Source organism: Serratia sp. 201 (genome assembly GCF_037027545.1).
Taxonomy (GTDB): domain Bacteria; phylum Pseudomonadota; class Gammaproteobacteria; order Enterobacterales; family Enterobacteriaceae; genus Serratia; species Serratia bockelmannii.
The window spans coordinates 1,569,386-1,616,315 of record NZ_JAXCHC010000001.1; the positions used below are offsets into that span (position 1 = coordinate 1,569,386).

38 protein-coding genes and 3 pseudogenes (1 of these 41 only partly in view) are annotated in these 46,930 nt (G+C 60.3%); 27 read left to right on the forward strand and 14 right to left on the reverse strand.

Features of this window, described 5'->3' with window-relative positions; translation table 11 throughout:
- Nucleotides 1-87, reverse strand: the 5' portion of a protein-coding gene (locus WA302_RS08025; protein WP_049208108.1) for a hypothetical protein. Its footprint begins 204 nt before the window's first position; only the first 87 of its 291 coding nucleotides appear in the window; the start codon lies at nucleotides 85-87; the stop codon falls past the left edge of the window.
- Nucleotides 88-387: 300 nt separating this feature from the next.
- Here WA302_RS08025 and dcp point away from each other — a divergent pair, with 300 nt between their 5' ends.
- Nucleotides 388-2,589 carry a peptidyl-dipeptidase Dcp gene (dcp, locus tag WA302_RS08030; protein WP_336063404.1) on the forward strand — a complete coding sequence of 734 codons (2,202 nt, stop codon included), beginning with the start codon at nucleotides 388-390 and terminating at the stop codon, nucleotides 2,587-2,589.
- A gap of 107 nt (nucleotides 2,590-2,696) precedes the next feature.
- Here dcp and WA302_RS08035 read toward each other — a convergent pair whose 3' ends face one another.
- Nucleotides 2,697-3,593, reverse strand: coding sequence for a LysR family transcriptional regulator (locus tag WA302_RS08035; RefSeq protein WP_336063406.1), 897 nt, complete (start codon nucleotides 3,591-3,593; stop codon nucleotides 2,697-2,699).
- A 105-nt stretch (nucleotides 3,594-3,698) separates the two neighbouring features.
- Here WA302_RS08035 and WA302_RS08040 point away from each other — a divergent pair, with 105 nt between their 5' ends.
- Nucleotides 3,699-5,114, forward strand: coding sequence for an aldehyde dehydrogenase family protein (locus WA302_RS08040; protein WP_323712208.1), 1,416 nt, complete (start codon nucleotides 3,699-3,701; stop codon nucleotides 5,112-5,114).
- 127 nt (nucleotides 5,115-5,241) lie between these two features.
- On the opposite strand, the gene WA302_RS08045 is transcribed toward WA302_RS08040, so the two are convergent.
- The 5 genes from WA302_RS08045 to WA302_RS08065 form a co-directional block, all read right to left on the reverse strand.
- Entirely contained in the window at nucleotides 5,242-6,552 is a 1,311-nt protein-coding gene (locus tag WA302_RS08045; RefSeq protein WP_164067495.1) for an MFS transporter, read from the reverse strand.
- A 142-nt stretch (nucleotides 6,553-6,694) separates the two neighbouring features.
- Entirely contained in the window at nucleotides 6,695-7,324 is a 630-nt protein-coding gene (locus WA302_RS08050) for an N-carbamoylsarcosine amidohydrolase (RefSeq protein ID WP_197770228.1), read from the reverse strand.
- Nucleotides 7,325-7,333: 9 nt separating this feature from the next.
- The gene (locus WA302_RS08055) at nucleotides 7,334-8,086 is read right to left on the reverse strand and encodes a maleate cis-trans isomerase family protein (protein ID WP_015377793.1); all 753 of its coding nucleotides are present in this window, start codon (nucleotides 8,084-8,086) and stop codon (nucleotides 7,334-7,336) included.
- A 15-nt stretch (nucleotides 8,087-8,101) separates the two neighbouring features.
- Complete coding sequence (locus tag WA302_RS08060) at nucleotides 8,102-8,896, reverse strand: alpha/beta fold hydrolase (RefSeq protein WP_049295535.1); 795 nt, start codon at nucleotides 8,894-8,896, stop codon at nucleotides 8,102-8,104.
- Nucleotides 8,893-10,044, reverse strand: coding sequence for an FAD-dependent monooxygenase (locus tag WA302_RS08065; protein WP_033645813.1), 1,152 nt, complete (start codon nucleotides 10,042-10,044; stop codon nucleotides 8,893-8,895). The genes WA302_RS08060 and WA302_RS08065 overlap by 4 nt, the downstream gene beginning before the upstream one ends.
- Before the next feature lie 326 nt (nucleotides 10,045-10,370).
- Between WA302_RS08065 and WA302_RS08070 the strand changes: the two genes are divergently transcribed.
- The 4 genes from WA302_RS08070 (at nucleotide 10,371) to WA302_RS08085 (ending at nucleotide 16,159) form a co-directional block, all read left to right on the forward strand.
- Nucleotides 10,371-11,429, forward strand: coding sequence for a 2,5-dihydroxypyridine 5,6-dioxygenase (locus tag WA302_RS08070; RefSeq protein ID WP_025302742.1), 1,059 nt, complete (start codon nucleotides 10,371-10,373; stop codon nucleotides 11,427-11,429).
- A gap of 66 nt (nucleotides 11,430-11,495) precedes the next feature.
- On the forward strand, nucleotides 11,496-11,969 hold the full coding sequence (locus tag WA302_RS08075) for a MarR family winged helix-turn-helix transcriptional regulator (RefSeq protein WP_043143235.1): 474 nt from the start codon (nucleotides 11,496-11,498) through the stop codon (nucleotides 11,967-11,969).
- 85 nt (nucleotides 11,970-12,054) lie between these two features.
- Nucleotides 12,055-12,597 carry a (2Fe-2S)-binding protein gene (locus WA302_RS08080; RefSeq protein WP_025302744.1) on the forward strand — a complete coding sequence of 181 codons (543 nt, stop codon included), beginning with the start codon at nucleotides 12,055-12,057 and terminating at the stop codon, nucleotides 12,595-12,597.
- Nucleotides 12,590-16,159, forward strand: coding sequence for a molybdopterin cofactor-binding domain-containing protein (locus tag WA302_RS08085; protein WP_336063410.1), 3,570 nt, complete (start codon nucleotides 12,590-12,592; stop codon nucleotides 16,157-16,159). The genes WA302_RS08080 and WA302_RS08085 overlap by 8 nt, the downstream gene beginning before the upstream one ends.
- A 6-nt stretch (nucleotides 16,160-16,165) precedes the next feature.
- On the opposite strand, the gene WA302_RS08090 is transcribed toward WA302_RS08085, so the two are convergent.
- A complete protein-coding gene (locus WA302_RS08090) occupies nucleotides 16,166-17,047 on the reverse strand; it encodes a LysR family transcriptional regulator (RefSeq protein ID WP_099816816.1) in 882 nt (293 codons plus the stop codon).
- Nucleotides 17,048-17,154: 107 nt separating this feature from the next.
- Here WA302_RS08090 and WA302_RS08095 point away from each other — a divergent pair, with 107 nt between their 5' ends.
- On the forward strand, nucleotides 17,155-17,898 hold the full coding sequence (locus WA302_RS08095; RefSeq protein WP_336063412.1) for a sulfite exporter TauE/SafE family protein: 744 nt from the start codon (nucleotides 17,155-17,157) through the stop codon (nucleotides 17,896-17,898).
- Between the two features lie 291 nt (nucleotides 17,899-18,189).
- Nucleotides 18,190-18,456, forward strand: coding sequence for a hypothetical protein (locus WA302_RS08100; protein ID WP_311272038.1), 267 nt, complete (start codon nucleotides 18,190-18,192; stop codon nucleotides 18,454-18,456).
- 69 nt (nucleotides 18,457-18,525) lie between these two features.
- Here WA302_RS08100 and WA302_RS08105 read toward each other — a convergent pair.
- Nucleotides 18,526-18,725 (reverse strand): annotated as a pseudogene (locus tag WA302_RS08105) (FAD-dependent urate hydroxylase HpxO); the annotation flags it as partial.
- Nucleotides 18,726-18,834: 109 nt separating this feature from the next.
- Here WA302_RS08105 and WA302_RS08110 point away from each other — a divergent pair.
- The 5 genes from WA302_RS08110 to WA302_RS08130 all read left to right on the forward strand — a co-directional run bounded on the left by WA302_RS08110 (nucleotide 18,835) and on the right by WA302_RS08130 (nucleotide 24,928).
- Nucleotides 18,835-19,890: a P1 family peptidase gene (locus WA302_RS08110; RefSeq protein WP_336063414.1), complete on the forward strand. Its 1,056-nt coding sequence runs from the start codon at nucleotides 18,835-18,837 to the stop codon at nucleotides 19,888-19,890.
- Nucleotides 19,891-19,906: 16 nt separating this feature from the next.
- The gene (locus WA302_RS08115; protein WP_164067029.1) at nucleotides 19,907-20,731 is read left to right on the forward strand and encodes a M55 family metallopeptidase; all 825 of its coding nucleotides are present in this window, start codon (nucleotides 19,907-19,909) and stop codon (nucleotides 20,729-20,731) included.
- A gap of 200 nt (nucleotides 20,732-20,931) precedes the next feature.
- A complete protein-coding gene (locus WA302_RS08120) occupies nucleotides 20,932-23,154 on the forward strand; it encodes a xanthine dehydrogenase family protein molybdopterin-binding subunit (RefSeq protein ID WP_025302751.1) in 2,223 nt (740 codons plus the stop codon).
- Nucleotides 23,154-23,612, forward strand: coding sequence for a (2Fe-2S)-binding protein (locus tag WA302_RS08125; RefSeq protein ID WP_025302752.1), 459 nt, complete (start codon nucleotides 23,154-23,156; stop codon nucleotides 23,610-23,612). The genes WA302_RS08120 and WA302_RS08125 overlap by 1 nt, the downstream gene beginning before the upstream one ends.
- Before the next feature lie 11 nt (nucleotides 23,613-23,623).
- Nucleotides 23,624-24,928 carry a c-type cytochrome gene (locus WA302_RS08130; protein ID WP_043143228.1) on the forward strand — a complete coding sequence of 435 codons (1,305 nt, stop codon included), beginning with the start codon at nucleotides 23,624-23,626 and terminating at the stop codon, nucleotides 24,926-24,928.
- Between the two features lie 36 nt (nucleotides 24,929-24,964).
- Here the strand turns inward: WA302_RS08130 and WA302_RS08135 are convergent, their stop codons facing one another.
- On the reverse strand, nucleotides 24,965-26,134 hold the full coding sequence (locus WA302_RS08135; RefSeq protein ID WP_049206103.1) for a cupin domain-containing protein: 1,170 nt from the start codon (nucleotides 26,132-26,134) through the stop codon (nucleotides 24,965-24,967).
- Nucleotides 26,135-26,591: 457 nt separating this feature from the next.
- On the opposite strand from WA302_RS08135, the gene hsdR reads away from it, so the two are divergent.
- From hsdR to WA302_RS08155, 4 genes are all read left to right on the forward strand, one after another.
- Nucleotides 26,592-29,024, forward strand: a complete 2,433-nt coding sequence (hsdR, locus tag WA302_RS08140; protein WP_261456344.1) for an EcoAI/FtnUII family type I restriction enzme subunit R — start codon at nucleotides 26,592-26,594, stop codon at nucleotides 29,022-29,024.
- Between the two features lie 72 nt (nucleotides 29,025-29,096).
- Nucleotides 29,097-30,569, forward strand: a complete 1,473-nt coding sequence (locus tag WA302_RS08145; RefSeq protein WP_261456345.1) for a type I restriction-modification system subunit M — start codon at nucleotides 29,097-29,099, stop codon at nucleotides 30,567-30,569.
- Entirely contained in the window at nucleotides 30,569-32,338 is a 1,770-nt protein-coding gene (locus WA302_RS08150; RefSeq protein ID WP_261456346.1) for a restriction endonuclease subunit S, read from the forward strand. The genes WA302_RS08145 and WA302_RS08150 overlap by 1 nt, the downstream gene beginning before the upstream one ends.
- A gap of 10 nt (nucleotides 32,339-32,348) precedes the next feature.
- Nucleotides 32,349-33,452 (forward strand): nuclease, encoded by a 1,104-nt coding sequence (locus tag WA302_RS08155; protein ID WP_261456347.1) that lies wholly within the window; start codon nucleotides 32,349-32,351, stop codon nucleotides 33,450-33,452.
- A gap of 27 nt (nucleotides 33,453-33,479) precedes the next feature.
- On the opposite strand, the gene WA302_RS08160 is transcribed toward WA302_RS08155, so the two are convergent.
- A complete protein-coding gene (locus tag WA302_RS08160; RefSeq protein ID WP_261456348.1) occupies nucleotides 33,480-34,391 on the reverse strand; it encodes a LysR family transcriptional regulator in 912 nt (303 codons plus the stop codon).
- Nucleotides 34,392-34,494: 103 nt separating this feature from the next.
- Here WA302_RS08160 and WA302_RS08165 point away from each other — a divergent pair, with 103 nt between their 5' ends.
- Together WA302_RS08165 and WA302_RS08170 are read left to right on the forward strand one after the other, a co-directional pair.
- Entirely contained in the window at nucleotides 34,495-35,061 is a 567-nt protein-coding gene (locus tag WA302_RS08165; RefSeq protein WP_261456349.1) for a chromate transporter, read from the forward strand.
- Nucleotides 35,058-35,579 carry a chromate transporter gene (locus WA302_RS08170; RefSeq protein WP_028127817.1) on the forward strand — a complete coding sequence of 174 codons (522 nt, stop codon included), beginning with the start codon at nucleotides 35,058-35,060 and terminating at the stop codon, nucleotides 35,577-35,579. The genes WA302_RS08165 and WA302_RS08170 overlap by 4 nt, the downstream gene beginning before the upstream one ends.
- 4 nt (nucleotides 35,580-35,583) lie before the next feature.
- Here the strand turns inward: WA302_RS08170 and WA302_RS08175 are convergent, their stop codons facing one another.
- A complete protein-coding gene (locus WA302_RS08175; RefSeq protein ID WP_016927814.1) occupies nucleotides 35,584-35,937 on the reverse strand; it encodes a protease inhibitor Inh/omp19 family protein in 354 nt (117 codons plus the stop codon).
- A 411-nt stretch (nucleotides 35,938-36,348) separates the two neighbouring features.
- On the opposite strand from WA302_RS08175, the gene WA302_RS08180 reads away from it, so the two are divergent.
- Together WA302_RS08180 and WA302_RS08185 are read left to right on the forward strand one after the other, a co-directional pair.
- Entirely contained in the window at nucleotides 36,349-37,965 is a 1,617-nt protein-coding gene (locus tag WA302_RS08180; RefSeq protein WP_142590405.1) for a serralysin family metalloprotease, read from the forward strand.
- Between the two features lie 61 nt (nucleotides 37,966-38,026).
- A complete protein-coding gene (locus tag WA302_RS08185; protein WP_089180874.1) occupies nucleotides 38,027-38,812 on the forward strand; it encodes a 2-phosphosulfolactate phosphatase in 786 nt (261 codons plus the stop codon).
- Here the strand turns inward: WA302_RS08185 and WA302_RS08190 are convergent.
- Together WA302_RS08190 and WA302_RS08195 are read right to left on the reverse strand one after the other, a co-directional pair.
- Nucleotides 38,740-39,393, reverse strand: a complete 654-nt coding sequence (locus WA302_RS08190) for a dihydrofolate reductase family protein (RefSeq protein WP_089180875.1) — start codon at nucleotides 39,391-39,393, stop codon at nucleotides 38,740-38,742. The two genes, WA302_RS08185 and WA302_RS08190, sit on opposite strands and share 73 nt — an antisense overlap.
- 69 nt (nucleotides 39,394-39,462) lie before the next feature.
- The gene (locus WA302_RS08195) at nucleotides 39,463-40,467 is read right to left on the reverse strand and encodes an alpha/beta fold hydrolase (protein WP_261456350.1); all 1,005 of its coding nucleotides are present in this window, start codon (nucleotides 40,465-40,467) and stop codon (nucleotides 39,463-39,465) included.
- Nucleotides 40,468-40,700: 233 nt separating this feature from the next.
- Between WA302_RS08195 and WA302_RS08200 the strand changes: the two genes are divergently transcribed.
- The 6 genes and pseudogenes from WA302_RS08200 to WA302_RS25330 form a co-directional block, all read left to right on the forward strand.
- Nucleotides 40,701-41,132, forward strand: coding sequence for a DcrB-related protein (locus WA302_RS08200; RefSeq protein WP_049206109.1), 432 nt, complete (start codon nucleotides 40,701-40,703; stop codon nucleotides 41,130-41,132).
- Between the two features lie 31 nt (nucleotides 41,133-41,163).
- On the forward strand, nucleotides 41,164-45,456 hold the full coding sequence (locus WA302_RS08205) for an RHS repeat-associated core domain-containing protein (protein WP_336063426.1): 4,293 nt from the start codon (nucleotides 41,164-41,166) through the stop codon (nucleotides 45,454-45,456).
- Between the two features lies 1 nt (nucleotide 45,457).
- Complete coding sequence (locus WA302_RS08210; RefSeq protein ID WP_043143205.1) at nucleotides 45,458-45,946, forward strand: hypothetical protein; 489 nt, start codon at nucleotides 45,458-45,460, stop codon at nucleotides 45,944-45,946.
- A gap of 39 nt (nucleotides 45,947-45,985) precedes the next feature.
- Nucleotides 45,986-46,117, forward strand: a pseudogene (locus WA302_RS25325) (RHS repeat-associated core domain-containing protein); the annotation flags it as partial.
- Nucleotides 46,118-46,220: 103 nt separating this feature from the next.
- Nucleotides 46,221-46,664, forward strand: coding sequence for a DUF6386 family protein (locus WA302_RS08220; RefSeq protein WP_049205759.1), 444 nt, complete (start codon nucleotides 46,221-46,223; stop codon nucleotides 46,662-46,664).
- A 63-nt stretch (nucleotides 46,665-46,727) separates the two neighbouring features.
- A pseudogene (locus tag WA302_RS25330) lies at nucleotides 46,728-46,930 on the forward strand (hypothetical protein); the annotation flags it as partial.

Here is a 46,930-nt window from a genome sequence, read left to right on the forward strand (position 1 = left end):
CGCGTTTTTATAGATCGCACTGATAATGAGGATGAAAATGACAATAAGAACTATTTCCGTTATAAGGTGCAATTTGATTAGCTCCATTAATCAAAATTTACATCAAGTTACATTGGGTAACCTGATAAGTCAACAGGGTATTTTATGATTCCTCTTTATTTATCATGGTATTGAATTAATTAATCATAAAATGATTACCTTTTGTGACTATGTGTCGATGATGAAAAATAAAGATGTCAAAGAAGCGTTTGGCCGCGGTCGGCGAGGCGGTTAACTTCTAATCACTTGTTTTTGCTCAAACTGCCAACTGCGCCTAAGCTAGGTGATGACTCTGAGGGAGCCATTCCCCGAGACCTTATTCCGTGAACATGGAGGAGTTTCGATTTGATGCGTTTATCCACATTGGTGCTGGCGATCGGCATGGCGCTGGGCTCGCAGGCACAGGCAGCAGAAACCCAACCTCACGCCGACCATAGTGCCCTGCCCAGCGGCCAGGCGAAGGAGGCTACCGTGACCGGTGAAGCCAATCAGCACGACAAGCAAAAGACCCAAAACCCGTTCTTCTATCAAAGCCGTCTGCCGTTCCAGGCGCCGCCGTTCAACCTGATCAAGGAAAGCGACTACGCGCCGGCGATCGAGGCGGGCATCAAGCAAAAGCGGGAAGAGGTGGAGAAGATCGCCAACAACCCGGCCAAGCCCAACTTCAAGAATACCTTCGTGGCGCTGGAGCAGGCCGGTTCGCTGCTGACGCGGGTGATGAACGTGTTCGGCGCCATGACCTCGGCCAACACCAGCGATGCGCTGCAGAAGCTGGATGAAGAAACCTCGCCGATGCTGGCGGCGCTGAACGACGACATCATGCTCAACGGCAAGCTGTTCGCGCGCATCAAGGCCATCTATCAGGATCGCGATGCGCTGAAGCTGGATCCGGAATCGCGCCGGCTGGTGGAAGTGACCTACAAGAACTTCGAGCTGGCGGGCGCCAACCTGTCGGACGCCGACAAGGCCAAGCTGAAGGCGCTGAACCAGGAAGCAGCGACGCTGAGCACCCAGTTCACCAACAAACTGCTGGCGGCGAGCAAAAACGGCGCGCTGGCGATAACCGACCAGGCGAAACTGGACGGTCTGTCCGAAGGTGAGCTGGCCGCGGCAGCGCAGGCGGCCGCCGAGCGCAAGCTGGAGAAACAGTGGCTGTTGGTGCTGCAGAACACCACCCAGCAGCCGCTGCTGCAGAGCCTGAAAGATCGCGACACCCGCCAAGCGCTGTTCGACGCCTCCTGGACGCGCGCGGAGAAGGGCGACGGCAACGATACCCGCCAGACCCTTTCCCGTCTGGCCAAGGTACGCGCCGAGCAGGCCAAACTGCTGGGCTACCCGAACTACGCCGCCTGGAAGCTGCAAAACCAGATGGCCAAGACGCCGGATGCCGCCTTGAGCTTTATGCGCAACATCGTGCCGGCGGCCACCGCGCGCGCCGAGCGTGAAGCCAAAGACATTCAGGCGGTGATCGATCAGCAGAAAGGCGACTTCAAGGTGCAGGCCTGGGACTGGCAGTTCTACGCCGAACAGGTGCGCAAGGCCAAGTACGATCTGGACGAATCGCAGATCAAACCTTACTTCGAGCTGAACAACGTGCTGAACAACGGCGTGTTTTACGCCGCCAACCTGCTGTACGGCATCAGTTTCAAAGAACGCAAGGACATTCCGGTCTACCAGCCGGACGTTAAGGTGTATGAAGTGTTCGACAAGGACGGCAAATCGCTGGCGCTGTTCTACACCGACTACTTCAAGCGCGACAACAAGGGCGGCGGCGCCTGGATGAGCAACTTCGTCGATCAGTCGAAGCTCAACGGCACCAAGCCGGTGATCTACAACGTCGCCAACTTCACCAAACCGGCGCCGGGGCAGCCGGCGCTGCTGTCGTATGACGACGTGATCACCATGTTCCACGAGTTCGGCCACGCGCTGCACGGTATGTTCGCCGATCAGGAATACCCGAGCCTGTCGGGTACCAACACCGCGCGCGATTTCGTCGAGTTCCCGTCGCAGTTCAACGAGCACTGGGTCAGCGATCCGAAAGTGTTCAGCCACTTCGCCAAGCATTATCAGACCGGCGAGGCGATGCCGCAGGAACTGGTCGACAAGATCAAGAAGGCCGACAAGTTCAACAAGGGCTACAGCATGACCGAGCTGCTGTCCGCCGCGCTGCTGGACATGCACTGGCACATGCTGACCGCCGACCAGCCGCAGCAAGACGTGGACAAGTTCGAGGCCGAATCGTTGCAAAAAGACAAGGTCGATCTCAGCTACGTGCCGCCGCGCTACCGTTCCAGCTATTTCCAGCACATCTGGGGTAACGGCTACGCCGCGGGCTATTACGCCTATCTGTGGACGGAAATGCTGGCGGACGACGCCTTCCAGTGGTTCACCGAGCACGGTGGCCTGACCGCCGAAAACGGCCAGCGCTTCCGTGACATGATCCTGTCGCGCGGTAACAGCCAGGATCTGGAGAAGCTGTACATCGACTGGCGCGGCAAAGAGCCGAGCATCGAACCGATGCTGATCTACCGCGGGCTGAAGGACGAATAGTTCCGAGGGTATGAACAAGGAGAGTGAGTAAACCAACGGCACGCCAAATGCTGGTCGCATTCCGACGTTTGGCGGTGCCGTTTTCTGGTCGACAGAGAGAAGACAAGCTACCTGGCCTGAATTTCATGCACCAAATCGATAAATGCCTTGAGCCCCGGAGGCACATGTCGTCTGCCGGGATAATAGAGACGCAATCCGCCGAAAGCTGGGCACCATTCGTCCAGTACGCTAATAAGACGACCTGATGCGATATCTTCACGGGCAAACCAATCTGAAACGAAGGCAATCCCCACACCGCTCAATGCGGCACGATGAATGGCGCGCATTTCATTCAATACAATGCGCGGCGGTACGTTGACTCGAAGTTTCTGCTGGTGGCGTTCCAATTCCCAATGGTAAATCCCTCCGTGTGACATACGCATCCCGACGCTTTTGTGCCGTAACAGATCCTCCGGCGATTGCGGTATGCCATGTTCAGCGAAATAGTCTGGTGTAGCGACCACCAACATGCGGATATCTCCCGTTAGCTCCACGGCGATCATGTCCTGCGGGACGGACTCCGCCAAACGGATCCCCGCGTCGTAACCTTCCGCCACAATGTCCACCATTCTTGATTCGCTGGTGATATCGAGCCGCATTTGCGGGTAACGCCGCAAATACGTTTCGATCAACGGTTCGTAGAGCAGGGAGACGCACTCCTGCGGTGCGCTGATGCGCAGCGTGCCGGTTGGCGCGTTGGGCTGGGTGGCGATCTCTTCTGATGCACGCCGAATCTCGGCCAGAGCGGGGGCGATTCGTTCTACATAACGCGCGCCCGCCGGCGTCAGCGCCACGCTGCGGGTCGAACGGTTAAACAGACGTATTTTCAGGCGGCTTTCCAACCCGGCCACCGCATTGCTGACGGCGGTGGCCGACATGCCTAATTGCCGTGCGGCGGCGCGAAAGCTTTGTCGCTGCGCCACCGCCAACACGACTTCCAACTCTGTCAGTCCACTGCGATGCATAGATTATCCCGATTATCGGTACAGTTCGTACAGGATAGACCCACTTATCGTATTGATCATCTGTTTCTATACTCGTTTGACTAATCGGAACATGTGGAGCGCACCATGCAAAAAATTGACAGCATTTATATCAACGGTGAATTCGTGACACCCCACGGTGAAGAACGCTTCACGCTGTTTAACCCGGCGACAGAAGACGTGATTGGCACTGTGCGTCTGGCGGACGAGGTGGATGCCGAGCGGGCGATTGCCGCAGCCAAGGCCGCATTTCCTTACTGGTCCAAGACCAGTAAGGCGGAACGCCTTGCCGTATTGCGCCGTATGCACAATGCGGTTATGGCCCGTGAAGATGAGCTGATGGACGCCGTCGTGATGGAATATGGCGCGCCCAAAATTCGTGGGCGCTGGATGGCCAGCTACCCGGCGGACGCGATAGCTCAGGCGATCGACGCGCTGGAAAATTTCGAGTTTACGGAACAGGCGGGTAAGGCGCAGGTCATCATGACGCCTGTCGGCGTCGCCGGGCTGATTACGCCATGGAACAGCGATGCCGGGTTTATCTGCAACAAACTGGCGACGGCGATGGCGGCAGGGTGCACCGCGGTGATCAAGCCCAGCGAAATGAGCGCGATGCAAACGCGGGTCATCACCGAAGCGTTGCACGATGCGGGCATTCCTGCCGGGGTATTTAACATTATCACCGGGCGAGGCGAGGTGGTGGGTGAGGTCATTAATCGACATCCCGATATTGCCAAGATCTCGTTTACCGGTTCCACGGCGGTGGGCAAACATATCGTAGAAAGCGGTGCAGAATCGCTGAAACGGGTGACATTGGAACTGGGGGGCAAATCGCCGACGCTGATCCTGGACGATGCGGATGTCATGCAGGCCGTGCCTTTGGCGCTTGCCGCCGGTTTTATGAATAGCGGCCAGGCCTGCATTGCAGGCACGCGAATTCTGGTGCCGCGCAGCCGTCAGGCGGAGTTTGAACAGGCGATTGCCGACGCGGTAGGCAAAGTCCGGTCGGGCGATCCGCGCGATGAAAATACGGAAATCGGCCCGATGGTGAGCCAAAAACAGTGGCAACGGGTGCAGGATTATATCCGCTTGGGCGAGGAAGAAGGGGCGACATTGTTGGTTGGCGGCGTTGGCCGTCCATCGGGTATGGATAAAGGCTGGTGCGTGAAGCCTACGGTATTTGCGGGCAATAACCGGATGCGCATTGCCCGGGAAGAAATTTTTGGTCCGGTGCTGGTGATCATCCCTTACGACAATGAGGCCGAAGCGCTTGCGATCGCCAACGACACCGCCTACGGGCTGAGTGCGCTGGTGTTAAGCGGCGATCGCGAACGCGGGGTGCGGGTGGCGCAGCAGATTGACTCCGGGCGTGTTCTGCTGAACACGTTGGATCATGAACCTAAAGCGCCGTTTGGCGGTTTCAAACAGTCCGGGCTGGGCCGCGAGATGGGCAAATGGGGGATGCAGGCTTATCTGGAAGCAAAAACGTTGTTGGTGGGGTAACCCAGAGCCCATCGTCGTTATTGACATGCCGTGTTGTGGGGGGAGAAAACGGCGCAAGAATCAAAGCAGACAACGGTCCCTTATCATCATTGTCATTGTCTTGCGCCTTTCCCCTTTCTATTAACGCTCAGCGGTTCACCACCTTGGCCGGCAGGGCCACCACCAGCAGCGAGCTGAGCAGCAGGCAGCCGGCGAAGGCCCAGAGCGCGCCGCCGCTCTTGCCGGTCAGATCCAGCGCCAGCCCCATCAGCGAATTGCTTACCAGCCCGGCGATGTTGGCCAGCGAACAGGCCAGCGCGAAGCCGGTCGCCGCCGCCGTGCCGCGCAGGAAGGTGGCCGGCAGGCTGAAGAACACCGGCACTGCGCCGATGATTGCCGCCTGGGCAATGGAGAACAGCAGCACCGTGGCCAGCGCATTGTGGGTGAAGAAGGTGCTGCCGGCCATCGCCAACGCGCCGATGATAAACGGCACGATGATATGCCAGCGCCGTTCGCGCAGCCGGTCCGAACTGCTGCCGATCAGCAGCATGCCGAGCAGGGCGGCGATGCTGGGGATCGCCGTCAGGTAACCGATGGTGGTGATGTCGGTGACGCCGGCGGTTTTGATGAAGGTCGGCATCCAAAAGCCCATGGCGTAGGCGCTGAGCAGAATAGCGAAGTCGATGCCGCCGAGCATCCACACCTTCAGGTTGAAGAAGCCGTCGCGGAAGCTGTGCTTGCCGTGATCGGCCTCGGCGTCGTCGCGCGCCAAATCGTCGGCGATGCGCTGTTTTTCCTCGGGCGTCAGCCACTTGGCCTGCTGATAAGTGTTAGGCAACAGCCAGAAGGTCAGCACGCCCAACAGCACGCTGGGAATGCCCTCCAGCAGAAACAGCCACTGCCAGCCGTGCAGCCCGTGGCGCATGTCGAAATGGCCCATGATCCAGCCGGAGAGCGGCCCGCCGATCACGCTGGAGAGCGGCAGGCCGATCATGAACAGCGCGATGATGCGGCCGCGGCGATAGGTCGGGAACCACAGCGTCAGGTAAAAGAGCACGCCGGGCAGGAAACCGGCCTCCGCCACGCCGAGCAGAAAGCGAATGACGTAGAACTGGGTCGGCGTGGTGACGAACATGGTGGCGGTGGACAGCAGCCCCCAGGTGATCATGATACGGGCAATCCACATCTTGGCGCCGACGCGCTGCAGGATCAGGTTGCTCGGCACCTCGAACAGAATATAGCCGACGAAGAACAGCCCGGCGCCCAGACCAAAGGCCGCTTCGCTCAGCTGCAGCGCGTCGGCCATCTGCAGCTTGGCCAGCCCGACGTTGATGCGATCGAGGTAGGCCGCCAGGTAACACAGGCAAAGAAACGGGATCAGTTTCCAGGTGATTTTGCGGTACAGCAGCAGCGATTCTGCGTCCGCTTTCCCCGCCAGCGGGGTGTCGACAATGGCCATGATGTTGTCTCCAGGTGGTGCGTGTTGGCCTCCGCAGGAGGCGCCTGTTGTGTTTGCGTTGCATGGGCGCCGCCCTGTTTCGGGCGGTCGCGTGAGGCGCTGTCTGCGCCTTCGTTATTGTCGTTGCAGGTGAATCGTTGACTCATAACCGGTTCAGGTAGTCGAGCGCCTCCCGTTTGTGCACCACGTCGCCGTATTTGCTGTCGATGTCGAACAGGTTGGCTTCGTGCGGGCCGGGGTGACGATCGCCGACGCACTCGCGCACCACCATGGCGCGGAAGCCGTACTGCACCGCGTCCACTGCGCTGGCGCGGATGCAGCCGCTGGTGGAGCAGCCGATCATCAGCAGCGTGTCGATCCCTTGCGCCACCAGCAGCGGCGCCAGCGCGGTGCCGAAGAAGGCGCTGGCGTATTGCTTGCTCAGCACCACCTCATCGGCCAGCGGCGCCACCGGCGGGCAGAACGCCGCCAGCGGGTTGCCCGCCACCATGTCTTTCATCACCGGCGCTTTCTTCACCCACAGGCCGCCATCGGCAAAATGGCCTGCATGATAGCGGATATGGGTGTGGATCACCGGAATTCCCGTTCGGCGCGCGCAGGCCAGCAGCTCGCGGCTTTCCTCGACCGCGCTCACCACGCCCGGCGCGAACAGCGGCGCGCCTTCGGTGGTGTAGGCCTGCATAAAATCGATCGCCAGCAGCGCCGGGCGCCGGCCGAAGCCGATGCGCTGGCCCCAGACGCCGCGGTAGTTGTCGCTGAGGGTGTCGTTCATTCTGCCTCCTCAATAGGCGCCGGACAGCAGGGCGCCGGCGCCGGGGACGATCGGTTCCAGCTCCAGCGCGGTCAGCATCGCGTAAGTGGTGGCGATGGCGGCGGTGATCACCGGTTTGCCGGTTTGGGCCTCTACCGTTGGGACGGCCGGCAGCGAAGGCATCTGCACGCAGGCGGACAGCACGATAGCATCGACCTCGCGTAAATCCATCTCGGCGACGATCCCCGGCAGCCTGGCCGGATCGTGCCGGCCGACCTCGAGGTTGTCCGGGATCTCCAGCGCGCGCCACACCTTGACCTCGATGCCTTCGTGCTGGATGTAGTCCACCACCAGCTGGGTCAGCGGTTTCATGTAGGGTGCCACCAGCGCGATGCGTTTGGCGCCGATCACCTTCAGGCCGTTGACCAGCGCGCCGGCGCTGCTGATAACCGGCGCGGCGGCCTGATTGTCTTTCGTCACCTGCGCCAGCCGGGCCTGCGATTCGCGGTGATAGCCCAGCCCCATCGCCATGATGGCCACCAGGCAGGCGTAGCCGAGCACGTCGACCCGCGCGTCGGACAGCTCCAGCGCGCAGCGATCGGACTCGGCGTCCATCGCCGCCAATTCTTCTTTATTGACGTGTTTCATGCGCATGCGGCTGGAGTGAAAGGTGAAACGCTCCGGGCGTATCAGCTGGCGCGCGCCCAGCATCGCCGGGATCTCGGTTTCCATCGTGGTGTTGGAGCTGGGCACGATCTGGCCGATGCGGTAGTGGTTGCTCATGTCGGTGTTCCTCAGTTAATCCAGAAAATCGCCCAGGGCGCGGAAGAAGCCGTCGAAATCGTCCCACGGGATCATGTGTCCGGCGTTCTCGACCTCGACGATGGCGATCTCCGGCTGTAGCGCGCGGATCTCTGCCCGGTCTTCGGGCTGAATGACGCCGCCTTTGCCCGCGGCCATCAGCAGCGTCGGCATGGTCAGCAGCGGGTAGTCACGGTGGCTGTCCACCTGATGAAAATCGTCGTAGGCGCGTTGGATCGCCGGCTCGTAGCAGGTGTGCAGCCACTCGGCGCGCAGCCGGCGCTGCTCTTCGCTCCAGGTTGGGCAAAAGGCGCGCATCTGCTCGGCGCTCATGCCCGGCAGCGACTGCCGGATGGAGTCGGCGTACCACGGCCATTGGCCGGGATAGGCGCGGCGGCCGGGGCCGGAAACCGGCGGATCGACCAGCACCAGCCGCCGCACGCCGGCGGGCTGCAGAGCGGCGGCGCGCAGGGCGAAGCGGGCGCCCATCGAATGGCCGAGCAGGGCGTAACTGTCCAGGTTCAACGCAGCGGCGAAGGCGTTGACGTCCTGCGCGCAGGTCTCTGCGTCATAAGCCAGTTCCGGGCCGCTGGACGACAGACCGCGGCCGCGCACGTCGAGCACGTAGACGTCGTATTTTTCCCCCAGCCGCTCGGCGACGAAGCCCCAGGTGATCGCCGGGCTGGTGATGCCGGGGACCAGGATCAGCGCCGGGCCGTGGCCGCCGTAGCGCAGATAGTGTTGGCGAATGTCGTTGGCGTGAACGTGGGCGCCGTAGAGGAAGGTGCTCATGCGGCGTTCTCCGATTTCAGCGCTTGCGCGTACAGGTCGTAGCCGTAGACCCAGGCCGGATCTTCCTGGGTGCGCAGGAAGGTGTTGGCGTTGGACACCGCCTGCACCCGGGAGGCGCGCTCCTTGCGGTTGGCTTCATACAGCTGGAAGGCGGTGCGGTAGTCGCCGAGGCCGGTTTCCTGCAGGCAGCGGGTCAGCATGGCGGCGTCTTCGATCGCCATCGCCGCGCCCTGCGCCATGTGCGGTTTCATCGGGTGGCAGGCGTCGCCGAGCAGCACCAGACGGCCTTCGCTCCACAGCGGCAGCGGTTTGCGGTTCAGCAATGGCCATTTGGTGACCTGCTCGCTGGATTCGATCAGCGCCTGCACGATCGGGTGGTAGCCGGCGAAGGTCTCGAACATTTCTTCGCGGCTGCTGTCGATGAAGCTGCCCTGGAAATCCCAGGCCGGGTGCGGCACGCCGCTGACGTAGTAATACTCGTCGCGCCGTTGGGTGGTGTAGTAGACCATCAGATGGCGATCCGCCGACCACCACTTCACGCAGTCTTCGAACGTCAGGTTGTATTTCGCCAGCTTCTCGCCGCGGATCAGCGCGCGGTGGGCCACCCAGCCGCTGTAGGTCGGCGCTTCAGCGCCCAGCAGGTGCTCACGAATGCGCGAATTGATGCCGTCGGCGCCGATCACGATGTCGGCGTGGGCCGAGGTGCCGTCGACGAAGTTCAGCACCACCTCGTCACCGCGATCTTCAATTTTGCTCAGGCATTTGCCGAAGTGCAGGGTGCCGGGCTGCAGCGCGGAGAGCTGCAACGCCTGCAAATCGCCGCGGTGCACCGTCACATAGGCGGCGCCGTACTCCCGGCGGGCGAAGGCGCCCAGTTCGATGCGCGACAGGTAGTCGCCGCTTTCGGCGTCGCGGCTGAACCAGAAATCGGGATGAGACGCCATCTGCTCCAACCGCTGCTCAATACCGAGACGGCGGAAAATCTTCAGTACGTTCGGCCCCATGTGAATGCCGGCGCCAAGGCGTGAGAACGCCGGGCTCTGTTCATACAGATCGACGGTAAAGCCGGCTTTTTGCAGCAGCCCGGCGGCGGCGGCGCCCCCCAGCCCGGCGCCGACGACGGCGATGCGTGGTTGTTTGCTCATCATGTTTCCCCTGTCTGTTGGCTTTTTTCAGCGTAGGCCCAACGCGTGGCTGGACGATCGATTTATAGTGTATGCGCTAGATAACGCAAAGTTGCAAAAGTGTTAAATCAGATCTCGCTCACGCTAATTGACGGCGTATTACTGTTAAACTCATGTTAATCACAGGATTGATGCGGGATGAAATAGGACTTTCTTATGGTGGATATTCGCAGCTTGCTTTCCTTTGCTTTTTTGACTTAGATGAAATGAGTGTGTTCACTTTAAATTGTTTGAAAAATCACCGCCGCCTTGCGGGCGTCGGTCACCCTTGACGAGACAGGAGACAGGCCATGGCGGTCAATGAAACCCAGTTGGTACAGCTGTTCGAGCAGGTGCTTACGCTGTCGAAGGTTGATGCTTCGCAGAGCGTGGCGATTTTGAAAAGCCATTATTCCGATGCGCGCACGGTGCGCGCCGCGACCGACGCAGCGCTGCGGCTGGGCGCCAAGGTGTATGCCGTCGAACTGCCGGCGTTCAACCATCCGCGAGCGATGGGCAACGACATGACCGCCTATTGCGGCGATACCGCGCTGACCGGCAATCTGGCGGCGCAGCGTGCGCTGGAGGCCGCCGACCTGATCGTCGATACCATGATGCTGCTGCATTCGCCGGAGCAGGAACAGATCCTGAAAACTGGCACCCGCATCCTGCTGGCGGTGGAGCCGCCGGAGGTGCTGGCGCGCATGTTGCCCAACGCGGAGGACAAGGCGCGGGTGCTGGCCGCCGCCGCCGTGCTGGAGCAGGCGAAGCTGATGCAGGTGACCTCCGCCGCCGGCAGCGATTTCCGCGCGCCGCTGGGGCAATACCCGACGGTGACCGAGTACGGCTATGCCGATGAACCGGGGCGCTGGGATCACTGGCCGAGCGGTTTCCTGTTCACCTGGCCGAATGAGGAGCAGGCGGAAGGGGTGCTGGTGCTGGAGGTCGGCGATATCTTGCTGCCGTTCAAAAGCTATGCGCGTGAACGCATCACGCTGGAGATCGAACAAGGGTTCGTTACTCGCATTCACGGCGGCTTCGAGGCGGAATACCTGCGCGAATACATGAAATACTTCGACGATCCGGAGGTGTACGGCATCTCGCACATCGGCTGGGGTCTGCAGCCGCGCGCCCAGTGGACGGCGATGGGTCTGCACGACAAGAACGACGGCATGTGCATGGACGCGCGCGCGTTCTACGGCAACTTCCTGTTCTCCACCGGGCCGAACACCGAAGTGGGCGGCACGCGCAAAACGCCTTGCCATATGGATATCGCACTGCGCCGCTGCGACATTCGCCTCGACGGGCAAACGGTGGTGGCGGACGGGGAAGTGGTGGCGCCGGAAGCGTCGCGCGTGCGCCGGGCGTAATCGTTGCTGCCAACGGCGGGGGTTTGTACTATTCTCGTGGATTCCATAGATGGTGAGAGTAACGCAATGACGCCCCCCGAATACCCGTCAGCCGTGAGCGGCCAACCTGAAAATTATCATTTTACCGAGCAAGTCGGGCACCTGCTGCGCAAGGTTTATCAGCGCCACGTGGCGATTTTCCAGCAAAACGTCGGCGATTCGCAGCTGACGGCGGTGCAGTTCATCACCCTGTGCGCGGTGCGCGATATGGGGCCGAGCTCGCTGACCGAGCTGGTGCAGGTGACGGCGGTGGATCAGGCCACCATCCGCGGCATCGTCGAACGGCTGAAGGCGCGCGATCTGATCACGGTAACGCCGGATCCGATCGATCGGCGCAAGGTGGTGGTCGGCCTCACCGACGCCGGCGGCGCGCTGCTGGCGGAAACGGTGCCGCAGGCGGCGAAAATCACAGAACTGACGTTCGGTACGCTGAACCCGGCCGAACGGATAGCGCTGATATTCCTGCTGAATAAAATGCTGGAAGATCCGCCCACCGGCTGATTCGCCCGCGCAACGTCGGTTGCCTGGTGGTCGGTGGCGAGAGGCCAGCCCATAAGATCATCACGTGCAGGCGGAGACGCGAACAATGGCGATATCTGAAGTGCAATCGCTCAGGGATGGCGCGAAAACCACGCTGACGGAGCATCCGCTGATGCTGTCGGTGAACGGCGAACAGCTTCATGCGCAGGTGATGGCGGATACGCCGCTCTTGCTGGTACTGCGCAACGATCTGGCGCTCAACGGCCCGAAGTACGGCTGCGGCCTGGGCGAATGCGGTGCGTGTACCGTGTTGATCGACGGCGTGGCGGCGCGCTCCTGCGTGATCCCGGCGCTCGGCGTGTCCGGCCGGGCGATCGTGACCCTGGAAGGCCTTGGCGATCGCCAGCGCCCGCACCCGGTGCAGCGTGCCTTTATCGAAGAGCAGGCGGCGCAATGCGGCTACTGTCTCAATGGCATGATCATGACCACCAAAGCCCTGTTGGATCGTAATCCCGCCCCGAGCGAGGCGGAGATCCGTCAGGCGCTGTCCGGCAACCTGTGCCGCTGCGGCACCCATCTCGAAATCCTGCGTGCGGTTCAGCGCGCCATCATTCTCTGCCGCGATGAGGACGCCCACGCCCATGACTGATTCCCGTGTCCCATCGCCGAGCCAGGCCGACTTGCTGCAGCGCGACGGCGTGCTGCTGATCGTCGACAGCGTGCAACCGCCGCCGGGACTGGTGCCCAAAGGGCAAACGCCGGTGCTGAAGCCCAAAGAGCAGGGGCTGTTTATCGCCCTGTGCGGCAGCGGCGAAATCTATGCCTTTAACGGCCATGTCGATCTTGGCACCGGCGTGCGCACCGCGCTCGGGCAGATCGTCGCCGAAGAGCTGTACCTGCGCATGGATCAGGTGCAAATGGTGTTGGGCGATACCGAACGCGCGCCGAATCAGGGCGCCACCATCGCCAGCGCCACGCTGCAGATCTCCGCCGTGCCGCTGCGCAACGCCGCCGCCGAAGCGCGCCGTTGGCTGTTGCGCCAGGCGGCGCAGCGCTTCGATGCGCCGGTGGAACAGCTGACGCTGGAGGAGGGCGTGATCCGCAGCCCGCAGGGGCAGGCGCTCAGCTACGCCGAGCTGGTGGCCGGCGGTCATGTCGAGCTGTCGATTTCCGGCGACGCGCCGCTGAAACCGCAGGCGGAGTATCGCCTGGTGGGCACCAGCACCGCGCGCGTCGATATTCCGGCCAAGGCGACCGGCGAAACCACCTACGTACACGATATGCGCCTGCCGAACATGCTGCACGGGCGGGTGGTGCGGCCGCCCTATGCCGGCTACGACAGCGGCGAATTTGTCGGCACCAGCCTGTTGGCGGTGGATGAAACTTCGATCGCGCATATTCCCGGCATCGTCAAACTGGTGGTGATCGGCGATTTCATCGGCATCGTCGCCGAGCGCGAAGAGCAGGCGATCAAGGCGGCGCAGGCGCTGCAGGTCAGCTGGAAAGACTGGCGCCGCAATTTGCCGCAGATGACCGACGTGGCGCAGGCGCTGCGCGACAATCCGCACTCGACCCGGGTGGTGCACGATACCGGCGATGTGGATGCGGCGCTGGCGGCGGCCGACAGGCGTTTCACTCGCAGCTACCTGTGGCCGTATCAGCTGCATGCCTCGATTGGCCCTTCCTGCGCGCTGGCGGACTATCGGCCGGAGCGCCTGCAGGTCTGGTCAGGCAGCCAGAACCCGCACCTGCTGCGCGCCGATCTGGCCTGGCTGCTGGAATACCCGGAAGCGCAGATCGAGATCGTTCGCATGGAGGCGGCCGGCTGCTATGGCCGCAATTGCGCCGATGACGTCTGCGCCGACGCGGCGCTGCTGTCGCGGGCGGTGGGCCGGCCGGTGCGGGTGCAGCTGACCCGCGAGCAAGAGCATGTGTGGGAACCGAAGGGCACGGCGCAGCTGATGGAGGTGGACGGCGGGCTGGACGCCGCCGGGCACCCGGTCGCCTACGATTTTCGCACCTATTATCCTTCCAACGGCGCGCCGACGCTGGCGCTGTTGCTGACCGGCCGGGTTGAGCCGCTGCCGGTGGCCTATGAAATGGGCGACCGCACCTCGGTGCCGCCATACGAATATCCGTCGCTGCGCGTCAGCATCGAGGACATGGCGCCGATCGTGCGCGCCTCCTGGATGCGCGGCGTTTCCGCCTTGCCCAACACCTTCGCCCACGAGTCTTATATCGATGAGCTGGCCCACGCCGCCGGCGTCGATCCGCTGGAGTATCGGCTGCGCTACATCCATGATGAACGCGCCAGTGAACTGATGCGCAGCACCGCAGAACGCGCCGGCTGGACGCCGCATACCGAACCGATGCAGACCCCGGCGGAAGACGGCGTGCTGCGCGGGCGCGGCTTTGCCTACGCCCGTTACATCCACAGCAAGTTTCCCGGCTTTGGCGCGGCCTGGGCCGCCTGGGTGGCCGACGTGGCGATCGACAAAGCCAGCGGCGAAGTGGCGGTAACGCGCATCGTGGTCGGCCACGACGCGGGCATGATGGTTAACCCGGACGGCGTGCGTCACCAAATCCATGGCAACGTGTTGCAATCGACCAGCCGGGTGTTGAAAGAGCGCGTGACCTTTGAGGAATCGACGGTCTCCGCCAAAGAGTGGGGGGCTTACCCGATCCTGACCTTCCCGGAGGTGCCGGAGGTGGACGTGGTGATGATGCCGCGCCCTTACGATCCGCCGCTGGGCGCCGGGGAGTCGGCGTCGGTGCCCAGCGCGGCGGCCATCGCCAACGCGGTGTTCGACGCCACCGGCATTCGTTTTCGCGAGCTGCCGATCACCTCGGACAAGCTGCGTGAGGCCCTGAACGGGCCGGATGCCGAGCGGCAGGACGCGCCTCCCAAGAAAAAGAAACGCGGTAAATGGTGGTTCAGCGGCGCGGCGGGGCTGTTCGGCGCGGTGCTGGGCATCGCCGGCAGCGCCTTGCCATGGCGGACGGAGATCGCGCCGGTGGCGACGCCTGGCGCCGGCACCTGGTCGGCCGCCACGCTGGAGCGCGGCCGTCAGTTGGCCGCCGCCGGAGACTGCGCGGTTTGCCATACCGCGTCGGAAGGGGCGACCAACGCCGGTGGGTTGGCGATGGCGACGCCGTTCGGCACGCTCTACAGCACCAACATTACCCCGGACGTGGCAACCGGCATCGGCAACTGGTCGTTTACCGCATTCGATCGGGCGATGCGTCAGGGCATCGCCCGCGACGGCCGCCACCTCTATCCGGCATTTCCTTACACCGCCTTCAGTAAAATGACCGACGGCGACATGCAGGCGCTGTACGCTTATCTGATGTCGCAACCGGCGGTGCGCCAGAGCAATCCGGCCAATCAGATGCGCTTCCCGTTTAACCTGCGGCCGCTGATGGCGGGCTGGAACGCGCTATTCCTGCGCCAGGGGGAATATCAACCCGATCCGCAGCAAAGCGCGCAGTGGAACCGCGGCGCCTATCTGGTCAACGGCCTTGGCCACTGCGCCGCCTGCCATTCGCCGCGTAATCTGCTGGGGGCGGAAAAGGGCGGCGCGGCCTTCCTGGCGGGAGGGATGGTGGACGGGTGGGAAGCGCCGGCGCTGAATCAATTGGCCAATGCGGACAAGCCCTGGACTGAGGAGCAGCTGTTTCAGTACTTCCGCACCGGGCATTCCGCCGAGCACGGCGTGGCGGCCGGGCCGATGGGGCCGGTGGTCAGCGAACTGGCGACGTTGCCGCAGAGCGATCTGCGGGCGATGGCCAACTATGTGATGTCGCTGAGCACCAAGGCGACGCTGAATGTGGAACCGCAGGCGCAGTTGGCGGCCCGCGCGTTGCCTGCGGGTCAACTGGCGGGCGAGCGGTTGTTTCAGGGCGCTTGCCAGGCCTGTCACAGCGCCGCCGCCGGCGGGCCGCAGCTGTTCGGCGTCAGCCCGGATCTGGCCAATAACACCAATATCTTCAGCGATCGCCCCGATAACCTGATCAAGGTGATCCTGCAAGGGATCCCCAAGCCGGCCACCGCCGAATTGGGCTTTATGCCGGGCTTTAAGGACAGCTTTTCCGATCGGCAGGTGACGGCGCTGGTGAATTATCTGCGCCAACGCTATGCCGGCGACAAACCGGCCTGGCGCGACGTGGAGGCTCAGGTGGCGCGGTTGCGCGCAGAGCCTGGCACGCACTGAGCCGCCTCAGGCATGGCGCAGGAACGCCACCAGCCGCTGCGCCGGCAGCGGCAGCTGCGCCAGGTCACGCACCGCGATTGACAGACGCCGGGTTGCCCACTCGTCCGTCAGCGGCAGGGCGCCGTGTCGGATCTCCGGATGGCGTTGGGCGCTCTCTTCCGGCACCACCGCCAGCCCGGCGCCGCGCAGCACCATGCGGCAGATGGCGTCGAAATTAGCCGCACGCGCCCGCAGCCGCATCGGGCCGCCGCTGCGTATCGCCAGCTGTTCCAGATGCTGTTGCAGCGCACTCTCTTCCGGCAGGCCGATGAAATCAAAAGGCAGGGCGTCCGCAAAGCTGAGCGTGCGGCGGCCGCTGAGCGCATGCCCCGGCGGCAGCGCCAGCACCAGACGATCCTGGCGAAAAGGGTAGCTTGCCAGCCCACGCAGATCGGCGTGGTCCGCCACGATGCCGATATCCGCCGCCCGTTCGGCGATGGCCAGCGCGATGGCTGGGCTGGGCAGCTCCTCCAGCGCGATGTCGGTGTGCGGGTGCAGCACCAGAAAATCCGCCAACAGCTCCGGCAAAAAAGCGTCGGCGGCGACGGTATTGGCGACGATGCGCAGCTGGCTGCGCTGGCCCGGCGCGAACTCGGCCATATCACCCCGCAGCCGGTCGCGCTGTTGCAGCAGCACGCGCGCGTGTTGCAACAGGCGCTCACCGGCGGGCGTCGCCTGGACGCCGCGCGGATTGCGCGTCAACAGCGCCACGCCGGCCTGTTGTTCCAGCCCGCGCATGCGGGCGCTGGCGGCGGCCAGCGACAGCCCGACGCGCTCGGCGCCGGCGGTGATGCTGCCGGTTTCGAGCACCGCCACCAACAGCCGCAAATCGATAAAGTCAAAATGCATGCGTTCTTCCTCTGTCTTTGCCGCAGGCAGGCTCTGCCATTGCCGCATTGTGCTGCGGCGCGGCGCTGGCCACAATCGAGCCGTTGATTCGCCATAAGGATAGACGCATGTCGCTGACGTTACTCGAGATTATCTCCCTGACGGGCATTTTTACGCTGGCCGGCACGGTCAAAGGGGCGATCGGTCTGGGGTTGCCGACGGTGTCGATGGGGTTGCTCAGCCTGATGATGCCGCCGGGGCAGGCCGCCGCGCTGCTGCTGTTGCCCTCGCTGATCACCAACCTGTGGCAGTTGCTGTGCGGGCCACGGTTGGGGGCGCTGTGCCGGCGGCTCTGGCCGATGATGCTGTGCGTCATGCTGGGCACGTTATTGAGCGCCGGCGCGCTCACCGCAACCGACGGCCGCCTGGCGCCGCTGGCGCTGGGCGTTTGCCTGATCGGCTATGCGCTGTTGGGATTCACCCGTTTCGACTGGCGCGTTTCCGCCACGGCAGAGTCTTGGCTGGGGCCGCTGTGCGGCCTGGTGACCGGCGTGCTGACCGGCGCCACCGGCGTATTCGTCATACCGGCGGTGCCCTATCTGAACGCATTGGGCCTGGCGCGTGACGATCTGGTGCAGGCGCTGGGGCTGTCGTTCACCGTCTCGACGCTGGCGCTGGCCGCCGGATTAGCCTGGCATCAGGCGCTGCCCGGCGCGTTGCTCGGCGGTTCGCTGTTGGCGCTGTTGCCGGCGCTTGCCGGCATGTGGCTGGGGGAGAGGGTGCGTCGTCATTGTCGCCCGCAGCTGTTCCGCCGCCTCTTCTTTATTGGGTTATTAATCTTGGGCGTTGAGATTATTTGGCGATTCAATTAATTGAATCGATAGCATCTGCGTGTAATTAGGTTCGGTATATTATTCTGGATTTTATTCCAATATGATTATTTTCAGCAGTGAGAATACACCTTCAGTCATTCTTGTCAAAAAATAGCCCTTATGACAGCGGTTCCTGCGCCAGTGGTTTCTGGGGAATGGCAGTTCTACAGGAAATGGTTATGGCGGCAATGGCACTGGACCGAGAGAGGCCAGAGAATCCAGAACCAAACGCTAATTAACAGCTGCAATCCCAGCACAGAAGTAAAATTCTGTGCTTTTATGGGGTATATGATGAATAAATATGTTGTTTTTATAAAGAGCGATGAATCAAGGGGGCAGAGAAAGGAAGTGGTTACACGAAAAATAATTAAAGATATGAAGCAGAAAGGGTTCAGAAAGCATCATATTGAAGTAGAAGCTGAGAACGAAAATGATGCCATTAACCAACTAAATAAGAACAGCAATGACTATTTGGACTCATTGAGAAATTTTTCCGGTGATTTATTGTTTTGCTCTGTTTGCGTCATTGTTATGGTCATGGTTTATTTATTCAATTGAGTCATAATCCAGTTTTGAATCATTCATTTTTTTATACTATCCGATTGCCCGCTAAAAACCCAATAAGGCTCAGGCCTGCGGGCCGCCCAAAATGGTCTCCCACATGCCGGCGAGAATGCGTTTGCCGATTTCGCTCTTCAGTCTTCATACCCGCCGTGGGTGATAGCCATGTCTTTGCCGTGCGCCACGTCGCAGCGTTTGCGTGCCTTCAGCACCAGATCTTGATAACGCAGCAGGGTGTCTTCGATGCCCTGCGAGTGGGTCTGAACGGCGATGGGGCAAGGCGATTTTTGCTGCCCGCTTCCGCTTTCAATTTACGGCGCGGCGCATTGCGCGATATTCTGGTTTTCTGATGGGCTAACGGCGGATGAGGGAACCATGATTGACAGCCAGGTGTTTGAACAACAAAGCCTCGACAATCTGCTGAGCTATTGGCGGCGCCATCGCCGCCTGCCGGGCGCGCGCTATCCGGCCGGGCCGACAGACAGCCTGTGTGACGTGCCGGGCGTCAGCGTCGGGCATCACACCTTGGCCGACGGCGAATGCCAGACCGGCGTCACCACCATCGTGCCGCCGGGCGATCTGTTCAACCAACCGTTGCCGTGCGGCAGCGCGGTGCTCAATGGCTTCGCCAAGCCGCTGGGATTGGTGCAATTGAATGAGCTGGGGGAGTTGCAAACGCCGATCCTGCTGAGCAACACCTTCGCCGTCGGCACGCTGTTCAACGCCATGGTGCGGCGCAGCTGCTTGCGCTACCCGCAGATCGGCCGCGGCAGCGCCACCATCAACCCGCTGGTGCTGGAGTGCAACGACGGCTACCTCAACGATATTCAGGCGATGGCGGTGCGTGAGGAGCACGTCTTCAGCGCGCTGGATAACCATTCCACCCGCTTTGCGCGCGGCAGCGTCGGCGCCGGGCGCGGCATGAGCAGCTTCGGCCTGAAGGGCGGCATCGGCACCGCCTCGCGTTATTGCCCGGGGCTTGGCACCACGCTCGGCGTGCTGGTGCTGGCCAACTTCGGTACCCTCGACTCGTTGACGCTGAGCGGCGTGCGCGTCGGCCCGGCGCTGGGCAAGCTGCTGGCGGACCCACCGCCGCAGGTGGACGCCGGTTCGGTCATTATCATCATCGCCTGCGATCGGGCGCTGGACAGCCGCCAGCTGAACCGTATCGCCCGCCGAGCGGGCGCGGGTCTGGGGCGGGTGGGCAGCCATTGGGGGCACGGCTCCGGCGACATCGCGCTGGCGTTCTCCACCCGGTTGCTGGGGGCCACGCTGCCGGACGAACGGCTGGAGCCGCTGTTTGCGGCTGCCGCGGATGCCACCGAATACGCAGTATTGGATGCGTTGCTGAGCGCCGAGGGCGTCAGCGGTTTCCAGCAGCACGCGCGTATGGCGTTGGGCCCGCTGCTCGATCGGCTGGCGGCAAATTGAATAACGGGAGTGTGATGTGAAAGTCTTTATCTCTGCGGATATCGAGGGTATTGCCGGCGTGATGCGGCCGGAGCAGTGCAACCCGGCCCATGCCGACTATGCGGCGGCGCGCGAGCTGATGGAGCAGGAAGTCAACGCCGCCATCGACGGCGCTTTCGCCGGCGGCGCTACCGAGGTGACGGTGGCCGACAGCCACGCCATGATGCAGAATCTGCGCGCCGACCGCATTGATGCGCGGGCGCGCCTGGTGCAGGGCAAACCGCGCGGGCTGTCGATGGTGGAAGGGCTGCAGCATCAACGTTACGACGGCCTGATGTGCATCGGTTATCACAGCGCCGCCGGCGAACGCGGCGTGCTGGCGCATACCATCAACGGTCGGGCCTTTTATCGCGTCAGCCTGAACGGCGAAGTGGTAGGCGAAAGCGATCTGTATGCGGCGATGGCGGCGGAGTTGAACGTGCCGTTGTGGCTGGTGAGCGGTGACGACGAGCTGCAACGTTGGATCGCTGAACGTTATCCGCAATCTGGCTATGTTTGCGTAAAACGCGCCCTCTCGCAAACCGCCGCCGAATCGCTCAGCCCACAGCGGGCGCGGGCGGAGATCCGCGAGCGGGCGATGCAACAGGTGCGCCAGGGCGCCAGACTGCCGGTGGAGCGCCGTTTTATGCCGCCTTACCGGCTGACGCTGATGGCGGCCAAACCGGTGCTGGCGGATCTGTTCAGCCTGGTGCCTGGCGTGGAGCGCCAGGACGCGCTGACCGTGGCCTTCGACAGCGACAACATGGCGGCGCAAATCAACCTGCTCTGCGTATTTTCCTATCTGGCGACGACGCAGAGTTGACCCCGGTGCGGGTGCCTGCCCGCACCGCACGATTCTCCAATAGAAAAACCCTCTTCAACATTAAGTCTACTGGATAATAGGCTACGCTAATTATTGCTCTGTTGCGCTATATCACCTGACGGGCGCAACAAGCCATTCCCATAACAAGATTTGTTTCGCCGAAGGCAGTGACGCCTTCGGTTTTTTTGGAGTCATGAGCAATGAGCATATCCCAAGTTCCGCTTTCGCGGCGGCGGTTTATCGTCGGCGCCGGGGCGTTGGTGATCGGCGCCTATCTGCCGTCCACCGGCGCGCTGGCGCGTTCGGCTGCCCCGATCGCCTCCGGCGCGGCGGCGTTAGACGCCAACGCCTTCGTTCAGATCGGCGCCGACGGCGTCGTCACCGTCATCAGTAAACACACCGAAGTGGGCCAGGGGGTCTATACCGGCATGGCGACGCTGGTCGCCGAAGAGCTCGATGCCGACTGGGCACAGGTGCGGGTCGTGGCCGCGCCGGTGGACACCAATATCTACAAAAACCTGGCCTTCGGATTCCAGGGCACCGGCGGTTCCAGCTCGGTGGCCAATGCCTATGAGCAAATGCGGCGCATGGGCGCCATGGCGCGCGCGCTGTTGGTGCAGGCCGCCGCGCAGAGCTGGAAAACCTCGGCGCAGGAAATCACCGTGCAGGCAGGCAAGATCCACCATGCCGCCAGCGGGCGCGAAGCGGGCTTCGGCGAATTCGCCGCGCTGGCCGCCACGCTGCCGCCGCCCGATCCCGCCAGCCTGACGCTGAAGGATCCGGCCAATTTCACCCTGATCGGCAAAACGCGCGGTTTGCACCGCGTCGATTCGCTGGCGAAAACCAACGGCAGCGCGCAGTTCTCGCAGGATATCCACGAGCCGGGCATGTTGACCGTCACCATCAAAAAACCGCCGCGTTTCGGCGGCAAGGTGGCGACGTTTGACGCCGAACGCGCGCTGGCGGTACCGGGCGTGGTGGCGGTGAAACAGGTTGCCACCGGCGTGGCGGTTTACGCCAACAATACCTGGGCGGCGATCCAGGGGCGGGACCGGCTGCGGGTCACCTGGGACGACGCGCAGGCGGAGCGACGCAACACCGAGGAAATCTACGCCGAGTTCCGCCAGGTGGCGCAGAAAACCGGCGTGGTGGCGAAGAGTCTTGGCAAGCCGGACGAGGTGTTCGACAAGGCCGACAAGGTGATCGAGGCCGAATACACCTTCCCGTACGTCGCGCACGCGCCGATGGAGCCGCTGGACGGCTATCTGTTCTGGGACGGCGAGAGCGTCAAGGCGCGCTACGGCTGCCAAATCCAAACGCTCGACCACAAGCAGCTGTGCGATCTGTTCGAGTTGCCGCCGGACAAGGTACAGATTGAAACCATTCTGGCGGGCGGCAGCTTCGGCCGGCGCATCGATTTAGGCAACCCGACGCTGGGGCCGGATCTGGCGGCCGACATGGCGGCGGCGGCCAAAGGCATCGGCCCCGGCCACGGCGTGAAGGTGGTGTGGACGCGCGAGGACGACATCCGCAACGGCTGGTATCGCCCGATGATCCTGCACCGCCTGCGCGGCGCCATTCGGGGCGGCAAGGTGGTGGGCTGGACCGATACCGTGGTCGGTCACTCCTGGACGCGCCACAGCGCGATGGATGCGCTGGTGGTCAACGGCCTCGATCAGATGATGGTCGAAGGCGCCAGCGAGGTCTCATACACCTTCGAAGCCTTCCGCTGCGATGCGCATATCGTGCCCGGCAAGGTGCCGACCACCTCGCTGCGGTCGGTCGCCAGCACCCACACCGGCCACGCGGTGGAGAGCTTTATCGATCAGCTGTTGCAGGAAACCGGCCAGGATCCGGTCGAAGGGCGGCTGGCGCTGATGGGCGATGCGCCGCGGGCGGCGGGCGTGCTGCGGGCGGTAGCGAAAGCCGCTGACTGGCAGGGCGCTAAAGTGGTAGACGGACGCGCGCGCGGCGTGGGCGTCGCCAAGGCGTTCGACACCTATGTGGCGCAGGTGGCCGAGGTGTCGATCGGCGAAGGCGGCATCCCGAAAGTGCATAAAGTGTGGTGCGCGGTGGATTGCGGCGTGGCGGTGAACCCCGATGTGATCCGCGCGCAGATCGAGGGCGGCATCGGTTACGGCCTGAGCCTGGCGCTGTACGGCAATATCACGCTGAAAGACGGCGTGGTCGAACAGTCCAACTTCAATAACTTCCGCCCGTTGCGCATCGATGAGATGCCGGAGATCGAGGTGATCATTGTGCCCTCGACCGAGAAACCGACCGGCGTGGGCGAGCTGGGGGTGCCGACCATTGCCCCGGCAGTCGGCAACGCGCTGGCGCTGCTCGGGCGGCCGCGCACCTCGCTGAGCCTGCCGCTGCATAATCCCACTGCGAATCCGGCGTCTGACAAGGAGAGAACCTGATGATTCAATTAACCGTAAACGAGCAGCCGCTGACCTTCGAGGGCGATCCGCACATGCCGCTGCTGTGGTTCTTGCGTGACGAAGCCGGCCTGACCGGCACCAAATTCGGCTGCGGCATCGCCATGTGCGGCGCCTGTACCGTGCATCTGGACGGCGTGCCGGTGCGTTCATGCATGACGCCGGTCTCCGCCGCCGTCGGCAAAAAAATCACCACCATCGAAGCCGTGGGCGCCACGCCGGAAGGCAAGGCGGTGCAGGAAGCCTGGCTTGATCTGGACGTGGTGCAGTGCGGTTACTGCCAGTCCGGCCAGATCATGAGCGCCAGCGCGCTGCTGGCGCAAAGCAAGAACCCGAGCGATGCGGACATCGACGCGGCGATGGGCGGCAACGTTTGCCGTTGCGCCACCTATGTGCGCATTCGCGCCGCCATCCACCAGGCCGCCAAGGCGTTGGGTTAGGGAGAGATGCGATGAGCAATGCCTTGAAAGGGCTGTTATGGCTGATTATCGCCGTGGTGGTGTTGGCGGGAGGATACGCGCTGTATACGCTGCTGCGGCCCACCGGCGCTGAGCCTGCGGCGCCGATCGCCGGGGCGCCGGCCGGCATCACCGACAAACTGGCGCGCGGCGAGTACCTGGCGCGTGCCGCCGACTGCGTGGCGTGCCACACCGCGCCGGGCGGCGCGCCTTATGCAGGCGGCTTCGCCTTCAAGTTGCCGTTCGGCACCATTTACGGCACCAACATCACCGCTGACAAGGAAACCGGCATCGGCAACTGGAGCGACGATCAGTTCGTACGCGCGGTGCGTGAGGGCATCGGCCCACAGGGCAACCTGTATCCGGCGATGCCTTATACCTCGTACACCGAACTGAGCCGCGATGACGTGCTGGCGATCAAGGATTATCTGTTCAGTCTGCCGCCGGTGAAACAGGCCAACCCGCAAAACGAGCTGTCGTTCCCGTTCAACCAGCGTTGGGGCATGAAATTCTGGAACCTGGCGTTCTTCCAGGAGCAGCGTTTCGCGCCGGATCTCAACAAGGATGAACAGTGGAATCGCGGTGCCTATCTGGCGACGGCGCTCGGCCACTGCGGCGAGTGCCATACGCCGCGCAATCTGGGGTTTGGTCTTAACCAGAGCAAGCACCTGAGCGGTGAAGTGGTGCAGGGCTGGTTCGCCGCCAACATCACGCCGGACAAACAGACCGGCATCGGCGGCTGGAGCGACCAGCAACTGTCGCAATATCTGGCCACCGGCCATGCGCCGGGGCGCAGCAGCGCCGCCGGCCCGATGGCGGAAGCGGTGGAAAACAGCCTGCAGTTCCTGACGCCGGAAGATAATCTGGCGCTGGTGAAATACCTGCGCGACATCGAACCCATCGCCGGCGACAGCGCGGCAGCGGTGAACTTGCAGCCGAAGGGCGCGGGGGCTTCCACCCCGATCCTGCCGGGCGGGCAAGACAGCTCGCTCGGGCGGCGGATGTTCGCCAACGACTGCAGCGGCTGCCACCAGTGGAACGGGCCGGGCCGCCAGAGCGAGTACGCGTCGCTGGTGGGCAGCACGGCGGTGAACGATCCGCAGGGGCGCAGCGTGGTGCAGGCTATCCTGAAGGGGACGAGCATCAGCGTCGGCGAGCGGCATGAGATGATGCCGTCGTTCGGCAGCGCCTATTCCGACGAGGAAGTGGCGGCGGTCGCCAACTTCGTGGTCGGCCATTTCGGCGACAAACAGGGCAAGGTCACCGCCAAACAGGTGGCGGAGCAGCGCAAGCAGTAAAGAAAGCGGCGAGGGAGATTCTCCCTCGCCGCAGCGTCAGCGGCTGCGCCGCGACATCACCCGTTTGTCTTTCGGTCTATCCTGCCAGTCCTCAACCTGATTATTGAAGTTGTCCGCCAGCAGGTAAGCCGGGGTTTTCGCCAGCCAGTCGGACAACGAAATATCCTGATAAATGCCGTTGTCCATCACGATCAGTACCTTCAAATCCTCATCGCCGATGTTCTCGATGTAATGGCCGAAGCCCTGCGGCACGTAACCGACGTCTGAAGGGGCGTACTCTTCCGTCTGCGCGTGGCCGTGCGAGCTGAACACCGTCATCCGGCCTTTGCCGGCAATATAGTATTGCCATTCGTTGGCGTTGGGGTGCCAGTGCAATTCCCGGATCGCGCCGGGTTTCACGATCTCGATGATGCCGGTCATGGTGGTGGAAATAGGAAATTCTTTCGATGACACCAAATGGACGCTGCCCGCATCATTTTCAAAGAACGGCTTTTGCTTCATTAATTCATAGCGGTGGGTCAGCGGGGCATTATTTAATCCGCCGTCGTTTTTCGGCAATGGTAATGTGGGCGGGACGGCGCCGCCGACAATATAAGCTTCACCCTGTTTGGCCTTGGAAAATACCGCCGCCGGCATGTCGACGCTTTTTTCCAATACCTCTTTCGGCATATGCGCCACCCAGTCGGTGATGCTGAAGGTGCCGAATTCGGAGAAATGCCCGTTATCGAATGCCAGAATAAAATGCGCGCCGTCCGCCAGCGCCTGAATGGAATGGCCATAGCCTTTCGGGAAATACCAGACGTCGCCAGGGCCGAAATCCGCCACCTCACATTTTCCCTCGGGATCGAGGATGGTGATGCGCGCATGGCCTTCCAGCATGAATGCCCATTCGGCGGCGATGGCGTGCCAATGCAGTTCGCGCACGCCGCCCGGCTCCAGCGTCATGTCGACGCCCGCCACGCCTTCGGAGATCGGGAATTGCTCGACGGTGGCTTCGCGTGCCCAGCCGTTGGGCAGGCTGCGTTTTTTGCTGTCGGTGAATTTGTATTTATAGAGATGCTGCGCATCGGCAGGCGGCTGATAGCTGCTGGGAGGCACGATATTACGATGGTCGTCGGCAGCGGCATTTTTGGCGATGCCGCCGATCATGCCGGCGGCGGCCGCGCTGACGGCGGAGACTTTCAATATATCACGACGCGATAGCATAGCATTTTCTCCAATATAAACCGTGCGCCTGCAGCAGCAGGCGACGGGGAAGGCGCGATCGCCATTGAAATGATTTTTTGTCATCGGCGGGAATAGGCTGTGACCCTTAAATCCTAGCGGCTGGAATGTATTGCGTAGGCGCTTATTTGTTTGCGTTTGTTACTAAGTGAGTGCAGGTTTAATTAATTGTCCGGAAGTTGAATAGTCATTAATTGGAATTAATTTTAGTCACCGACCGATTTAAATAAATAATAAACGAACGTCGTTTTTTATTGGCCATTCGGGCTATTTTTTGTGACGTCAGCGTCCGGCACCCCCACGGTATCCAGCACCAGCTGACGAAAGCGCCCGACGAGGTTAAAGGGTGACAACAGCCTGAAAACCCGTTTCAAGTCATTACGTAATGCATTAATTTGTGTAAAATCAGAGTTAACCCAATACCGTTGAGAACTTTGCTATGGCTGGCGTAAACAAAACACATCTGACCGAAACGGACATCATCACCAAATTTATTCTGCCGGCGGTCAAGGAAGCCGGTTGGGATGTGATGTCACAGATTCGGCAGGAAGTGAAACTCCGGGATGGTAAGATCGTGGTGCGCGGAAAACTGGCTTCCCGTATCAAAGTCAAATCCGCCGATATTGTTCTCTACCACAAGCCAAACTTGCCATTGGCGGTGATCGAGGCAAAAGCCAATCAGTACGCCATCGGCAAAGGGATGCAACAGGGGCTAGATTACGCCGGGCTGCTTGACGTTCCCTTTGTGTTTGCTTCCAACGGCGACGGTTTTATCTTCCATGACAAAACCAATCCCCAGCAGTTGGAGTCCGAAATTGCACTTAGCGACTTTCCAACGCCTGAACAGCTATGGCAGAAGTACTGTGTCTGGAAAGGGTTCACGCAGGAGCAATTGCCGGTCATCAGCCAGGATTATTACGATGACGGCAGCGGCAAGTCTCCCCGTTACTATCAGATTCAGGCGGTCAATCGAACGGTCGATGCCGTATCGGCGGGGAAAAACCGGGTTTTGTTGGTGATGGCGACCGGTACGGGCAAAACCTATACCGCGTTTCAGATCATCTGGCGGCTGTGGAAAGCGAAAAACAAAAAACGCATTCTGTTCCTGGCGGATCGCAACATTCTGGTCGATCAGACCAAAAATAACGATTTCCAGCCGTTTGGCAACGCCATGACCAAAATCACCGGGCGCACCATCGATCCGGCCTATGAGGTCCATCTGGCATTGTACCAGGCGATAACCGGCCCCGAAGAGTATCAAAAAGCCTACAAACAGGTGGCGCCCGACTTCTTCGACCTGATCGTGATAGACGAATGCCACCGTGGCAGCGCCTCCGAGGATTCTGCATGGCGCGAAATTCTGGAGTATTTCGGCAGCGCCACCCAGATTGGCCTGACGGCGACGCCGAAAGAAACCGAAGACGTCTCCAACATCGACTACTTCGGTGATCCGGTGTACACCTACTCGCTGAAAGAAGGCATTGAAGACGGCTTCCTCGCGCCGTACAAAGTGGTGCGTGTGGATATCGACGTTGATGTACAGGGATGGCGGCCGCTTAAAGGACAGTTGGATAAATACGGCGCAGAAATTGAAGATCGTATTTATAACCTGAAAGATTTTGACCGCACTCTGGTGATTGATGAGCGCACCATGCTGGTGGCGCAGACCATCACCGATTACCTCAAGCGCACCAACCCGATGGATAAAACCATCGTCTTCTGCAACGACATCGATCATGCCGATCGCATGCGCCACGCGTTGGTGGTGCTGAATCCGGAACAGGTCCTGAAGAACGAAAAGTATGTGATGAAAATCACCGGCGATGATGATGCAGGCAAGGCGCAGCTGGATAACTTTATCAATCCTAAGAAAGCCTACCCGGTTATCGCGACGACCTCCGAATTGATGACTACCGGCGTGGATGCCCAAACCTGTAAATTGGTCGTGCTGGATCAGAACATCCAGTCGATGACCAAGTTCAAACAGATCATCGGGCGCGGCACGCGTATCAACGAAAAGTACGGCAAACTGTGGTTCACCATTCTCGATTTCAAAAAAGCGACCGAGCTGTTTGCGGATGAGCGCTTTGACGGCGTACCAGAGAAAGTGCTGGTTGTGAAGCCTGACGATATTTCAGACGCGGAGTCTGATTTTAATGAACGGTTGGATGCCGAAGAGAACGCAGAAGAGGCCTACGGCGCTGCACATGAAGAACCGGCGGAATACCAGGCCAACCCGGATAAACCGGCGGGGAACGGTGAATTCCATCAGGATGACGACGGCAAAACCCGTAAATTCTATGTCAATGGCGTGAGCGTCAGTGTGCTGGCCAAACGCGTTCAGTATTACGATGCCGATGGCAAGCTGGTCACTGAATCCTTCCAGGATTACACCCGTAAAACCTTGCTCAAAGACGGTGAGTTCGCCTCGCTTGATAGCTTTGTGCGTAAATGGCAGGCGGCGCCGCGCAAACAGGCCATTATCGAAGAGCTGGAACAATTGGGTATCCTGTGGGATGTGCTGGCCGAAGAGGTGGGGAAAGATCTCGACCCGTTTGATTTGCTCTGCCATGTGGTGTACGGTCAGCCGCCGTTAACGCGCCAGGAGCGCGCTGCCAACGTGCGCAAGCGTGACTATTTCACCAAATACGCCGAACCGGCGCAGCAGGTGCTCAGCACGCTGCTGGATAAATATGCCGATGACGGGGTTCAGGAAATCGAAGACGTTCAGGTCTTGAAACTGAAGCCGTTCGATACGCTGGGGCGCCCGCTGGAAATCATCAAAACCCGCTTCGGTGACAAGCAGGCTTACGAACAGGCGGTTAACGAACTGGAAAACGAAATCTATCGGTTACCGCCGCGTTTCGCCTGATAGCGCATAAACATTTTGCCACGGGTTGTTCCCGCAGCCGGTGGCATCCTTTTTTTAGTATGGAAAGAAAACATGTCGATTAGCTCAGTGATTAAATCCCTTCAGGACATTATGCGTAAAGACGCCGGCGTAGACGGCGACGCGCAGCGCCTTGGCCAGCTTTCGTGGCTGCTGTTTCTGAAAATTTTCGATACTCAGGAAGAAGAGCTGGAACTGGAGCAGGATGATTACCAGTTCCCGATCCCGCAGCGCTATTTATGGCGCAGCTGGGCGGCGAACAGCGAAGGGATCACCGGGGATGCGCTGCTGGAGTTCGTCAACGACGACCTGTTCCCGACGCTGAAGAATCTCACCGCGCCTATCGACAAAAACCCACGCGGTTTTGTGGTCAAACAAGCGTTCAGCGATGCCTATAACTACATGAAAAACGGCACGTTGCTGCGCCAGGTGATCAATAAACTCAACGAAATCGACTTCAGCAGCAGCCAGGAACGCCATCTGTTTGGCGATATCTACGAACAGATCCTGCGTGACTTGCAAAGTGCCGGTAATGCGGGCGAGTTTTACACCCCGCGCGCCGTGACACGCTTTATGGTCAACCGTATTGACCCGAAACTGGGCGAGTCGATCATGGATCCGGCCTGCGGCACCGGCGGTTTTCTCGCCTGCGCGTTTGACCATGTGAAAGAGCATTACGTCAAAACGACCGAAGACCACAAAACGCTGCAAACGCAAATTCACGGCGTAGAGAAGAAACAGCTGCCGCACCTGCTGTGCACCACCAATATGCTGTTGCACGGCATTGAGGTGCCGGTGCAAATTCGCCACGACAATACGCTCAATAAACCGCTGTCTTCCTGGGATGAGCAGATTGACGTGATCGTCACCAACCCGCCGTTTGGCGGCACCGAAGAAGACGGCATCGAGAAGAACTTCCCGGCCGAGATGCAAACCCGTGAAACCGCCGATCTGTTCCTGCAGCTGATTATTGAAGTGCTGGCAGACAAAGGCCGTGCGGCGGTGGTGTTACCGGACGGCACGCTGTTTGGCGAAGGCGTAAAAACCAAAATCAAAAAGTTGCTCACCGAAGAGTGCAACCTGCACACCATCGTGCGTTTGCCGAACGGCGTGTTTAACCCGTATACCGGCATCAAAACCAATATTCTGTTCTTCACCAAAGGTCAGCCGACTAAACAGGTGTGGTTCTACGAGCACCCGTACCCGGAGGGCGTGAAGAACTACAGCAAAACCAAACCGATGAAGTTTGAAGAGTTCCAGGCTGAAATCGACTGGTGGGGCAACGAAGCGGACGGTTTTGCAGGCCGCGAGGAAAACAACCAGGCGTGGCAAGTCAGCATCGACGACATCATCGCTCGCAATTTCAACCTCGATATCAAAAATCCGTACCAGGGTGAAGCCGTCAGCCACGATCCGGATGAACTGCTGGCGCAGTACCAGACGCAGCAGGCGGAAATCAGCGAGCTGCGTAATCAACTGCGCGACATCCTCGGCGCTGCGCTGGCCAGCAACAAGGGGGCTAACTGATGAGCGTTGAGAAACTGATTACCGATCATATCGATATCTGGTCTTCGGCCTTACAAACTCGCTCCAGCGCCGGGCGAGGCAGCAACGGTAAAATCGACCTCTATGGCATTAAGAAACTGCGCGAGCTGATTCTTGAGCTGGCAGTGCGCGGCAAATTAGTGCCGCAGGATCCAAATGATGAACCGGCGTCTGAACTGCTAAAACGTATCGCGGCTGAGAAAGCAGAGTTAGTAAAGCAGGGGAAGATTAAAAAGCAGAAGCCGCTGCCGGAAATTAGTGAGGATGAGAAGCCGTTTGAATTGCCGGAGGGGTGGGAGTGGCAAAGATTGATCGAGTTGGGTTCATGGGCTATAGGATCAGGGTTTCCAACTTCTATTCAAGGCATTACCTGTGAAGATATTCTGATGTGTAAAGTCAGTGACATGAATCTTCAAGGAAATGAAAAATTTATTAAAGTTACAAACAATACTATCTCTGAGGAATCGGCTATTCAGAGGAAAATAAATGTTTCCGAACCCGGAACGGTAATATTTCCAAAAATTGGTGGGGCTATTGCTACAAATAAAAGACGAATTCTTGTCAAAAAAACAGCTATTGATAATAACTGCTTAGGGATAAGACCTTTTGAACGAATAAATCTTGAGTGGTTTTTTTTAATCCTGAATGTCATTGATATGGCGAAGTATCAATCAGGAACGTCTATGCCTGCTATAAATCAGAGCGTGATTGGCAATATTGTTATTGCTCTTCCATCTGAATGCATGCAAGCCAGAATAGTAGCAAAAGTTGAAGAGTTAATGTTCCTTTGCGACCAACTGGAACAGCGATCCCTGACCAGTCTAGATGCGCATCAGCAACTGGTTGAAACGCTTTTGGCGACGCTGACCGACAGCCAAAGTGCCGAAGAACTCGCCGAAAACTGGGCGCGAATCAGCCAGCACTTCGACACGCTGTTTACCACCGAAGCGAGTATCGACGCGCTTAAGCAAACCATTCTGCAATTGGCAGTGATGGGTAAACTGGTGCCGCAAGATCCTAACGACGAACCCGCTTCTGAACTACTTAAACGTATTGAGCAGGAAAAAGCGCAGCTGGTGAAAGAAGGAAAAATTAAAAAGCAAAAACCGTTGCCAGCTGTAAGCGAAGATGAAAAGTTATTTGAGGTGCCGGATGGTTGGGAATGGTGTAAATTTGGTTCTTTGGCAGAATTCATAAATGGTGATAGAGGAAGTAATTATCCTAACCGAAATGAATATGTTGAAAAAGGTATTCCATGGATAAATACTGGCCATATTGAGAGAAATGGAACCCTTTCCATTGGGGGGATGCATTTCATAACTCAAAAAAAATATGACGAGTTACGTAGTGGCAAAATAACTGAGGGGGATCTTGTATACTGCTTGCGAGGTGCTACCTTTGGTAAAACAGCATTTGTCACTCCTTACACTGAAGGGGCCATAGCATCATCATTGATGATTGTTAGGGCTCATCTAATTGAGACCAATAGTTATATCTATAATTATTTGATTAGCCCATTTGGGAGGTCGCAAATATTAAGGTTTGATAACGGTTCCGCACAACCTAATCTATCAGCTAACAGCGTCATGCTGTATGCATTTCCTTGTCCACCATTAGCTGAGCAACTTCGAATATCACGTCGAATAAAGTTACTATTTGAGGTCTGCGACACCCTCAAATCCCGCCTGCAATCCACCCAACAAACCCAGCTTCACCTGGCGGATGCGCTTACCGACGCCGCGTTAAACTAAGGAACGGACGATGCCGCTTCATCATGCAATCTGGCGGGTGGGGGATACCCCCCAGCCACTGACCATCAGCAAGCTCTCCAGCGAACAACTGCTGGAGAAGATGATCTTAAACGATCCGACCATTCTCTCCGATCAGTGGATGCTGATCGGCCATCAGGAAAACACGCTCGATAAAGGGCGTATCGACCTGCTGGCGATTGCGCCGGATGCCTCGTTGATTCTGATTGAGCTGAAGCGCGATCGCACACCGCGTGAGGTGGTGGCGCAGGCGCTGGACTATGCCTCCTGGGTCGATGATCTCACCGCAGATCGCCTGTCGCAGATTTACGAAAAATTCTCCGGCGGTGGCAATCTGGGGGAGGCGTTTAAGCAGCGCTTCAACACCGAACTGGAAGAGGACTCCCTGAATCAGTCACATCAGATCATTATTGTGGCGGCAGAGCTGGATCCCTCGACCGAGCGCATCGTGGACTATCTCAGCAAGAATGGCATCTCCATTAACGTGCTGTTCTTTAAAGTGTTCCAGCACGGTGACGATCAGTTCTTAAGCCGCGCCTGGCTTCTCGATCCGAGCGAGACGCAGACCAATGCTGCGCAGGCCACCGCAGGAACCAGCGCCAAAACCAAAGATCCCTGGAATGGGGAATTCTATGTTTCATTTGGCGATCCGTTAAGCCGGAGCTGGGAAGAGGCGCGTCGCTACGGGTTTATCAGCGCCGGTGGCGGCAGTTGGTACAGCCAGACCTTAAAGCAGCTCCAGCCTGGCGACCGTGTGTGGGTAAAGATCCCGGCAACGGGCTATGTGGGCGTCGGTTTGGTCCAGAGCGCTGTGGAGCCCGTCAGCAGTTTTACGGTTAACACCGAAGACGGTGAAAAACCGGCGATGGAAGTGCTTAAGTATCGCGATCTGTATCGCAGCAATGCCGATGATCCGGACAAGTCAGAGTATTTTGTCCCGGTGAAATGGCTGGAAACCCGCAGTGAAGAAGATGCGGTCAATGAAGTGGGCTTTTTCGGCAATCAGAATACGGTATGTAAACCGACAGCGCCGAAGTGGCGGCATACCATTGAGAAGCTGAAACGCTATTTCCGCCATTGGGATGCGGACGCGTAATGGGGCTGGGCAATGGGATCGTCATTATCAGCTCTCCCCCACGGTCTCCAGCACCAGCTGGCGAAAGCGCTCGACGATCGGCGAAGCCGGGCTATGGCGCAGCGCCAGGTAAAGCGGGGCGCTGAGCTGCGCTTCTTCGGCGAGGGTGCGGTAGACGATGCCGTCGCCGCCCAGCCGCCGCATCGAGCCGGGCACAATTGACAACCCCAGCCCGGCGCCGACCAGGCTGAGGGTGGCCGGCAGGCGCGGCGCTTCCTGCACGATGCGCGGGCTGAAGCCGGCGCGGTGGCAGGCGGCCAGGATGGCGTCGTACAACCCCTGACCGGCCGGGCGGCGATAGAGAATAAAGGCCTCGTGGGCCAGTTCGGCCAGCGGCAGCGGCTGCTGCGTTTCTTGCGCCAGCCGGTGGCCCAGCGGCAGGGCGACGATCATCGGCTCGCTGAGCACCGGCTCGACGCTCAGGCCGGGAATGCCGTTGGCCGGCGAACGCACGAAGGCGGCGTCGAGGCGCTGTTCCAGCAACGCCTCCATCAGTTCGCCGCTGCCGGCTTCTTCCAACTGGGTGGTGATACCCGGCAGGATGTCGCGGTAGCGGCGCAGCAGGTTGGGCACGAACGGATGCAGCGCGGCGGAACTGGTGAAACCGATGGCGATGTGGCCCTGCTCGCCGCGGGCGGCGCGCTGTACCGCTTCGCGCAGACGTTCGGCGCGCGCCAGCAGGGCGCGAGCCTCTTCAAACAGCACGCCCCCCGCTTCGGTGACGCGCACGCCGCGCGGCAGGCGCTGCAACAAGGTTACGCCCAGTTCGTCTTCCAGCCCCTGCAGCAGGCGGGTCAGCGGCGGCTGTTGGATAAACAGCCGCTCGGCGGCGCGGGTGATGTTGCCTTCTTCCACCACGGTGACGAATGCCCGCAGGCGACGCAGTTCGATCATAGCCATACCTCAAAGGTATTGTTAGTTTCTCCGGAATGCATTAGACATCATGGCACGGCGGCGCGCATGATACCAGACATCAAAACAAGCGATGTGGAACGGCAATGTCATGTCAGATATCAATACGTTAAAACCGCACCCGGCGGCAGCGCCGGGTAATGCGGAGCTGTTTTTGGGCTTTCTCTGGCTGGGGCTTCTCGGCTTCGGCGGCGTGCTGCCGATGGCGCGCAGTATGCTGGTGGAGCGCCGGCGCTGGCTGAGCGGCGAACAGTTTACCGAGCTGCTCGGTCTGTGCCAGTTCCTGCCCGGCGGCAATGTGATCAACCTGTCGGTGGCGGTGGGCATGGAGTTTCGCGGGCTGCGCGGCGCGCTGTGCGCCTTGCTGGGCCTCATCAGCGCGCCGACGGCGATCGTGGTGGGGCTGGGCGTGGTGTACGCCCGCTTCCAAAACGATCCGCATGTGCAGCATGTGTTCGCCGGGCTGGCCGCCGCCGCCGCCGGGCTGCTGCTGTCGACCGGGCTCAAGATGCTGCTGCCGCTGCGCGGTAAATGGCCGGCGCTGGCGATCGTCGCGCTGGCGCTGATCGCCATCGCCTGGCTGCGCCTGCCGCTGTTGCCGACCATGCTGGTGCTGGCGCCGCTGAGCATTCTGCTGATGTGGCGGTGGCCGTCATGAGCGGGGTGTTGATGGCGTTGGCGCTGATTTTCACCGAGCTTTCTTTATTGGCGTTCGGCGGCGGCATGACCATTCTGCCGGAAATGCAGCGGCAGGTGGTGGAGGTGCATCAGTGGATGAGCGCCCAGGAGTTCAGCGCGCTGTTCGCCATGGCGCAGGCCGCGCCGGGGCCGAACATGATGATCGTGCCGCTGGTCGGCTGGCACGTCGCCGGCTGGGCGGGGCTGTTAGTGTCTTCGATCGCCAAGTTCGGGCCGTCTTCCATCGTTACGCTATTGGTGATGGGCGCCTGGCGGCGCTTTAAGGATCGCCCGTGGCGCCGCATCGTGCAGGCCGGACTGGTGCCGCTGACCGTGGGGTTGGTGGCGGCCAGCGGTATCTTGATCGCCGAGGCTTCCGCGCCCAGCTGGCGGCTGGCGGCAATCGTGGCGCTGGCGACGGGGTTGAGCATGAGCAAGCGCCTCCATCCGCTGTGGGTGCTGGCGGGCGGCGCGCTGCTCGGGTTACTGTTCGCCTGAAGGGTTAGCGCGGGATCAGTACAAAGCGCGAAGGGCCGTTGCGGTCGATCAGCTCATAGCGCTTCGGCGCGGTCAGGGCCAGAAACGCCACCATGCTCCCTTCGGCGTCGGTCAGCGTCATGCCGTCCGGCGTCGGCCGCCAGGCGACCGGCAGCGCGTGCAGCGCCAGCGGCTGCAGGCATTGGGCGGAGGCGCTGAAACGGAAAGCGTTGGTGTTGGCGACCGCTTCGTCGCTCAGCTGCACCTCGCAGACGGTTTTACCGTCGCCGATGGCGGCGAGCTGCCAGTCGCCCTTCAGCGCGGCGGGTTCCAGCAACGGCAGTGAACTGCCCAGGGCACTGCTGCACAATATGCTCATAACGACTCCTGTCAGGCTGGCGCGGCGCAAAGCGCGCATAAGGAAATGGGTTGGCATCGGGTCACTCCTTTCGGCTGTCCGTTCACACTTTAGCACGTACCTATCTTGATGATGAGGGAAGGATTAGGTTTTTTAATCCTCGATTATTCTGATCTGATCGGTGATAAAATACGCAAAAAGACGAATAATTAACCCGTTAATGCGCTCATTTTTCTCATTAATATAGTGAGAATACAAATTGTTACGCGTATCTCCATCTCTATGCCCGGCGCGGTGAAGCCAGGCCGGGTGGGCTCGCGCCAGCGGGGTGAGTCACTATACTGGTCATTCCTAAGCCTTGGCTTAGATTAGAACGACTGATGAATAGTCTTACAAAGCGAGTGGGTTCCTATTGTGTAAAAGGAGAATACAATGCGCAGTCGCCACAACGACATTTTGCAAGATGACGATGAGTTCACCAGCCTGGCCGCCACATCCCCCAACGATCATAACTATCAGTTTTACTATCACCAGCCCGGCAGCCCCTATGACGGCTTGGGCTACGGCGCGCTGTTCACGCTGGACAACGCTAACCTGTACAGCAACCAGCGCGGCGGGGCAGCCATCGACAACCTGGGTAAAATCCGCGATAACTTCAGCTTCGATCGCGCCGCCGATCAGCTGACGCGGCCGGGCCTGACGCACAACGGCGACCAGGTGTATCACCAGCCGGTCGCGCTGACCTATTCCTTCCTGACGCAGAGTGCGCTGAACCGCATCGGCCAGACCGGTGACGGCGACAAGGGGTTGCAGCCGTTGACCCAGGCGGCGCAGGCTCAGGCGCTGAAATCGATGCAGGCGTGGGCCGACGTGGCGAACGTGACCTTTACCGAGGCGGCGTCCACCGATATCAACCACCGAGCGGACATCACCTTCGCTTACTTCACCCAGCGCGCCGACGGCAGCACCGCCGCCGGCAGCGGCCCGAATGCCATCAACGCGTACGCCTATTACCCGCCGAGTTCCAAATCGGGCAGCGATAACGCCTTTGCGGGCACGGTGTGGTTCAACAAGAACTTTGCCACCCATCAGGCGCCGGTTAGCGGTGACTTCAGCAGCCAGACCTTCACCCACGAGCTGGGGCATGCCCTGGGGCTGGCGCACCCGGGATCTTATGACGCGTCGCTGGGTAACCCGAGCTACCAGAACGATGCCGCCTATTATCAGGATTCGTTGCAATACTCGATCATGAGCTATTTCAACGCCGGTTACACCGGCGCCGACACCAAAGGGGTGTACGGCTATGGCCCGATGGTGGATGACATCGCCGCGATCCAAAAATTGTACGGCGCCAACATGAGCACCCGCACCGGCGACACGGTGTACGGCTTCAACTCCAACACCGGGCGCGATTTCCTGACCGCCACGGCGGACAACGGCAAACCGGTCAACTTCGCGGTGTGGGACGCCGGCGGCAACGACACGCTGGACTTCTCCGGCTACAGCCAGCAGCAGATGATCAATCTGAACGACGGCGCGTTCTCCAGCGTCGGCGGCGGCACGCAGAACGTCGCCATCGCGCGCGGGGCGATCATCGAGAACGCCATCGGCGGCAGCGGGCGCGATGTGATCATCGGCAACGATCAGGACAACCTGCTGGCGGGCAACGCCGGCTCCGATATCCTGTACGGCGGCCTGGGGGCGGATCATCTGTGGGGCGGCAAAGATGCCAATAACTTCACCGACTATTTCGTCTACCTCAATGCCAAAGAGTCCACGGTGGCGGCGTTCGACGTGATTGAAGACTTCGAGCACGGCATCGACAAGATCGATCTCTCCGGCCTGCGCTTCAACAACAGCCTGAGCGAACTGCGCTTTATCGACAGCGGCAGCGCCTTCAGCGGCCAGAAAGGCGAGATCCAGCTCAACTTCGACGCCTTCAACGGCACCACCGATCTGCTGATGAACACCCAGAGCAACAGCTACGCCGCCGACTTCAAGATCCACGTGGTCGGGCAGGTCGAGCAGAGCGATATCTTGTTTGCCTGATAAACTGAGCAAATCGTCTCATTATACAAGGGCCTGACGGCCCTTTTTTGGGAGCGTGATCATGAGCGGTTTTTTTTCACAATCAAGATTCGATGTTCGTCTTGAATGGGGAATTCAGGCGGTTGAGTTGATGGCGCAGGATGTGGATTGCGTCGTTATCGTCGATGTGATGTCTTTCGCAACCTGTGTGAGCGTTGCATTATCTCGAGGCGCGGTGGTTTATCCTTACCCATGGAAAGATGACAGGGTACAGCAGTATGCCGAAACATTCGGGGCTGTAGCTGCCAATGCCAACCGACGCTTCGCCGGAGAAGGCTACTCTCTTTCACCTGCTTCACTGGCCGCGTTGAATCCGGGCACAAAATTAGTGCTACCATCACCTAATGGCTCTGCACTGGCGTTTAAGGCTCGTGAGTCAGGAGCCGTGGTGTACGCCGGCTGTTTGAGAAATCTGACGGCGACGGCGGATGCTTGCAACGGGTACAAAAAAATATTGATCGTTGCCGGTGGAGAGAAGTGGCCGGACGGCAGTTTGCGTCCGGCGCTAGAGGACTGGGTGGTTGCAGGTGGCATAGCCTCTCTGTTCTCGGGGAAAACACTGTCCCCAGAAGCCTTGGCGGCCGCAGCTTGCTATCGAACGCTACCGATTAACATATTGTTCGAGTGCAGTTCTGCCCGGGAGCTGATAGAACGCGGCTTTGCCAAAGACGTTGAGCTTTGTCTGACACTTGACGCCGAGAAGGATGCCAGCCGGTTGCAAGACAACTACTTCATTTACACTGACCCGGCCGCCGCCGCGCTTTCCGCTACGAAAGAACCGGTCGTCACCTCGCCGGCGCGGCGGTAGTGGGCCACGATCACGCCGCCGGGCGAGACCACCGAGTGGGTCAGCGTGAAGGCCGCCGGCGCCGCGTTGTCATCGAACAGCCGCTTGCCGCCGCCGAGCAGCACCGGGTAGGTGAGCAAGCGCAGTTCATCCACCAGATCGTTGGCCAGCAGCTGTTGCATCAGCGTGCTGCTGCCCTGCACCAGCAGCACCGGCCCCTGGGTGCGCTTCAGCTCGCGCAGCCGGGCGAGGATGTCTTGCCCCAGCCACTGGCTGTTCTCCCACGTCAGCGTCTCGCCGTGGTGGGTGGCGACGTACTTGGCCGCCTGATTGAACACGCGGGCGATGTCGGCGGAAAACGGGTCGGCCTCGTCGGTGATATGCGGCCAGTAGCCGGCGAAGATATCGTAGGTGCGCCGCCCGAGCAGCAGATCGAAAGGCGCAGAGAAAAGATCGCTCATCGTTTCCGCGACGGCGTCATCCCAATAGGGCGCGGTCCAGCCGCCGAAGCGAAAGCCGCCGCTGCGGTCTTCGTCTTGCCCGCCGGGCGCCTGCATCACGCCGTCGAGGCTGACGAACGCGCTGGCAATAATCTGTCGCATGGCTGTCTCCTGCAGTTGAGTGCCAGCTGAAAGTTTAGCCGCCGTGCGGCGGCCGCGCCAACCGGCCGCTCAGGGTGGCAGCGCCTTGAGCAACGCCTGATGGAAGCGCGCCGGCTCCTCCATTTGCGGCGCATGGCCCAGCCCGGCGAACTCGATCAGCGTGGCGTGCGGGATGAGTTTCGCCGCCTGTTTGCACAGCACCGCGTAATGCCCGATTTTGGCCTTGACTGCCGGCGGGGCGATATCGCTGCCGATGGCGGTGGTGTCGGCGGTGCCGATCATCAGCGTGGTGGGGGTTTGCAGATCCTTGAACTCGTAGTACACCGGCTGGGTGAAGATCATGTCGTAGATCAGCGCCGAGTTCCACGCCACCAGGCGGTGGCCCGGCCCGTTGTTCAGCCCGGCCAGCATATCCACCCAGCGATCGTACTCCGGCTTCCAGCGGCCGCCGTAGTAGGTGTGCTGCTCATAATTGCGGATGCCCTCGGCGGTGGTGTTCAGCTCGCGCGCGAACCATTGATCGACGCTGCGCCACGGCACGCCTTTCGCCTTCCAGTCCTCGAGGCCGATCGGGTTGACCATCACCAGCTGTTCCACCGCCTGCGGATACATCAGGCTGTAGCGCGTGGCCAGCATGCCGCCGGTGGAGTGGCCGATGACGATGGCCTTGCTGATGTTCAGGTTCTGCAGCAGGCCGTGGGTATTTTGCGCCAGCTGCTGGAAGCTGTACTGGTAATGCGCCGGCTTGGTAGAGGAGCAAAAGCCGATTTGGTCCGGCGCGATCACGCGGTAGCCGGCCTTGCTCAGCGCCTTGATGGTGTCCTGCCAGGTGGCGGCGCAGAAGTTTTTACCGTGCAGCAACAGCGCGGTGCGGCCGTTGGCGGCGCCTTCCGGCGGCACGTCCATATAGCCCATTTTTAACGGCTGCCCCTGCGAGGTGAAGCTGAACTGCTGCAACGGGTAGGGGTAGTGAAAGCCCTGCAGCTCCGGGCCGAACGTCGGCGTTTCGGCGGCGCCGGCGTTGAACGCGGCCAGCGCGGCGCACAGCAGCGCGCTACGGGTGAATCTCAGCATCCTGATCTCCTGAAAACGGACGAGAGCCGAGTATAGCCACAATCAAGGCGTCGGCGCGCCAGTGGTTTCAGATAATTCTGTAATATGACGGTTTGATTCCCGGCCAGATTCCGGCAACGCTCTTTTTCACAGTGAACGCGGTCACGCCGCGCAACATTGGCGGCGCCTGATGGTTTTATTTCAAGGCTAAGTTATGCGATGCTTAAGCATTATTTATGCAAAAGGATCCTCGCATGTCCGCTTTATCCCGCTGCGCTTTCAGCGAAGGCAGCGTCGCTTTGCCGGAAGGCTATGCCGATCGCACGGTCAACGTCCTGTTGGCCGGCGATGATGTTTCCCCCTCAGTCAATATTTCCCGCGATGCGCTGCAGCCGGAGGAGAACCTGGAAGGCTACGTCACCCGCCAGCTCGATGCGCTGGCACAGGGGCTGAAAGGTTGGGCGTTCAAAAGCCGCGAGCCGGCGACGCTGGGCGATGGGCTGGCCGCCGGTGAATGGGTGCGCGCCAGCTACCTGCGCGACGGCAAACGCATCTGGCAGAACCAGGCGGTGTTCGCCCTGGCGGAAGGCCGGGTGCTGGTGTTCACCCTGGCGATGGCGCGCAAGCTGACGCCACAAGATGACGCGCTGTTGCAGCAGGTGCTGAGCAGCTACCGGGCGGCCTAACGATGAACTCTTTGCGTAAAAGGACCTTACGATGACCGAAGCGGCCCGCGTCGGCGATACCATCGGGCATTCCCATGCCCTGGCCGGCATGATTGCCGGCACCCTTGTCGGCGGCCTGATCGCCGCCGCAGGCGCGGTGGCGGCGGGTGCGCTGTTCGTCGCCGGCCTGGCGGCTTCCTGTATTGGCGTCGGCGTGCTGCTCATCGGCGCCAGCCTGGCGGTGGGGTATCTCACCGGGGAGGCGGCCACCGCGGCGCGCGACGGCATTGCCGACGCCGGTGCCGGTAGCCTGACCCCCAAAGGCAATATCGTCACCGGCTCCCCCAACGTTTTCATCAACGGCAAACCCGCCGCGCTCGCCACCAACAGCCAGGTGGCCTGCAGCGACGACGGCCCGAGTATGCAGATGGCGCAGGGCTCCGACAAGGTCAGCATCAACGGCCAGCCCGCTTCGCGCGTGGGGGACAAAACCAACTGCGACGCGCAGGTGATGGAAGGTTCGCCCAACGTGTTTATCGGCGGCGGCACCGTCACCACCTTGCCGATCAAGCCCGAAGTGCCGGATTGGCTGTACAAGGTCTCTGACCTGACGCTGCTGTTCGCCGGCCTGGTGGGCGGCGTGGGCGGCGCCGCCGGCAAGTTGGGGGCGCTCGGCAAACTGCTGGGCAAGCTGCCCGGCATCAACAAACTGGCGCGCATCGCCTGCCGCGCCGGCACCCTGATGACCGCGACCGCCGCGGTTGGCATTATCGCCCGGCCGGTGGATATCGTCAGCGGCCAGAAATTCCTCGACGGCGAAGACGATCTCGATTTCGTGCTGCCATCGCGCCTGCCGGTCGCCTGGCAGCGCTATTGGCGCAGCGGCAACCCCGGCGACAGCGTACTGGGCCGCGGCTGGAACCTGTTCTGGGAGAGCAGCCTGCAGCCGTATCAGGACGGCCTGGTGTGGCGCGCGCCTTCCGGCGACTTCGTCGCTTTCCCTATGGTGCCGCGCGGCCACAAAACTTACTGCGAAGCCGAAAAATGCTGGCTGATGCACAACGATGACGGCAGCTGGCAGCTGTTTGACGTCGGCGAACAGATTTTCCACTACCCGCCGCTGGCGGGCGAGCAGCCGAGCCGGCTCAGCATGATCACCGACGCCATCGGCAACGCCACCTCGCTGTTCTACGACGACGAGGGGTTGCTGAATGAACTGGTGGACAGCGCCGGGCAGCGCCTGATGTGCCGCTATGCGCAGGGCCGCCTGCGCGAAGTGGCGCTGCAAACCGCCGAAGGCGAACGGACGCTGGCGCGCTACGGTTACGATGAGCAGGGCCAACTGACGACGGTGAGCAACCGCGCCGGTGAGGTGACGCGCCGCTTTGGCTGGCGCGACGGCCTGATGATCAGCCACCAGGACGCCGCCGGGCTGCTGAACGAATACCAATGGCAAGAGATCGACGGCGTGCCGCGCGTGACGGCCTATCGCAACAGCGCCGGAGAATCCCTTGAGTTCGGTTACGACTTCGCCGGCGGGCGCCGCAGCGCGGTGCGCGGCGACGGCAAACGGGCGGAGTGGCGGCTGGATGACGACGACAACGTGGCGCAGTACACCGATTTCGACCAGCGCCGCTATGGCTTTATCTACCAACGCGGCGAACTGTGCAGCGTGCTGCTGCCCGGCGGCGCGCAGCGCCAGAGCGAATGGGATCCTTATGGCCGCCTGCTGTCGGAGACCGATCCGCTCGGCCGCGTGACGCGCTATCAATATTCGCGCAACAGCGGCCGGCTGTTCGCCGTCGCGTACCCGGATGGCAGCAGCGAGGCGCAGCACTGGGACACGCTGGGGCGCCCGACGCGTTATGTCGATGCCCTGGGCAATGCCACGCTGTACCGCTATCCGGATGACGAAGAGAGCCTGCCGGCCAGTGTGATCGACGCGCTGGGCGGGGAAGTGAAGCTGGAGTGGGACGCCCGCGGCCAGCTGACGCGCTACACCGACTGTTCCGGCAGCGTCACGGCTTATACCTACGATGCGCTGGGGCAACTGACGGCGCAGACCGATGCCGAAGGCCACCAGACGCGCTACCTATGGGATAACGGCGGGCGCCTGCACACCCTGATCCACCCGGACGGCGGCGAAGAGCGTTTTAACTGGAATGCGCACGGCCAGCTGGCCGAACATCAGGACGCGCTGGGCAGCCTGACCCGCTGGCAGTTCAACGCCCTGGGGTTGCCGGTCAGCATCACCGACCGCATCAACCGCACCCGGCGCTATCACTACAGCCCGCAGGGCTGGCTGACGCGGCTGGAGAACGGCAACGGCGGCGACTACCGCTTCAGCTACGATGCGGTGGGCCGCGTGCTGGCCGAAGAGCGCCCGGACGACACCCGCCACTATTATCGTTACGGCGCGGCCGGGCTGCTGGAAGAGCACCGTGAGGTCGGCCTGCCGGGCGGCGCGGGCGAGCTGACGCAGCGCGAACAGCGCTTCCGCTTCGACGAGGCCGGGCAGCTGGTCTGGCGCAGTAACGCCAGTGCGGAATGGCATTACCGTTTCGACCCCATGGGGCGGCTGCGTGAGCTGAACCGCCTGCCGACGGCGAGCGGCGTGGCGCTGGGCATCGAGCCGGACAGCGTGCAGATGCGCTATGACGCCGCCGGGCGGCTGCTCGGCGAGCAAGGCGTCAACGGCGAGCTACAATACCAATGGGATGCATTGGCCAACCTGCAGGCGCTGACGCTGCCGCAGGGCGATCGCCTGCAGTGGCTGTATTACGGCTCCGGCCACGCCAGCGCCATCAAATTCAACCAGCAGGTGGTGAGCGAATTCACCCGCGATCGCCTGCACCGGGAAACCGGCCGCAGCCAGGGCGCGCTGCAGCAGCAGCGGCGTTACGACGCCATGGGCCGCCGCAGCTGGCAGAGCAGCGCCTTCGGCCACGACAAACTGACCCGGCCGGAAGACGGCGTGCTGTGGCGCGCTTATCGCTACACCGGCCGCGGCGAGCTGGCCGGGGTGAGCGACGCGCTGCGCGGCGAAGTGCACTACGGTTACGACGCCGAAGGCCGCCTGCTGCAACACCGCGAACCCAATCAGGGCAAACCGGGCGCGCGGCTGGTGTACGATCTGGCGGATAACCTGCTGGGCGAGCGCAGCCCGCAGAACGACATCGACGCGCACCTGCCGCTGGCGCCGATCGCCGACAACCGCCTGACGCACTGGCAAAAACTGTTTTACCGTTACGACGCCTGGGGCAACCTGATCAGCCGGCGCAACGGTCTGTACGAACAACACTACCGCTACGACGCCGACAACCGGCTGGTGCAGGCGCACGGCCGCGGCCCGCAGGGCGAGTTCGAGGCACAGTATCATTACGACGCGCTGGGCCGCCGCAGCCGCAAAACGGTGCACTACAAGGGCAAAACCGAACAGACGACCCATTTCCTGTGGCAGGGTTATCGGTTGCTGCAGGAGCAGCGCGACGACGGCAGCCGCCGCAGCTGGAGCTACGATCCGGCCAGCCCGTGGAGCCCGCTGGCGGCGCTGGAGCAGGCAGGCGACAGCCGCTCGGCGGATATTTACTGGTATCACACCGATCTGAACAGCGCGCCGCTGGAGGTGACCGACGCGGCGGGCAACCTGTGCTGGTCCGGGCAATACGACACCTTCGGCAAGCTGCAGGGCCAGACGGTGGCCGGCGCGGCGAAGCGGCAGGGCGCGCAATATCAGCAGCCGCTGCGCTACGCCGGGCAATACCAGGATGACGAAAGCGGCCTGCACTACAACCTGTTCCGCTACTACGAACCCGAGGTGGGGCGTTTCACCACGCAGGATCCGATAGGGTTGGAAGGTGGGCTGAATTTATATGCTTATGGGCCAAATCCTTTAACTTGGATAGATCCATTTGGGTTAAGTAATTGTTCGACTCTTGACCGTATTATTGGTGATGCGAACAAAGTCGCTTCGCGTGGTGGAGCTATAACAGCAAAACAAGCTCAGATACTGAGAGATAATTTACCGGTAGTTCAGAGACGGAGTGTTTTCCAAAATCAGATGGCTCGCAAAGAGTTCGTCAGAGATCAGCATTATCTGATGAGTCAGTGGGAAGCCAATACAGGTAGAACCTGGCCGACAGGAGCTACCCCGCACCACATAATCCCACTAGAAAGTGGGGGGGCGAATAAATGGTGGAATTTGATGCCTACTCATGGCACTTTGCCTAATCATTCTTTACCTGGTGTACCTGGCCCACATGCCGCCGGTGGAGTGCTTCGAACAACTGTTCAACAAAGCAGAAAAGCACTGCCTCCTGGAACTATAACTGATTTGAGATTGTGACATGAATGATTTTGACTTTGATAGTTTACTACAGCGCATCGATAGCTCATGCTTTTTCTCAAGAATGGGGCTCCCAGATGTTCTGGATAGTCGCGTGATTTTAATTGAAAATGTTGAGAAGGTGTTTGTTAATCCCACTGATGCAGAGTTTAAGGGATACTATGATAGTGTGGAATGGTTGCCAACATCAATGACTCAGGAGGATCCTTTCTACAAAGTAAAGGAGGTATTACCTAAGGAACTTACTGGTTTACGTATTCGAGTAAACAAGGCTGTCATGAATGCAACAAAGGGATTGTCTAAGGATAAATTCAATTACGGGCCTCATGACTTCAGCTTAGCAGCCAGAAATGGAATTTGTTTTGCGTTCAGAGAGTATGTTTCTGAACAGTATCTTCATTTAGGGAATAAGTGGGAAGAAGTTGTGGGTATATACTTTTCTGGTCACTGGCCTGTGGGTATAGCAAAAGATAAGATAGTTACCATTTAATATTTGTTGACTGCAAAGATAAATATCTTTGCAGAACCATACGACCTAGCCAGTCCGTGGAGCCCGCTGGCGGCGCTGGAGCAGGCGGGCGACAGCCGCTCGGCGGATATCTACTGGTATCACACCTATCTGAACAGCTCGCCGCTGGAAGTGACCGATGCGGCGGGCAACAAAGATTACAAACACTCCATTGGTAGCTCTTTAAAAATGCGGGTAGAAAAGCAGGTCCCCAACCGGGCGACCGAATTAGTGAAATAATATTTCTGTAGGGGGTATGAATAAGACTTTCTCTTTCACAACAGATACTGCGACCTTGTCAATTTTTGATTTGGTGTCTTTAAAACATAGAGTTAGCGACGATGCTGATTGGTGGAGCATTCCAGAGGATGAACTGGAAGAAGTAAATAAAGGTAACGTGTTGTTTTTGAATCTTGGTGAGGACGGTCAGTATACGGTTCGAGTTGTTGATAACATAAGTGAGAACTATAAATCGTTATTTTTGAATGTGCCTTCAGGAAAGGTTTTTGTTGGTGCAGGGGAAGATACTAGCGGTGGTTACCTTGAACCTGACGGTTCTGACTATATGTCAGGTGTGTTTTTGATTATGGATATAGGCAATTACGAAGTAAGATTTAGAAGAGACTCTCTCGATATAGTCATTTCATTTATTAAAAGTAGTGAAAATAAAAATGACGAGAGTGCATTAATTAGGATCTGATTTGTACTTTTTTACAACATGTCAACAATGACCCTCTTTTATTTTAGGGGAATTCGTTGAAAGGAACACCGCGAACCCAATCAGGGCAAACCGGGCGCGCGGCTGGTGTACGATCTGGCGGATAATCTGCTGGGTGAACGCAGCCCGCAGAACGACATCGACGCGCACCTGCCGCTGGCGCCGATCGCCGACAACCGCCTGACGCACTGGCAAAAACTGTTTTACCGTTACGACGCCTGGGGCAACCTGATCAGCCGGCGCAACGG

Excerpts from the sequence above, each read along its gene's own strand:
- dcp (WP_336063404.1), top strand. The coding sequence starts at position 388 with ATGCGTTTATCCACATTGGTGCTGGCGATCGGCATGGCGCTGGGCTCG.
- WA302_RS08035 (WP_336063406.1), bottom strand. The coding sequence starts at position 3,593 with ATGCATCGCAGTGGACTGACAGAGTTGGAAGTCGTGTTGGCGGTGGCG.
- WA302_RS08040 (WP_323712208.1), top strand. The coding sequence starts at position 3,699 with ATGCAAAAAATTGACAGCATTTATATCAACGGTGAATTCGTGACACCC.
- WA302_RS08045 (WP_164067495.1), bottom strand. The coding sequence starts at position 6,552 with ATGGCCATTGTCGACACCCCGCTGGCGGGGAAAGCGGACGCAGAATCG.
- WA302_RS08050 (WP_197770228.1), bottom strand. The coding sequence starts at position 7,324 with ATGAACGACACCCTCAGCGACAACTACCGCGGCGTCTGGGGCCAGCGC.
- WA302_RS08055 (WP_015377793.1), bottom strand. The coding sequence starts at position 8,086 with ATGAGCAACCACTACCGCATCGGCCAGATCGTGCCCAGCTCCAACACC.
- WA302_RS08060 (WP_049295535.1), bottom strand. The coding sequence starts at position 8,896 with ATGAGCACCTTCCTCTACGGCGCCCACGTTCACGCCAACGACATTCGC.
- WA302_RS08065 (WP_033645813.1), bottom strand. The coding sequence starts at position 10,044 with ATGATGAGCAAACAACCACGCATCGCCGTCGTCGGCGCCGGGCTGGGG.
- WA302_RS08070 (WP_025302742.1), top strand. The coding sequence starts at position 10,371 with ATGGCGGTCAATGAAACCCAGTTGGTACAGCTGTTCGAGCAGGTGCTT.
- WA302_RS08075 (WP_043143235.1), top strand. The coding sequence starts at position 11,496 with ATGACGCCCCCCGAATACCCGTCAGCCGTGAGCGGCCAACCTGAAAAT.
- WA302_RS08080 (WP_025302744.1), top strand. The coding sequence starts at position 12,055 with ATGGCGATATCTGAAGTGCAATCGCTCAGGGATGGCGCGAAAACCACG.
- WA302_RS08085 (WP_336063410.1), top strand. The coding sequence starts at position 12,590 with ATGACTGATTCCCGTGTCCCATCGCCGAGCCAGGCCGACTTGCTGCAG.
- WA302_RS08090 (WP_099816816.1), bottom strand. The coding sequence starts at position 17,047 with ATGCATTTTGACTTTATCGATTTGCGGCTGTTGGTGGCGGTGCTCGAA.
- WA302_RS08095 (WP_336063412.1), top strand. The coding sequence starts at position 17,155 with ATGTCGCTGACGTTACTCGAGATTATCTCCCTGACGGGCATTTTTACG.
- WA302_RS08100 (WP_311272038.1), top strand. The coding sequence starts at position 18,190 with ATGAATAAATATGTTGTTTTTATAAAGAGCGATGAATCAAGGGGGCAG.
- WA302_RS08110 (WP_336063414.1), top strand. The coding sequence starts at position 18,835 with ATGATTGACAGCCAGGTGTTTGAACAACAAAGCCTCGACAATCTGCTG.
- WA302_RS08120 (WP_025302751.1), top strand. The coding sequence starts at position 20,932 with ATGAGCATATCCCAAGTTCCGCTTTCGCGGCGGCGGTTTATCGTCGGC.
- WA302_RS08125 (WP_025302752.1), top strand. The coding sequence starts at position 23,154 with ATGATTCAATTAACCGTAAACGAGCAGCCGCTGACCTTCGAGGGCGAT.
- WA302_RS08130 (WP_043143228.1), top strand. The coding sequence starts at position 23,624 with ATGAGCAATGCCTTGAAAGGGCTGTTATGGCTGATTATCGCCGTGGTG.
- WA302_RS08135 (WP_049206103.1), bottom strand. The coding sequence starts at position 26,134 with ATGCTATCGCGTCGTGATATATTGAAAGTCTCCGCCGTCAGCGCGGCC.
- hsdR (WP_261456344.1), top strand. The coding sequence starts at position 26,592 with ATGGCTGGCGTAAACAAAACACATCTGACCGAAACGGACATCATCACC.
- WA302_RS08145 (WP_261456345.1), top strand. The coding sequence starts at position 29,097 with ATGTCGATTAGCTCAGTGATTAAATCCCTTCAGGACATTATGCGTAAA.
- WA302_RS08150 (WP_261456346.1), top strand. The coding sequence starts at position 30,569 with ATGAGCGTTGAGAAACTGATTACCGATCATATCGATATCTGGTCTTCG.
- WA302_RS08155 (WP_261456347.1), top strand. The coding sequence starts at position 32,349 with ATGCCGCTTCATCATGCAATCTGGCGGGTGGGGGATACCCCCCAGCCA.
- WA302_RS08160 (WP_261456348.1), bottom strand. The coding sequence starts at position 34,391 with ATGGCTATGATCGAACTGCGTCGCCTGCGGGCATTCGTCACCGTGGTG.
- WA302_RS08165 (WP_261456349.1), top strand. The coding sequence starts at position 34,495 with ATGTCAGATATCAATACGTTAAAACCGCACCCGGCGGCAGCGCCGGGT.
- WA302_RS08170 (WP_028127817.1), top strand. The coding sequence starts at position 35,058 with ATGAGCGGGGTGTTGATGGCGTTGGCGCTGATTTTCACCGAGCTTTCT.
- WA302_RS08175 (WP_016927814.1), bottom strand. The coding sequence starts at position 35,937 with ATGAGCATATTGTGCAGCAGTGCCCTGGGCAGTTCACTGCCGTTGCTG.
- WA302_RS08180 (WP_142590405.1), top strand. The coding sequence starts at position 36,349 with ATGCGCAGTCGCCACAACGACATTTTGCAAGATGACGATGAGTTCACC.
- WA302_RS08185 (WP_089180874.1), top strand. The coding sequence starts at position 38,027 with ATGAGCGGTTTTTTTTCACAATCAAGATTCGATGTTCGTCTTGAATGG.
- WA302_RS08190 (WP_089180875.1), bottom strand. The coding sequence starts at position 39,393 with ATGCGACAGATTATTGCCAGCGCGTTCGTCAGCCTCGACGGCGTGATG.
- WA302_RS08195 (WP_261456350.1), bottom strand. The coding sequence starts at position 40,467 with ATGCTGAGATTCACCCGTAGCGCGCTGCTGTGCGCCGCGCTGGCCGCG.
- WA302_RS08200 (WP_049206109.1), top strand. The coding sequence starts at position 40,701 with ATGTCCGCTTTATCCCGCTGCGCTTTCAGCGAAGGCAGCGTCGCTTTG.
- WA302_RS08205 (WP_336063426.1), top strand. The coding sequence starts at position 41,164 with ATGACCGAAGCGGCCCGCGTCGGCGATACCATCGGGCATTCCCATGCC.
- WA302_RS08210 (WP_043143205.1), top strand. The coding sequence starts at position 45,458 with ATGAATGATTTTGACTTTGATAGTTTACTACAGCGCATCGATAGCTCA.
- WA302_RS08220 (WP_049205759.1), top strand. The coding sequence starts at position 46,221 with ATGAATAAGACTTTCTCTTTCACAACAGATACTGCGACCTTGTCAATT.